Genomic DNA, 56722 nt, shown 5'->3' on the forward strand with positions numbered 1-56722 from the left:
GGCGCAGGGGGGTGCGGGGGGAGGCCGCGCCTCCCCCCGCCCTTGCCTGTCCCAGTGCCTGCTCCAGTGCCTGCCCCGATGCCTGGCCCCCTGCCCGCCGCCCTGCCCGCCGCCCCCGCAGACAGAAACGACACGAACCTGTCGCCCGCTGACATGATTGCGCGACCGCCTCACGCTCGGATGCCCGCATCTGCGAACAGGGGACGGCGCAATGAAATCGCATGTGCGGGTGGTGGTGATCGGTGGCGGCGTGGTCGGGTGCTCGGTGCTCTATCACCTCACCAAGCTCGGCTGGTCCGACGTCATGCTGATCGAACGCTCGGAACTCACCTCGGGCTCGACCTGGCACGCGGCGGGGGGCTTCCACACGCTCAACGGCGACACCAACATGGCGGCGCTGCAGGGCTACACCATCCGCCTCTACAAGGAGCTCGAGGCGATCACCGGCCTGTCGTGCGGCCTGCACCACGTCGGCGGCGTCACGCTCGCCGACACGCCCCAGCGCTTCGAGCAGCTGAAGGCCGAGCGCGCCAAGCACCGCTACATGGGCCTCGACACCGAGATCCTGACCCCGGCCGAGATCGGCAAGCTGACCGACGGGCTGGTGAACCTCGACGGCGTGATCGGCGGCCTCTACGACCCGCTCGACGGCCATCTCGACCCCTCGGGCACCACGATGGCCTACGCCAAGGCCGCGCGGATGGGCGGGGCCGAGATCGTGCTGCACAACCGGGTGCTGGAAACCAATCCCCGCCCCGACGGCTCGTGGGAGGTCGTCACCGAAAAGGGCACCGTCATCGCCGAGCATGTGGTGAACGCGGGCGGCCTCTGGGCGCGCGAGGTGGGCGCGATGGCAGGCGTCTACCTGCCGCTCCTGCCGATGGCGCACCAGTACCTGGTGACCGACGACATCCCCGAGATCATGCAGATCCTGGCCGAGGGCCGCGAGTTTCCCCATGTCATGGACCCGGGCGGCGAAAGCTACACCCGCCAGGAAGGCCGCGGCATGTGCATCGGCTTCTACGAGAAACCCTGCCAGCCCTGGTCGCTGCACGGCACGCCCTGGGACTTCGGCCAGGAGCTGATGACCGAGGATTTCGACAAGATCGAGGCCTCGGTCCAGTTCGCCTACAACCGCTTCCCGGTGCTGGAACGCTCGGGCGTCAAGCGCGTGATCCACGGCCCCTTCACCTTCGCCCCCGACGGCAACCCGCTCGTCGGCCCCGTCCCCGGCCTGCGCAACTACTGGTCGGCCTGCGCGGTGATGGCGGGCTTCAGCCAGGGCGGCGGCATGGGCCTCGCGCTCGCGCAATGGATGATCGAGGGCGAGGTCGAGCGTGACCCGCGCGGCTTCGATGTCGCCCGCTTCGGGCAATGGACCACGCCCGGCTACACCGTCCCGAAGGTGATCGAGAACTACCAGACCCGCTTCTCGGTCTCCTACCCGAACGAGGAAAAGCCCGCCGCGCGGCCCTTCCGCACCACGCCGATGTACGACATCTTCTCGGACATGGGCGCGGTCTGGGGCCAGCAATACGGGCTCGAGGTCGTGAACTACCACGCGTTTGACGGCGAGCCGCGGTACGAAACCCCGTCCTTCCGCCGCTCGAACGCCTGGGAGGCGACGGCGGCCGAGGTGAAGGCGGTGCGCGAGGCCATCGGCATCAACGAGATCCAGAACTTCGGCAAGTACCGCGTCACCGGCCCGAAGGCGCGCGCCTGGCTGGACCGCATCCTTGCCGGCCGGATCCCGAAGCCGGGGCGCATCGCGCTGAACCCGATGCTGAGCCCCAAGGGCCGGATCATCGGCGATTTCACCGTCACCTGCCTGCCCGACTCCAAGACTGGGACCGAATTCCAAGTCACCGGCTCCTACGGCGCGCAGGGCCAGCACATGCGCTGGTTCGAAAGCCAGCTCGAGGACGGCGTGACGATCGAGAACGTCTCGGACCGCCTGACCGGCTTCCAGATCGCCGGCCCGCTGGCGCGCAAGGTGCTGGAGAAGGTCACCCGGGCCGATGTCTCGGGCGCGGGCCTGCGGTTCATGGATGCCAAACGCATGGTGATCGGCATGACCGACTGCCTCGTGCAGCGCGTCAGCTACACCGGCGACCTGGGCTACGAGATCTACTGCGATTTCATGTGCCAGCGGCAGCTGTGGCAGACCCTGTGGCAGGCCGGGGCAGAATTCGGCATGCGCCCCTTCGGGATGCGGGCGATGATGTCGCTGCGGCTGGACAAGTTCTTCGGCAGCTGGGGGCGCGAGTTCTCGCCCGACTACATGCCCGCCGAAACCGGGATCGACCGCTTCATCACCTGGGACAAGGACTTCATCGGCAAAGAGGCCGCCGAGTCCGAAGTCCCGACCCGCAAGATCGCGGCCTTCGTGGTCGAGGTGCCCGAAGGCAAGGACGGCGCCGATGTCGTCGCCTACGAGCCGATCTGGATCGACGGCAAGGTGCAGGGCTTCTGCACCTCGGGCGGCTACAGCCACGGCACGGGCAAGTCGGTCGCGATGGGCTTCGTGCCGGTGGAAAGGCTCGTCCCCGGCCTGAAGGTCGAGATCGAGATCCTGGGCGAGCGCTACCCCGCGACGCTGGTCACCGACCCGCTCTGGGACGCCGACGGCGCGCGGATGCGCAAGGGCTGAAAGGCCGGGGGGATGCATCCCCCCGGACCCCAGCTTTCTGTTTTGGCCGGTTAACAGGGCCCGCAAGGGCCCCCGCCCAGCGGCCGACCGCCCCCTCGGGCGGCCGCTTTTCGACGTCGGCGCGGGGCGCGGCGTCGGCAGCATGTGTCACCATGAAGCGCCCGGTTGTCACCCTCGGCCGGCCACCCGGCGGTCCGCCGCCGGCCTTTCGTCGCGCGAGATCACGCAGGGGGTCCGGGGGAGCCGCGGCTCCCCCGGCCTTCCCCTTGACTGTCCCCATGCCGCCGGATAGCGCCACACCATGGCACGCGCACCCCTCCTCCAGCTTTCCGGCATCTCGCTCACCCATGGCGGCAACCCCGTCTTCGACGGATTGGACCTCGTGGTCCAGCCCGGCGACCGCGTCGCGCTCGTGGGCCGCAACGGCTCGGGCAAGTCGACGCTGATGAAGGTGATGGCGGGGCTCGTCGAGCCCGACAAGGGATCGAAGGTGATCCCCGCCGGCGTCACTGTCGGCTACATGGAGCAGGAGCCGAGCCTCGAGGGCTACGCGACCTTGCGCGACTTCGCCTGCGAGGGGCTGGAGCATGGCGAGGAATGGAAGATCGAGGCGGTGGCCGAGGGGCTGAAGCTGCGCCTCGACGCCGATCCCGCGGCCGCCTCGGGCGGCGAGCGGCGCCGCGCGGCGCTGGCGCGGCTTCTCGCGCGCGAGCCGGAGCTGATGCTTCTGGACGAACCCACCAACCACCTCGACATCCAGGCGATCTCCTGGCTCGAGGACCACCTCAAGGACACCCGCGCGGCCTATGTGCTGATCTCGCACGACCGCGCGTTCCTCAAGGCGCTGACGCGGGCGACGCTCTGGATCGACCGCGGCGCGGTGCGCCGGCAGGAGCGCGGCTTCGAGGGCTTCGAGGAATGGCGCGAGGCGGTCTGGTCGGCCGAGGACGACGCCCGCCACAAGCTCGACCGCAAGATCAAGGCCGAGGCGAAATGGGCGGTCGAGGGCATCTCGGCCCGGCGCAAGCGCAACATGGGCCGCGTCCGCGCGCTTGCGGACCTGCGCGCCGAACGCGCGGGCCAGATCCGCCGCCAGGGCACGGCGGCGATGGAGCTTGAGGCGGGCCCCACCTCGGGCAAGCGGGTGATGGAGGTCAAGGGCATCTCGAAGGCCTTCGGCGACCGGGTGATCGTGCAGGATTTCGACCTGCGCGTGCTGCGCGGCGACCGGGTCGCCTTCGTCGGCCCGAACGGCGTCGGCAAGACCACGCTTCTGAAGATGCTGACCGGCGAGATCGCCCCCGACATGGGCACGGTCACCCTGGGCACCAATCTCGACATCGCGGTCTTCGACCAGGCCCGCGCGACGCTCGATCTGACGATGAGCCTCTGGGACGGCATGGTCAACGACCCCGAGATGCGGGTCTCGGGCCGGTCGGACCAGGTGATGGTGCGCGGCCAGCCGAAACACGTGGTGGCCTATCTCAAGGACTTCCTCTTCGACGAATCCCAGGCCCGCGCCCCGATCGGCTCGCTTTCGGGCGGGGAGCGCGCGCGGCTCCTGCTCGCGCGGATCATGGCGCATCCGTCGAACCTGCTGATCCTCGACGAACCGACCAACGATCTGGATGTCGAGACGCTGGACCTGCTGCAGGACATCCTAGGCGAATACGACGGCACGGTCCTTCTGGTCAGCCACGACCGCGACTTCATCGACCGCGTGGCCACGACGACGATCGCGATGGAGGGCGACGGGCGGGCGACGGCCTATCCGGGCGGCTGGTCCGACTACCAGGCCCAGCGCGCCGACACCGCTCCCGCGCCGGCCGTACCGAAGCCTGCGTCCGCGGCGAAGGCCCCCGAGGCGCAGCCCGGGTCCGCCCCCCCGCAACCGGCCCCGCAACCGGCAAAACCGGCGCAGGCCGCGCTCAGCTACACCGAGCGCCACCGGCTGGACGAGCTGCCCAAGGTCATCTCCCGGCTCGAGGCCGAGATCGCGAAGCTGACCGAGTTCCTCGCCGATCCCGAGCTGTTCACCAAGGCCCCGGCCAAGTTCCAGAAGGCCAGCGAGGGCCTCGTCGAACGGCAGGAGGCGCTGGCGAAAGCCGAGGAGGAATGGCTCGACCTCGAGGAGCGCGCCGGCTGAAACCGGCGGGAGGGGGCGCCGCCCCCTCTTGGCCTGCGGCCAATTCACCCCCGGGATATTTTCGCAAAGTCGAATCCGTCTTCGACTTTGTCCAAATATCCCCGCCGGAGGCATCCCACGCCGCCGCCGGGCGCCACGATCAGAGGGGCAGCGCCTCTTCGAGCACGCCGTCCTTCGACATCTGGGCATAGAGCAGCCCCTCGCGCAGGCCGCGGTCGGCGACCGAGAGCCGCTCGGTCGGCCAGATCCGCATCAGCGCCTGCAGGATGGCCGCGCCCGACATGATCAGCGTGTGCCGGTCGCGCCCGATGCGCGGGTCGGCGCGGCGCCCCTCGGGGCCGAGCGCGAGGTAGTCGCGGATCACCCGGTCGATCTGGTCCGAGGTCATCGTCAGCCCGTCGACCTTGGCCCGGTCGTAACGGCGCAGGCCGAGGTGGCTGGCCGCGACCGTCGTCACCGTGCCCGAGGTGCCGATGATCTGGAACCCCTCGCGCGGCTGGGCCGCGTTGTAGGGCGAGAAATCGGCGAGGTTCTCCTCGAAGTACCAGCTCATCAGCGCGAAGCGGGCCGCGTCGTCCTCGACATCCTCGAACTGGTCCTTGAGCGTGGCGACGCCGAGCGGGATCGAGATCCAGTCGACGACCTTCGCCGCCACCTGCCCCTCGACCGGGGCGGCGCGGAACCCCTCGGAGAGGCGCATGATCGCGCGGGCCCGTTCGGGCGCGGGCACCGCCGAGAGGTCGATCCAGACAAGTTCCGTGGAGCCGCCGCCGATGTCGACGATCAGCAGCTGCTCGGTCTTGCGCTCGACCAGCGGCGCGCAGGAGATCACAGCCAGCCGCGCCTCCTCCTCGGGCTCGATGATCTCGAGCGGAAGGCCGGTCTCGCGCCGAACATAGCGCAGGAAGTCGCGGGCGTTCTTCGCCCGGCGGCAGGCCTCGGTCGCGACGAGGCGCATGTGCGCGACGCCGTTCTGCTCGATCTTGCGCCGGCAGATCTGCAGCGCCTGCACCGTGCGCGCCATCGAGGCGCGCGACAGCTTGCCCGATGCCTCGAGCCCCTGCCCGAGCTGCACCGTCTTCGAGAAGCTGTCGATCACATGGAACTGCGCGCCCCGCGGACGGGCGATCAGCATGCGGCAGCTGTTGGTCCCGAGATCCAGCGCCGCGTAGAGCGGGCTGGATTCGGGTCCGGGGATGGATGCCTCGGGCTCGACCGTGGATTTCGGGAGCGCCCCAGCACCCGTGGAACGCCTGGGCGCCATCGTAACGCCCTCCGATATACGTGTTAGGGCAAACAATAAGCGGGCGGTCCCGGCGGTGCAAGAGCCGGCCGGAACAACGCCGTGAGCGCACCGCGGTTCCCCGCCGGACACCCGCCCCGGGGCGCCGTCGCTGGACCGCGCCGGGACGTCGCAAATCTGCAACGCCGCCGGGGCGCGACCTGTCACGCTCGGGTCAGCTGAGGGAGGCCGCGATGACCGAGATCACCATCGTCTACTGGCGCGACATCCCGGCCCAGGTCCTGGTCGGCCGGGGCCGGCGCGCGGTGAAGCGGGTGCTGTCGGAGCGGTTCGAGCAGGCGATCGACCGCGCCGCCATGGCCTCGGGCGCGCGCGACACCGATGCCTATCTCGCCGAGTGGCGCCGCGTGCCCGCACAGGCCGAGGGCGCGAGCGATGCCGAGATCGCCGAGGCCGCGGCCGCCCGGCTCGAGGCCGATTACGACGCTGCGCGCCTGAAGGCGCTGATCGCCCGCGGCGGGCGGGCCTGACCCATGATGCCGGGGGAGGATGACGACGCCCCCTCGAACCGGAGGAGACCGATGTCGCTGCTGCCGTTCCGCAAGGCCGAGGCCGGACCGCCGCCGGGGGCGCTGGCCCCGCTGCTGGCCCCGTTCCTCGCCGGCGCCTCGATCGAGGTGATGCCGCGCACCGCCGCGGCGGTGCCCGACTTCCGCGCGCTGCTCGCGCCCGGGACCCGGGTCTATGTCGCCCATATCGACGGCACGCCGATCGCCGACATGGTCGCGACCGCGCGGCGGCTGCGCGACGAGGGCTTCGAGCCGATGCCGCACATTCCGGCCCGCCTGATCGGCGCGCGCGCCGAGCTTGCGGACTGGATCGCGGCCTATCGGGCCGAGGCCGGGGTGCGCGAGGCGCTGCTGCTCGGCGGCGGCCTGCCGGCGCCGCGAGGGGCCTTCGACAATTCGATGCAGCTGCTGGAGACGGGGCTTTTCGACGGCTTCCGGCGGCTGCATGTCGCGGGCCATCCCGAGGGCAACCGCGACATCGATCCCGACGGCTCGGACCGGGCGGTGATGGCGGCGCTGCGCTGGAAGCAGGCGTTTTCGGAACGCACGGACGCCACGATGGCGATCGCGACCCAGTTCTGCTTCGAGGCGGCGCCGGTGATCGACTGGGCCGGGCGGCTGGCGGCCGAGGGGATCGCGCTGCCCGTGCACATCGGGGTCGCGGGTCCGGCCAAGCTGCAGACGCTGCTGAAATTCGCCATCGCCTGCGGCGTCGGCCCCTCGCTGCGGGTGCTGCAGCGCCGGGCGCGCGACGTCACCCGGCTGATGCTGCCCTTCGAGCCGGACGCGATGCTGGCCGAGCTGGCGCGCCACCGCGCCGCGCATCCGGGCTTCGGGATCGAGGCGGTGCACATCTTCCCGCTGGGCGGGATCAAGACCGCGACCGATTGGCTTTCCAGCCGTGGCGCAACTTCGCAAGTGGGGTGAGACATGTCCCGTACAGTGCTTGAATCGAAGACGAAAACCGTTGTCATCGGCTTTGACGAACCCTTCTGCGTCATCGGCGAGCGGATCAACCCGACCGGGCGCAAGAAGCTGGCGGCCGAGCTGGAGGCCGGCGATTTCTCGACGGTCGAGAGGGACGCGCTGGAGCAGGTCGCCTGCGGGGCGATGGTGCTCGATGTGAATGCCGGGGTGGTCTACAATTCCAACCCCGACCCCAACCTGACCGAGCCGCCGCTGATGCGGCAGATGATCGAGCTTGTCCAAGGGCTTGTCGACGTACCCTTGTGCATCGACTCAAGTGTTCCCGGCGCGCTGGAGGCCGGGCTCGCGGCGGCGGTCGGGCGGCCGCTGCTGAACTCCGTCACCGGCGAGGAGGAGCGGCTGGAGCGGGTGCTGCCGCTGGTGAAGAAATACAACGTGCCCGTCGTCGCGATCTCGAACGACGACACCGGCATCTCGGAGGATCCCGACGTGCGCTTCGAGGTCGCGCGCAAGATCGTGCAGCGCGCCGCCGATTTCGGCATCCCGGCCCGGGACATCGTCGTCGACCCGCTGGTGATGCCGGTCGGGGCGATGGCCACCGCCGGGCGGCAGGTCTTCGCGCTGGTGCGCCGGCTGCGCGACGAGCTGGGGGTGAACACCACCTGCGGCGCCTCGAACATCTCGTTCGGGCTGCCGAACCGGCACGGGGTCAACGCGGCCTTCCTGCCGATGGCGATCGGCGCCGGCATGACCTCGGCGATCATGAACCCGGTGCGCCCGGCCGAGATGGAGGCGATCCGCGCCGCCAACCTGCTGATGGACCACGATGCGAACGGCGGCACCTGGATCGGCTTCTCGCGCGTGATCGAGGCGGTGCGGGCCGGCGCCGACTTCGCCACCGCCGCCGCCGAGGCCCAGGCCGCCGGATCGGGGCGCGGACGGCGCCGCGCGCGCGGCTGACGTCAAGGCGGACGCCAAGGCTGACGCGCAGGCTGGATTGCAGGCTGCGCGGCGGCCGGGAGGGGATGCGGCGACCGGGCTGCTGGACATCGCGCGCCCGATCGCGAGGATCGCGCGGCACGCACAAGAAGGAGCCGCGCGATGAAGGGCTATTGGCTGATCCTCGGGACCGATGTCACCGACCCGGAGGCGCAGGCCGCCTATGGCCGGATGTGGGCGCCGATCGCCGCGCGCCACGGCGCGGTGGTGCGGCGCGGCGCCGAGGCGCCCGAGATGGTCGAGGCGCTGGACAAGTCCCGGGTGCTGCTGATCGAATTCCCGAGCCTGGCCGCCGCCCGGGCCTGCTATGACGACCCCGACTACGTGGCGGCGCGCGCGGTCGCGGCGACGGCGGCGCGGCGGGAACTGGTGATCTTCGAGGGCACGGTCGCCTGACGCGCCGCGCGGGCGCGGGAACCGCCGTCGGGAAAAGATGCGAAGGCCGGGGGCGCTGCCCCCGGACCCCCGGGATATTTGGACAAAGTCGAGAGGGGGTCGAGAGGGGGGCGAGAGGGGGTCCGGACCGGGTCGCGACCGGCTCAGCGGCCCTTGAGCGCATCCGCCAGCAGGGTGCGGACCTTGGCGGGGTCGACCTTCTCGGCCACGAAGGCGTCGCCGATGCCCTGGGCCAGCACGAAGCGCAGCCGGCCGTCGATCACCTTCTTGTCCTGCGCCATCAGCGCGATCAGGCCGTCGGCATCGGGCAGATCGCCCGGGATGTCCGACAGGTCGGTCTTCATCCCCATCGCCTTGAGATGCGCGCGCACGCGGCTCGGGTCCTCCTGGCTGCAGAAGCCCAGCCGCGCCGACAGCTCGAAGGCCAGCGCGCAGCCGATCGCCACCCCCTCGCCATGCAGCAGCCGGTCGCCGTAGCCGGTCGCCTTCTCGAGCGCGTGGCAGAAGGTGTGGCCGAGGTTCAGAAGCGCCCGCTCGCCGGCCTCGGTCTCGTCGCGCTCGACGATGCCGGCCTTCATCTCGACCGAGCGGCGCACCGCGCGCTGGCGCAGCGCCCGGTCGCCCGCCGCCAGCGCCGGGCCGTTGGCCTCGAGCCAGTCGAAGAAGGCGTAATCGCCCAAGAGCCCGTATTTCACCACCTCGCCATAGCCCGACAGGAACTGGCGTTCGGGCAGGCTGTCGAGCAGGCCGATGTCGGCCAGCACCAGCGAGGGCTGGTGGAAGGCGCCGATCAGGTTCTTGCCATGGGCCGAGTTGATGCCGGTCTTGCCGCCGACCGAGCTGTCGACCTGCGCCAGCAGCGTGGTCGGGATCTGCACGAAGCGGGTGCCGCGGCGCAGGATCGCCGCCGCGAAGCCCGCGAGGTCGCCGATCACGCCGCCGCCGAGCGCCACGATCAGGTCGCGCCGTTCCACCTTCTGCTCGATCAGCCATTCGACGGTGCGCGACAGGTCGTCCCAGCCCTTGGTGCCCTCGCCCGTCGGAAGCACGATCTCGGTCGAGGCGATGTCGCCCAGGCCCGCCTTCAGCGTCTGCAGATGCAGCGGCGCCACGGATTCGTCGGTGACGATCGCCACCCGCGGGCGGCGCAGCAGGCCGCCGATCTCGGCCCCGGCGCGCGCCAGCAGCCCCACGCCGATGCGCACCTCGTAGGAACGGTCCCCGAGTTCCACGCCAACGATGTCGGTGCCCTGCGCCCTGTCCATATCCGCCTCTCCGGTCTAGTCCATCAGCCCCGGGACCGTCGCCAGCGCGTCGATCACCCGGGCCGTCATCTCGTCGATCGAGCCCTCGGCCCGCGAGTCGACGATGATCCGGGCCTGCGCATAGACCGGTTCGCGCACCGCGAGCAATGCGGCAAGCGTGCCGCGGGGGTCACTGGTGCGCAACAGCGGGCGCGAGCTTTTGTGGCGCACCCGGTTCCACAGGCAGTCGAGATCGGCCCGCAGCCACAGCGAGACGCCCTTCTCGGCGATCTCGGCGCGGATCTGGTCCTGCATGAAGGCGCCGCCGCCGGTCGAGAGCACGCAGGGCTTGCCCGCCAGCAGCCGCGAGATCACCTGCGCCTCGCGGGCGCGGAAGAACGGCTCGCCGTCGCGGGCGAAGATCTCGGCCACCGAGCGGTTCGCCGCGCGCTCGATCTCTTCGTCCGAATCGAGGAACGGGACGCCGAGCGCCCGTGCCAGCGAGGTTCCGACCGCGGTCTTGCCCGCGCCCATCATCCCCACCAGAACCACCGTCCTGCGCAGCCTCGCCTTCACGCGTCCGTCCCCCCGGCGTTTTTCGGTCCGGCCGCCTCGCAAAGCCGTGTGGGCCGGTTGCGCCCTAATGGCGTGATACTTCCGAAAATGCCATATATAAATCGGCCCGCAGCGGTGCCGGGCTGTCGGCGACAGGCTGCCGCAGCCCGGTGCCGGCGGTGGACGCAGGCCGGGCGCGGGTGCATAGACCCCCGAGAGGGTCATCAAGCCGTGCCGCACGACGGCACAAGATAACAAGCGTCGTGGACGGCGCGGGACAGACGAGAGGCGAGACGAATGGGGCGCATCCTGAAGCTGGTGGTTTTCCTGGTGGTGCTGGGCTTCCTGGGACTGACCGGCTACGCCTATCTCGGCGACCTGTCGCCGCAGCGCAGCGAGGTGCGCAAGCCGGTCGCGCTGACACCGGTGCCGGCGAATGTATCGCAGTGACGCCCGTCCCCTTGGCCGGATGACCCCGCGCGGCGCGGCCGCGCCGGGGATCGTGGTGCTGGCGCTGCTGGGCGTGGGTCTGGTGGCCGCGGGACCGGCCGCGGCGCAGCAGGGCCGCGGCCAGCAAGAGGAGGCCGGCGCGCCGCTGTCGGCGATCGACTGGCTGTCGCGCTCGGTCGCGACGCCGGTGGCGCTGCCGCGCCGCGGCCCGGCCGAGGCGCCGGTCGCGGCCGAGGCGGCGCCCGAGCAGATCGCGGTGACGCCGCTCGGGGACACGACGCTCGACGCGCTGGGGCTGGTGCCCGCGGCGCAGGCGGGGCTTGCGCGCGACCTGTGGGGCGAGACCCCGACCGAGGTGCTGGTGGGCCAGATCGCGGCCGAGCGCACCGACATGCTGCCGGCGCTGCGCCAGCTGCTGTACCGGCTGCTGACGACCGAGCTTGACCCGCCCTTCGACGCGCAGGCGGACGGGCGGCTGTTCCTGGCGCGGGTCGACAAGCTGCTGGATCTGGGCGCGCTCGACCCGGCGATGGCGCTTCTGAGCCTGCCCGACGAGCCGCGGCCCGAGCCGTTCCGGCGCTGGTTCGACGTCTCGCTGCTGCTGGGCGAGGAGGACCGCGCCTGCGAGACGATGAATGCCACGCCCAACATCGCGCCGACCTTCCCGGCGCGGATCTTCTGCCTGGCGCGCGGCGGCGACTGGTCGGCGGCGGCGCTGAGCCTCGGGACCGGCGAGGCCCTGGGCCAGGTCGACGGCGAGACGGCCGAGCTGCTGGCGCGCTTCCTCGACCCCGAGCTGGCCGATGGCGCCGAGCCGCTGCCGGTGCCGGCGCGGGTCTCGCCGCTGGTGCTGCGGATGATGGAGGCGATCGGCCAGCCGCTGCCGACGGCGACGCTGCCCCTGGCCTTCGCCCAGTCCGACCTGCGCGACAATGTCGGCTGGAAGGCCCGGGCCGAGGCGGCCGAGCGGCTGGCGCGGTCGGGCGCGATCACCCCCTCGCAGCTGTTCGCGATCTATGCCGAGCGGCCGCCCGCGGCCTCGGGCGGGGTCTGGGACCGGATCGCGGCGATCGCGGCGCTGGACGCGGCGATCGCGCGCGGCGACGCCAGCCTCTACGAGGCGCTGCCCACCGCCTGGGCCGCGATGAGCGCGGCCGAGCTCGAGGTGCCCTTCGCCGAGACCTACGGCGCGCAGCTTGCGGGCCTGGGCCTGCGCGGCGAGGCGGGCGCGGTCGCGTTCCGGCTGGGCCTGCTGTCGCCCGATTACGAGACCGTGGCCCAGGCGCGCGCGCCGCGCGACGGGGTCGAGGCCTTCCTTGTCGGGCTGGCCAAGGGCGATGTCACCGGGCTGGTGCAGCCCGACCAGCGCGGCGCGGCGGTGCGCGCGGCGTTTTCGCGCGGCGCGGCGCCGGCGGCGGCCGAGGCGCAGCTGCTGGCGGGCAACCGCGTGGGCGAGGCGGTGCTGGCGGCGATGGGCGAGATCACCGAGGGCGCGCGCGGCGACCTGCGCGACGTCACCGCCGGGCTGAAGGTGCTGCGCGCGGCCGGGTTCGAGGATGCGGCCCGGCGCACGGCGCTGGAATTCCTGATCCTGGAGCGGCGCGGATGACCGGGGCCGCCGCCGCGCGGCCGATGGAGATGTGGATCTCGGCCTTCCTCGATGCGCAGGCGGCCGAGCGCGACGCCGCCGTCAACACCCGGCTGGCCTATGGCCGCGACCTGAAGGATTTCGCGGGCTACCTGCAGCACCGCGGCCTGCATTTCGCCGATGCCCCGCGCGAGGCGGTCGAGGACTATCTCGTGCGGCTGGATGCGGACGGGCTGTCGAAGGCGACCCGCGCGCGCAGGCTCGCCTCGATCCGGCAGATGTACCGCTTCGCGCACGAGGAGGGCTGGCGCGCCGACAATCCCGCGATCCGGCTGTCGGGGCCGGGCAAAGAGAAGCGGCTGCCGATGACGCTGTCGAAGGCCGAGATCGAGGCGCTGATCGCCGCCGCGCGCGAGACCGGCAAGACCGAGGCCGACCGGCTGCGCGCCACCTGCCTGATCGAGCTGCTCTATGCCACCGGCATGCGGGTGAGCGAGCTGGTGTCGCTGCCGGTCGCGGCCGGGCGCGGCGATCCGCGGATGCTGCTGGTCAGGGGCAAGGGCGGCAAGGAGCGGCTGGTGCCGCTGTCGCAGCCCGCGCGCGCGGCGCTGCGCGCCTGGCTCGTCGCGCGCGACGCGGCCGAGGAGGAGGCCCGTGCCAAGGCCGCGCGCCGGGGCACCGGGCGGCCGCCCGCGCCCTCGCGCGCGCTGTTTCCCGCGCGCGGCGCCGCCGGCCACCTCACGCGGCAGGGCTTCTTCGTCGCGCTGAAGGACATGGCGATCCGCGCCGGGCTGAACCCGGCCAAGGTCACGCCGCACGTGCTGCGCCACGCCTTCGCCACCCACCTGCTGGAGGGCGGCGCCGACCTGCGCGCGATCCAGATGATGCTCGGCCATGCCGATCTGGCCACCACCGAGATCTACACCCATGTGCTGGACGACCGGTTGAAGGCGCTGGTGCTGGGCCACCACCCGCTGGCCGAGGACGACTGAGCGCCGCGGCGGCCATGCCGCCCGCGATGCCCCTTTTCCGGTGCCCTTCACCTGATCCGGGCCCCGCCCCTTTCCCGGCCGGCTGGCCGCCCGCGCGGGCCGCCGCGGCGCGGGCCGCCGCGGCGCGGGCCCTGCACCGGGGCTGCGGCAACTGGTGCAAAACCCTCATTTGATCCAGATCAATTTCCACCTGCGCGCGACCGGCTAGGGATGGGCTGACCAGGATGGGGGATGACATGCGCCTGACGCTTCGGACCAACCTCGCGATGCGCGCGCTGATGTACTGCGCGGCGCATCAGGACCGGATGGTGACCAAGGCCGAGATCGCGCGCGCCTGCAACGCGTCGGAGAACCATCTGGCGCAGGTGATCAACGCCCTGGGCCAGAGCGGTTTCCTGCAGACCCAGCGCGGCCGCACCGGCGGCATGCGGCTGGGCGCCCGCCCCGAGACGATCAGCGTCGGCGCCGTGTTCCGCCATTTCGAGGCCGACACCCCCTTCACGGAATGTTTCAGCCTCGACAGCAACGCCTGCCCGCTGTCGGGGCGCTGCCTGCTGAAGGAAGCTTTGTCCAACGCATTGGAAGCGTTCTATAAAACGCTAGACCGCGTCACGCTGTCGGATCTGGTCGACGACCCTGCGGCTCTCGCCCATTTGCGCGCGCTGTCGGGAACTGCGCCTGTCATGGCTTGCCGTTCCGGGGTCACCGCAGCGCGCCATTGACGCCGCAATTGCCCCGAAATATCTGCCTCAGCGGCCCCGGAGCGGAGAGAGTCTCCGTCCACCGGTGGGCAAGGCAGATGGCATCCCGAAACGGGAGCCCGGAGCAGCACGATGACGACGAGCAAGACCGAACAGCAGCAGGGCCAGCAACCGGCCCCGACCACCGCCCAGCAGCAGGGCACCGCCACCCCGCGCCCGCAGGCCGGGCAGACCGCCTCGGGCGGGCAGATGGGCGGAAGCGGTTCGACGCAGTTCACCGACTGGGCCTCGATCTGAGGCCCGCGCGCCGAGATCGCGCCACGATCCCGGCGCCGGGTCCGAGGCTCTGAGACTTTGGCCCAGAGACTTGGGCCAGAGGCTTGGATCTTGAGACCCGGATCCTGAAAAGGGCACACCGAGCCTTGGATGGGCCCCGGGCGGGCCCCTCGCGGGCACGCCCAGCGGCCCCACGGCACGGGTCGCGCGCCTTCGCCAACCAGCCCGCGGGACGGTTCACGTCCCGCCTCATGGCACGCCGCCGGCCATGGCCGCCGCCTGCCCCCCCCGACCGATCGCGCAACGCCCCGCCCGACGACCGGCGCCGCGCGCGGCCGGCATCGGCCCCCGCCCCTTACAGGCCCTTCCGGATTTCACCGCGTCGAGCGATCGCGTGGCCCGCGCTGCGGCGCGCACCCGGCGGGCGCTCTGCGCCCGGCCCCCGAAGCGGAGCGGGCGCGCATGCCCCGGGGAATGCGAAAGGGCCGCCCCGAAGGACGGCCCCCTGTCGCGGTCACGTGGCCGAGGCGGTCAGCCGACCAGCTCGAGGCCCGAGAAGAAGAAGGCGATTTCCTGCGCGGCGGTTTCCGGCGCGTCCGAACCGTGCACCGAGTTCTCGCCCATCGACAGCGCGAATTCCTTGCGGATGGTGCCCTCGTCGGCGTTGGCCGGGTTGGTGGCGCCCATCACTTCGCGGTTCTTCGCGATCGCGCCTTCGCCTTCCAGCACCTGCACGACGACCGGCTCGGAGGCCATGAACTCGACGAGCTCGCCGTAGAACGGACGGTCCTTGTGGACTTCGTAGAACTTGCCGGCCTGCGCGGTCGACAGGTGCAGGCGCTTTTGCGCGACGATGCGCAGGCCCGCTTCCTCGAACTTGGCGTTGATCTTGCCGGTCAGGTTGCGACGCGTCGCGTCGGGCTTGATGATGCTGAGCGTGCGTTCGACAGCCATTGGGGTCATCCCTCGTCATAGGGTCCGCCGGCGGATCCGGCAGGACGTTGCGGGGGCGTGGCTATCACGCGCCCGCGCGTCTGAAAAGCCGGTAAGGCGCGCGCTGCCGTGGCGGCGTCAGCGGCGGTGGTGGCGCAGCAGCTGGCGCAGCATGCCATGCAGGGTCTGCACCTCGGCCCGGGTCAGGCCAAGGCGGAACCACAGGTTGCGCAGCGACAGCCGCATCCCCTCGGCCTTGGTTTCAGGGAAGAAGAAGCCCGCGGTGTCCAGCTCGGCCTCGTAATGTTCGGCAAGCTTGTCGATCTCGATCCGGGTCGCGGGCTCGGTCCCGGCGTATTCCATCCGCTGCGGCACCGCCGGCACCGTCTGGCGGCGCCATTCATAGGCCGTCAGCAGCACCGCCTGCCCGAGGTTGAGCGAGGGGAAGTCGGGGTTCACCGGCACCGAGATCAGCGCGTCGGCGGCGATCAGGTCCTCGTTCTCCAGCCCCGCGCGCTCGGGGCCGAAGAGGACGGCGACCTTGCGGCCCTCGGCGATCAGGGCGCGGGTGCGCTCCATCGCGGCCTCGGGGGTGTAGACGGGCTTGGTCAGGTCGCGGTTGCGCGCGGTGGTGGCGAAGACGTGGTCGCAATCGGCCACCGCCTCGATCACCCCGGGGAAGACGCCGGCATTGTCGAGCACGGTCCCCGCCGCGCCCGAGGCCATGGCCACCGCGCGCGGGTTCGGCCAGCCGTCGCGCGGATCGACGAGGCGCATGCGGGTCAGGCCGAAGTTCAGCATCGCCCGGGCGGCGGCGCCGATGTTCTCGCCCATCTGCGGGCGGACCAGCACGAAGGCGGGTTCGGTGGCCGGCGAGACGGGGGCAGGCGCGGCGGCGGGCGTGTCGGTCATCGGCGGCGGTCCTCGGGGCAGTCCTCTGGGCGGTACGGGCGGGGCTTAGGCGTCCTGACCGCCCGAGGCAAGCGCGCGATGGGGTTCGCGCACCGGGCAGGCGCCCGTAGGGCGACCTGGACGGGGCCCGGGTTGGGGCGGTGGGCGACCAGCGCCTGCCCCGGTGCCAGCCCCAGTGCCAGCCCCAGTGCCAGCGCCCATGCCAGCGCCGTGCCCGCGCCGTGCCAACCAGTGCCGGGCGGTGCCGATGCGGTGGCGGGGCGGCCCGGCGGCGGTGCCGGCCTTTGAACGGCGAGGCGGCAGAATCGAAAACGGCGGCCCGGTCAGGGGCCGCCGTTCGTGGTCAGTTCGACGTCGCGGGCGGGGCGAGGCCGGGCGGAAGGCCCTGCCCCGGCACCACCGTCTGCGGGGCGGGCGCCGGGCTGGGCGCCGCGCCGGCCCCCGGGGCCGCGGGCGCCTGCAGGCCCGGCGGCAGGCCGAGGCCACCGCCCGGCGCGGGCATCCCGCCCGGCGCCGGGGTCGCCCCCGGTGCCGGAGCCGGTGCAGTCCCCGGCGCCGCGCCGGGCGCCGGCGCGCCACCGAGCCCGCCACCAAGGCCACCGCCGAGCCCGCCACCAAGACCGCTACCAAGACCGCCGCCCAGACCGCCGCCCAGACCGCCACCAAGGCCGCCACCCAGCGTGGGCAGCTTGATCTCGACATTGGTCAGGTCGACCGGCGGCCCCTTGTAGCGCATCACCATCTGCGGGAAGGCGATGACGATCGCGATCATCACGATCTGGATGCAGACGAACGGCACCGCGCCCCAGTAGATCTGCCCGGTGGTGACCGGCGCCATGGTCTTGCCGGTCAGACGGTCGACATAGGGGATCTTCGGCGCGACCGAGCGCAGGAAGAACAGCGCGAAGCCGAAGGGCGGGTGCATGAACGAGGTCTGCATGTTCACCCCCAGGATCACCCCGAACCAGATCAGGTCGATCCCCAGCGCATCCGCCGCCGGCGCCAGCAGCGGCACGATGATGAACGCCAGCTCGAAGAAATCGAGGAAGAAGGCGAGCAGGAACACCATGATCGACACCGCGATCAGGAAGCCCGTCTCGCCGCCCGGCAGCGAGGTCAGCAGATGCTCGACCCAGACATGGCCGTTCACGCCGTAGAAGGTGAGCGAGAACACCCGCGCGCCGATCAGGATGAACATGACGAAGGCCGACAGCCGCGTGGTCGCGGCCAGCGCGCCGTCGATCACCTTGTAGGACAGCCGCCCCTTCATCCCCGCGAGGATCAGCGAGCCGACCGCGCCCATCGCCCCGCCCTCGGTCGGCGTGGCGATGCCGAGGAAGATCGTGCCGAGCACGAGGAAGATCAGCGCCAGCGGCGGGATCAGCACGATGATCACCTGCTGGGCGAGGCGGCTCATAACCCCGGTCTTCAGGCCGCGGTCCGCCAGCGCCAGCACGTAGATCACCGCGATGCCGACCACGGCGCCCAGGATGTCGGCATTGGCGCCATGCGTCGGTTCCAGCCAGACGTGGGCGCCATAGGTGATCAGGCCGCACAGCACGAGCGCGACCAGCAGCGAGGTCACGCCCGAGCCGAGCGTGCGCGCCTCGAGCGGCAGCGCCGGCACCATCTTCGGCCGCACGATCGACAGCACGAAGACATAGCCGAGGTAGAGCCCGGTCAGCACCATGCCCGGCACCAGCGCGCCCTTGTACATGTCGCCCACCGACCGGCCGAGCTGGTCGGCCAGCACGATCAGCACCAGCGAGGGCGGGATGATCTGCGCGAGCGTTCCGCTTGCCGCGATCACGCCCGAGGCCACGCGCCGGTCGTAGCCGTAGCGCAGCATGATCGGCAGCGAGATCAGGCCCATGGCGATCACGCTCGCCGCGACGACGCCGGTGGTGGCCGCCAGCAGCGCGCCGACGATGATCACCGCATAGGCGAGGCCGCCGCGCACCGGGCCGAACAGCTGGCCGATCGTGTCCAGCAGATCCTCGGCCATGCCGGATTTCTCAAGCACGATGCCCATGAAGGTGAAGAACGGGATCGCGAGCAACGTCTCGTTGGCGAGCACCCCGCCCCAGAACCGTTCCGGCAGGGCGTTCAGCAGCGGCCAGCTGAGGTTGATCGCGCCGTTCGACAGCGGCGCCAGTTCCACGCCGATCACGAAGAAGATCAGCCCGTTGGCCGCGAGCGAGAAGGCGACGGGATAGCCGAGCAGCAGGAAGCCGATCAGCGAGGCGAACATGATCGGCGCCATGTTCGAGGCGATGAACTCCATCATTTGCGGGGCTCCTTCGCGGGATCGACGCCTTCGGCCATGATCGAGGCGGCAGAGGCCTCGCCCTCAAGCTCGGCGGCGGCGTGGGAGGACACGAAGGGGTTCGGATCCTCGATCACGCCGCGCATCACCGCGACCTTCTTGATGATCTCGGACAGGCCCTGCAGGAACAGCAGCAGGAACCCCGCCAGCAGCAGCGCCTTCGACGGCCAGATGATCAGCCCGCCCGCGTTGGTCGACATCTCGCCGCTGCGGAAGGAATACGAGACCCAGGGCACGAAGAAGTACAGCATCAGGATCACGAAGGGCATCAGGAAGAAGACATGGCCGAACAGGTCGATCCAGTGCTGCACCCGGCGCGACCAGACCCCGTAGAGGATGTCGATGCGGATGTGCTCGTTCTGCTTCAGCGTGTAGGCCGCCGCCAGCAGGAAGGCGCCCCCGTAGAGGTACCACTGCAGTTCCAGCCAGGCGTTGGACGAGGTGTTGAACACCTTGCGCACCACCGCGTTGCCGGCGCTGATGATCACCGCGATCAGGATCAGCCAGGCGACCGAACGCCCGATGATGTCATTCGCGCGGTCGATGCCGCGCGACAGGGCCAGTAAGCCGCCCATCGTCCCCTCCCTCATCTCCTCCGGGATCCCTGTGGCGCCTGGGCGCACGGAACCCCCCGGGCCCATATGACCGAAGCGGTCCTTTCCGTCAATCGGCCGCGACGATCCGGTAAGGTTATCTTACCGAAATGCGTGATCACCCACCTAATCCCTTGCCGTGCCGCGGTTTCACTGGCCTGCCGACCTGACCAGATGCCCGTTTCGCGGGCATATGCCGAAGCTGTCGGCAGATGGCGGCTGCCAGTCGGCTGCCAGTCGGCTGCCAGTTGGCGGTCGGTGGCGGTGGCCGGTGACGGCAGGGTGCCTGCGGCACGGATCGTGCGGCACCCAGCCTGCGGCGCGCAGGGATCGGGCGGGTCTCCTCCGGGGGCGAGGGTCCGACAGCGGCGGCGATCGCGCAAGCCCCCAGTGCCGCCGGCCCGGACTGACGTTGCTGCCCCCTGCACCGCCGGCGCCCCCCGGGCGCCGCGCCCGACGCCCCGCGCCCCGCAGGTCGTGCCCCGCAGTTCGCGCCCCGCAGTTCGTGCCCTGTCACGCCTGCCCTGTCGGGCGTGACCTCCCTGCGTCCCTGCCCGGCCCGGTCCGCCCGATCTGGCCTGCCCCTGCAGCCCGCACATGCCGCCTGCTGCCCGCGGCTTGCGCCCCGTGCAGATTGCCCCAGTCGGCTGATCCCAGTCGGCTGATCCCGGTCGGCCTATCCCGTTCGAGCGATCCCGATCGGCGTTTCCCGGTCGGCTCGCCCCGATCGGCCCGTCGCACGCGGCGCGCGCCGCGCCCAAAGCGCGTCGCCCCGCCCGGCTCCCCCAGCGCAACCCTGCCCACGTGGCCCGACATGGCCTGCGTCAAACGGCGCCCCGCGCGGCGCCTGTCCCGTGCCGTGCGGCCGGCGCGCCATCGGTGGCCGGCGGGCCCGGTCAGGGCGCGAGACCGCGGTTGCGATCGAACTGGGCGGGGTGGATCTGGCCGAGCCAGGTCTCGGTCAGCGCGGCGCCGTCGCGCGAGAGATAGGCGCGGATGTCGGCGGTCTCGACCGCCTCGGCCGAGATGTCGAAGATCAGCCGCCAGCGGTCGGTGCCCACCACCGGCAGCGCATAGGCCTGTTCAAGCGTCACCCCCGGCGGCACCGTCACCTCGGGGCGGACGCGGTCCTGCTGGCCCAGCCCCTTGATCGCCGGCCCCTCGAAGTCGATCGCGACCTTCAGGTGCCCGGCCGGGCGCGGCTGGCCCGGTACGCCGCCCGCCCCCAGCCGGGTCGCCACCGCACGCGCCAGCGGCCCCGGCAGCGCCACCCGGTCGACCCAGTGCAGGTTGTAGCGGAACGCGTGCTCGCGCCCCGGCGCGGGCGGGGTCTCGGGGTTCCAGAAGGCGACGATGTTGTCGTAGATCTCGTCGTCGGTCGGGATCTCGACCAGCTGCACCTGCCCCCGGCCCCAGCCGGCCCCGTCCGGTCCCGGCAGCGGCTCGATCCAGACCGAGGGGCGGCGGTCGTAGAACACGCCGTCGTCTTGGTAGTTCTCGAAGGCGCGGTCGCGCTGCACGAGGCCGAAGCCGCGCGGATCGGCGGTGCCGAAGCTCGAGGTGACGACGCGGGGCGGGTTCATCAGCGGGCGCCAGACCTGCTCGCCGTTGCCCATCACCATCATCAGCCCGTCGGTGTCGTGGATCTCGGGGCGCCAGTCGCTGCCCTGCAGCCGGTTGGTCTCGGAATACCAGAACATCGAGGTGAGCGGGCCGATCCCCACCCGCTCGACCGCGCGGCGGAAATGCAGCCGGGCGGTGATCTCCATCACCTGGCCCTGCCCTTCGGCATTGGCGCAGACCATCCGGTAGGCGCCCGCGACCGAGGGGCCGTCCATCAGCGCGTTGATGATCACCACCGCCGGGCGCCCGTCGACGGTCTGGCCCGGCGCCGGCAGTTCGAGGTGGAATTCGGTGAAGCGGGGGAATTCCTCGGGAATGGTCATGCCGGTGTTCAGCGCGATCCCGCGCGCCGACTGGCCGTATTGCCCCAGCGCGCCGTCGGTGCGGAAATAGGCCCCGCCAAGGAAGCTGATCCAGTCGGTCTTCAGGCTGTCGCGCATCAGCCGGAAGCCGGCAAAGCCCGTGCCCTTCGTCAGCCGGTGCGCGGGGCTGTCGGCCGGCATCTCGAAGAACCGCTCGTCATAGAGCACCTCGCGCGACAGGCCGTCCTGCACGACGGTCACCGTCACCGGGCTGCGGAAATAGGTCCCGAGGTGGAAGAACTGCATCGGCACCGCCCCGACCGCGACCGAGGCCTCGGGGCGGAAGCGGATGCGCCAGTGCGCGTCGTAGTCGATCGCGGCCAGCACCTCGGGCTGGGGCACGACGACCGGGGCGAAGGGCTGCGCCGCCAGCGCCGCCGCGCGCGCGGCGAGATCGTCGAAGCCGAAGGGTCGGGCCGGGCCGAAGGCGGGGGTGAAGCCGGTTTCGGCCGCCGTGTCCGCCAGCGCCCCGCCCGGCAGGCACGGCACCAGCCCCGCCGCCCCGAGGCAGGCGAGCGCGTCGCGCCGGGAAAAGCCCCGGCTGCGGCGCGGGGTGGTCGGGCGGTCGAAGGGGGGCAGTGCGGTCACGGGTCGCTCCTGAGACGCGGCGGCCGGACCGCGCGGCGCGGGACGGCCGCGCCGGTGTGGCCGGGATTGGGCGCGCGCAGCATGGGCGGAGCGCGCCGCGCAATGCAAGTCACGGTGGCGCGGGGTCGGGCCGGCGGGCTGCGGCGTGGTGCGGTGTCACGAAACTGTTGCAATTGCCCGGCTCTGTGGGCTTGATCGCTGTCACATTACCGACGTGAACACGCGTTAGGCAGCGCATCCGGGCAAGACCGCCCACCAGCTTCTGCCGCATCGACAGGGAGTTAACATGAAAACCGCTCGCAGCCTCACGCGCCTCTCGACGGGGCTTCTCGCGCTTGGCGCGCTTCTGGGCTCGACCGCCCTCGCCTCGGCCCAGTCGATGGCCGAGCTTGAAGCCGCGGCCAAGGCCGAGGGCATGCTGACGACGATCGCGCTGCCGCACAGCTGGTGCGGCTATGGCGACGTGATCGCGGGCTTCAAGGCCAAGTACCCCGAGATCGAGGTGAACGAGCTGAACCCCGACGCGGGCTCGGCCGACGAGCTGGAGGCCGTGCGCGCCAACGTCGGCAACACCGGCCCGCAGGCGCCCGACGTGCTGGACGTGGGCCTGTCCTTCGGCCCGCAGGCCAAGGAAGAGGGCCTGCTGCAGCCCTACAAGGTCGCTACCTGGGACGAGATCCCGGCCGAGGTGAAGGATGCCGACGGCTACTGGTACGGCGACTATTACGGCGTGATGTCGTTCATGGTGAACAAGGACCTGATCGACGAGGTCCCGACCGACTGGGCCGACCTGCTCAAGCCCGAATACGCAGGCTCGGTCGCGCTGGCGGGTGATCCGCGCGCCTCGAACCAGGCGATTCTCGGGGTGCTGGCCGCCGGCATGGGCACCGGCGCCGCCGCGGGCGAGGCCGCCGGCAAGGCCGGGCTCGACTATTTCGCCGAGATGAACAAGGCGGGCAACTTCGTCCCGGTCATCGGCAAGGCGGGCACGCTCGCGCAGGGCGCGACGCCGATCGTCATCGCCTGGGACTATAACGCCCTGTCGTGGCGCGACGGCCTGAACGGCAACCCGCCGGTCGAGGTCGTGGTGCCGAAGACCGGCGTGCTGGCCGGCGTCTACGTCCAGGCGATCTCGGCCCATGCGCCGCATCCGAACGCCGCCAAGCTGTGGATGGAATACCTGTATTCGGACGAGGGCCAGTCGCTGTGGCTCAAGGGCTACTGCCACCCGGCGCGGTTCAACGCGATGTCGGCCGCGGGCAAGATCCCGGCCGAGCTGCTGGAGGCGCTGCCCCCGGCCGAGGCCTACGAGAAGGCCTATTTCCCCTCGCTCGCCGAGCAGGACGGCAACAAGGCGGCCGTGACCGCCGGCTGGGACGCCACCGTCGGCGCCAACGTCCAGTGACCTGACGCACCGCCCGCGCGCGCCCGTCCGGGCCGCGCGGGCCCCTTCTTCTCCCGACCGGGATCCTCCCCATGACCGAGAGCCCGCCGGGCCAATCACAGGGCCAGACACAGGGCCAAAGACAGGGCCAGTCGCAGGCCCAGGTCCTCGCCACCGCGGCGATGGCGCCCGAGGCGATCGCCCTGCCCGGCCCCCGCCCGCGCCGCAGCCTGCCGCTGGCCTGGCTGGGCATCCTGCCCTTCGCGGCCTTCGTGCTGCTGTTCCTGTTCCTGCCGACGCTGAAGATCGTGATCGGCGCCTTCCAGACGCCCGAGGGCGGGCTGACGCTGGAAAACCTTGCCGGGCTGTTCACCCCCTCGATCCTCTCGAGCTACTGGATCTCGATCAAGATCTCGGTCGCCTCGGCGGTGCTGGGCTGCCTTGTCGGCTTCCTGATGGCGGCCTCGATGGTGCTGTGGGGCCTGCCCAAGGTCGTGCGCGGGCCGCTTCTGACCTTTTCCGGCGTCGCGTCGAACTTCGCGGGCGTGCCGCTGGCCTTCGCCTTCCTCGCCACGCTCGGGCCGCTTGGACTGGTGACGATGTGGCTGCGCCAGGAATTCGGCATCAACCTGCGGGCGCTGGGGTTCAACATCCTGTCGTTCTGGGGCCTGACGATCACCTACCTGTTCTTCCAGATCCCGCTGATGATCCTGATCATCACCCCCGCGCTCGACGGGCTGAAGCGCGAATGGCGCGAGGCGGCCGAGGTGCTGGGCGCGAGTTCGGGGCAGTACTGGCGGATGGTGGCGCTGCCGATCCTGTTCCCGGCGCTGCTGGGCACCTTCGCGCTGCTGTTCGCCAACAGCTTCGGCGCGGTGGCGACGGCGATCGCGCTGACCGGATCGTCGCTCAACATCGTGCCGATCATGCTGTTCGCGCAGATCCGCGGCGACGTGCTGGGCGACCCGCACCTGGGCTATGCCATGGCCTTCGGCATGATCGTCGTCACCTCGATCGCCAACACGATCTACATCGTGCTGCGCGTGCGCTCGGAGAAATGGCTGAAATGACCAAGCTTCTCGCCTGGATCGTCTTCCTGCTGGGGGTGGCCTACTTCGTGATCCCGCTGGTGGGGATGACCGAGTTCTCGCTGTCGATGCGGCGCGGGGTCTATTCGCTGGACGCCTATGACGCGGTGATCGCCGACCCGCAGTTCCGCCAGACCTTCGGCTATTCGGCGCTGATGGCGGTGATGACCATCGTCTTCTCGGCGCTTCTGGTCGTGCCCACCGCGTTCTGGGTGCAGCTGAAGCTGCCGCGCCTGCGCCCGGTGATCGAGTTCGTGACGCTGCTGCCGCTGGTGATCCCCGCCATCGTCATCGTCTTCGGCTACATCCGGCTTTACAACACCAGCAGCTGGCTGCCGCTGACCGGCACCACCTTCGGCACCAACCTGCTGCTGATGGTGGGCTACATGACGCTGTCGCTGCCCTACATGTACCGCGCCGTCGACACCGGGCTGCGCACGATCGACGTGCGCACCCTGACCGAGGCCGCGCAGTCGCTCGGCGCCGGCTGGATCACGATCCTGGGCCGGGTGATCCTGCCCAACGTGCTGGTCGCGGTGCTGTCGGGCGCCTTCGTCACCTTCGCGATCGTGCTGGGCGAATTCACCCTCGCCGCGCTTCTCAACCGCCCCGCCTTCGGCCCCTACCTGCAGCTGATGGGCGCCAACAAGGCCTACGAGCCCTTCGCGCTGGCGGTGATCGCCTTCGCCATCACCTGGATCTGCATGGGGCTGATCCAGCTTGTCACCCGCTTCCAGAAACACGTGAGGGCCGCGCGCTGATGTCCTTCCTCGAAATCTCCCACCTCGAGAAGTCCTACGGCCCGACCCGCGTGGTGAAGGACTTCAACCTGTCGATCGGACAGGGCGAGTTCATCTCGCTCCTCGGGCCCTCGGGCTGCGGCAAGACCACGGTGCTGCGCATGGTCGCGGGGTTCGAGACGCCCTCGGGCGGGTCGATCACCGTCGGCGGGCAGGACGTGACGCGGCTGCGCCCGAACCAGCGCTCGATCGGGATGGTGTTCCAGGCCTATGCGCTGTTTCCCAACCTCACCGTCGCCGACAACGTGGGCTTCGGGCTGAAGGTCAAGGGCGTGCCGCGGGCCGAGCGGGCGCCGCGCATCGCCCGCATGCTCGAGATGATCGGGCTGTCGCACCTGGGCGCGCGCTATCCGTTCCAGCTGTCGGGCGGACAGCAGCAGCGCGTGGCGCTGGCGCGCGCGCTCGCGCCCCAGCCCTCGATCCTGCTGCTGGACGAGCCGCTGTCGGCGCTTGACGCCAAGGTGCGCGTCTCGCTCAGGACCGAGATCCGCGAGATCCAGAAAGAGCTTGGGATCACCACGCTCTTCGTCACCCACGACCAGGAAGAGGCGCTGTCGATCTCGGACCGGATCGTGGTGATGCACGGCGGCGTGGCCGAACAGGTCGGCGCGCCCTTCGACATCTACAACCGCCCGGCGACGCGCTTCGTCGCCGAATTCGTCGGCCAGCTGAGCCGGATCGAGGCGCAGGTGCTGGTGCCAGAGACCGGGACCGTGCGGCTGGGCGGCGCCGAGGTCAGCCTTGGCCGGCCGCTGCCGCCGGGCCGCGCGACGCTGGCGCTGCGCCCCGAGGCGGTGGTGATGGACCGCCCCGGCGAGGCGCCGGCCCCCGGCCGCATCGCCCTGCCCGCCACGGTCTGCGACGTGCAGTTCCTGGGCTCGGTCATCCGCATCGGCGCCGAGACCGGCGGCGCGCGGCTGCATCTGGACAGCTTCAACCGCCCCGATCAGCCGCCGCCGGCGGTGGGCAGCCCGGTCACGCTGTCGGTCGCGCCCGGCGACGTGCTGGTGCTGGCGGACTAGGCCGCCGCGGCCGGAGGGGGCGCGGCCGGGGCGCGGCTGGGCGCCACCGGCGTGGCAGGCCCGCGCCGACGCGGCGGAAATCGGCGGGTTCCGGCCCGGCGGCGCATCACGAGACTGGCGCAACCGGCCCCGCTGACTATATGGCAGCCATGCGGGCCGGTCGCGCTGCCCCAGCGCGGATCCCCACGGCCCGGGTTTCAAGGAGTGCACCGGCCCGTGCTGACCGGAACGATCCGCAGACAGGTGCCGATGCGGCTGATCCGCCTCGTGCTGCCCTTCGTGCTTCTCGCGCTGCTCTGGCACCTGCTGGACGGGCCCGAGATCGTGGCGCGGCTGTCGGATGCCGATCCGCTGTGGCTGAGCCTGTCGATGGTCGCGGCGCTGCTGCAGTTCCCGTTCCTCGCCTTCCGCTGGCGGCTGACCGCGGGCGCGCTGGGTCACCCGATCCCGCGCGGCCAGGCAGTGAAGGAATATTTCGTCGCCCAGCTGGTCAACCAGACCCTGCCCGGCGGCATGCTGGGCGATGCCGCCCGCGTGGTGCGCACCCAGAAGCAGGCAAGCCTCGGCACCGCCACCGGCGCCGTGGTGATCGAGCGTCTGGCCGGCCAGGTGACGCTGCTTCTGGTCACGCTCGCGGGGCTGGTGCTGGCGCATGTGCTGCCCGGCGGCGTCGTCTGGCCCGAGGGCACCGCCACCGTCGTCGCCTGGTGCCTGGGCGCCGCGGCGGTCGTGCTGGCGGTCGCGGCGCTGGCCTGGCGGACCCGGCCCGACACCGGGCGGCGGCTCGCGTCCTCGCTGCGCCGGGCGGTCTTCGCGCGCGGGATCTGGCCGCGGCAGGTGATCCTCAGCCTCGGGGTCGTGGCCTGCAACCTGTCGACCTTCTACTTCGCCGCCCGCGCCATCGGCGTGACGCTGCCGCCCGAGGCCGCGGTGACGCTGGTGCCGCTGGTGCTGACGGCGATGCTGGTGCCGCTGACCATCGCCGGCTGGGGCTTTCGCGAGGGCGCGGCCGCGGGGCTGCTGCCGCTGGCGGGCGTCGCCTCGGAACCGGCGGTGGCGGCCTCGATCGTCTTCGGCGCCGTGATCCTCGCCGCGAGCCTGCCGGGTGTGTTCTGGCTGGCCCCGGCGGACGAGGACGACGAGCCCACAAAGGCGCGCTGACGCGCTAGCCCGCCGATCCCGGCCGGGCGGTCAGCGCCGCCGCGCTGTCCAGCTCGGACAGAAGCCGCGCCTCCTCCTCGACCTTGGGCCGGGTCAGCCGCGCCAGCAGCAGGTAGGCCACCGGCGTGAGATAGAGCGTCGCCACCGTCGCAAGGCCCAGTCCCCCGACGATGATCCAGCCCAGCACCGCCCGCGCCTCGGCCCCCGCGCCCTGCGCCAGCACCAGCGGCACGCCGCCGATCACGGTGGCGATCATCGTCATCATCACCGGCCGCAGCCGGGTGACCGAGGCCTCCTCGATCGCGCGGCGCACCGGGCGGCCCTCGTCGCGCAGCTGGTTGGCGAATTCCACGATCAGGATGCCGTTCTTGGCCATGATGCCCACCAGCAGCACCAGCCCGATCTGCGAATAGACGTTCAGGCTGCCGCCGGTCACCGCCATCGCCACCACCGCGCAGGCCAGCCCGAACGGCACCGTCGCCATCACGATCAGCGCCGAGACGAAGCTTTCGAACTGCGCCGCCAGCACCAGCAGCACGATGACGATCGCAGTGCCGAAGGTCAGCGCGATGCCGCGGTTGTTCTCGGCCAGCGTCGCCGCCTCGCCCTGGCTCAGGATCCGCACGCCGGGCGGCAGCACCTCGGCCGCCAGCCGCTGCACCTCGTCCATCGCGGCACCGAGCGGCATCGCGTCGTCAAGGCTCGCGGTCATCGGCACCGCCCGCATCTGCCCCACGCGCTTCAGCTCGGGCGCGATCGACCCCTCGGTCAGCGTCACCACCGACGAGGCCGGGATCATCGCCCCCGAGCGCGCGCGCAGGAAGATCCGCTCGAGATCGCCGGGATCGTCCACCGGGTCGAGCGTCGCCATCATCTTCACGTCGATCGCGCGGTCGCCCAGGAACACCGTGCCCACCGGGTTGCCGTCCAGCACCGCCCGGATCGCCTGCCCCAGCCCGGCGATGTCGATCCCGAGGTCCGAGGCGCGCTCGCGGTCGACGGTCACCGACAGCTGCGGCTGGGTGGTGTCGTAATCGACCCCGACCCGGCCAAAGCGAGGGTCCGTCTCCATCCGCTTCAGCAGCGCGTTGCTGGCGGTGGCGAGCGTGGCGTAATCCTCGCCCACCAGCGAGAACGACAGCCCGTTGCCGCCGCCGCGCACCCCCAGCGAATTGCCTTGCCCGATGTAGATCCGCATCCCGACGATGCCGTCGAACTGCGCGCGCAGCTCGGCCGCGATCTCCTGCTGGCTGCGCGACCGTTCGGTCCAGTCCGACAGCGTCACGAACAGCATCGCGAAATGGTCGCGGTTTCCCAGCCCGATCGCGGCGAAGGTCGCGGCGATCTCGCCGCGCGCGCGCAGCGGCTCGAGCAGCTGCTCGACCTCGGCCACCTTGGCCGAGGTGTAGTCGATCGAGGACCCCTGCGGCCCGAAGATCACGATCCGCAGCCCGCCGCGATCCTCGGGCGGGGTCAGCTCCTGCTGCAGCGATCCCGCCAGCGCCCAGGCGACCAGCGCAAAGCAGCCCGCGGCCGCGACCACGACCAGCGGCGCCTCGAGACAGGCGTGCAGCGTGCGGGCATAGACCCGCGCGAACAGCGCGCCGAACCGCGCGGGCAGCCCGCGCCCGCCCGCATCGATCGCCTGCCGGCCCAGCATCCGGCTGGCCAGCACCGGGCACAGCGTCAGCGCCGTGACCGACGACAGCAGGATCGAGATCGCCAGCGTGAAGCCGAATTCGCGAAACAGCCCGCCGGTCTGGCCGGGCAGGAACGACAGCGGGATGAACACCGCCGCCAGCGTGGTCGTGGTGGCGATGACGGCGAAGAACACCTGCTGCGTGCCCAGCACCGCCGCGGCGCGCGCGCCCATCCCCTCGGACCGGCGCCGCACGATGTTCTCCAGCACGACGATCGCGTCGTCGACGACCATCCCCGTCGCCAGCACCAGCGCCAGCAGCGTCAGGATGTTGACCGAAAACCCCACCAGCCAGATCGCCGCCACCGTCCCCACCAGCGCCACCGGCATCGCGATCACCGGGATCAGCGTCGCGCGCCAGTCGCGCAGGAACAGCCAGATCACCCCGGTGACGATCAGCACCGACATCGCCAGCGCGATCTCGACCTCGTGGATCGAGCCGCGGATGAAATCGGCGCTGTCCGAGGTGACGAAGATCCGCACGTCCTCGGGCAGGGTCCTGGCCAGCCCGTCGACGATGCCGCGCACCGCCTCCGAGATCTCGAGCGTGTTCGACTGCGCCTGCCGGATGATCCCCAGCCCGATCCCGGTCTGGCCGTTGGCGCGCAGCAGCGTCTCGCCGGTGTCGGGCCCGAGCGAGACCTGCGCCACGTCGCCCAGCCGCACCTCGGGCGTCAGGCGCAGCGCCTCGAATTCGTCGGGTGTCGCGACCGGGGCGAGCGCGCGCACCTGCAGGTTCAGCCCCCGCGCCCCCAGCGCCCCCGCCGGCGCGTCGAAATCCATCGTCCCCAGCGCCGATCGCACATCGGCCAGCGTCAGCCCGCGCGCGGCCAGCCCCTGCATGTCGATGTCGACCCGGAACACCGGCTCGCGGTCGCCCCAGGCGGTGACGTCGGCCACGCCCGGCGCCGCCATCAGCCGGTCCTCGACCTGGTCCTGCACGATCTGCGTCAGCTCCTGCGGCGAGCGGCGGGCCGAGGTGACCGCCACCCGCATCACCGGGTCGCTGTCGGCATCGGCCTTGACGATGCGCGGTTCGTCGGCGTCGCCGGGCAGGCTGCCGCGGATCCGCGCCACCGCGTCGCGCAGGTCCGAAGCCGCGACATCGAGATCGACATCGTCGCGGAACTCGACCGTCACCCGGCTTTGCCCCGCGCGCGAGGTGGACGAGATCGAGCGCACGCCGCTGACCCGACCCACCGCGCCCTCGATCTCGGCGGTGACCTCGCGGTCCATCGTCTCGGGCGAGGCGCCGTCGAAATCGGTGTTGATGGTGACGACGGGGCTGTCGACCTCGGGCAGCTCGCGGATCTCGGCGGCGCCGAAGGCCGCGAGGCCCGCGATCACGATCAGCGCGTTGATCACGAAGGCCAGCACCGGCCGGCGCACGAGGACGGCGGTCGACGAGGACGCGACGCGCCCGGGCCGCGGGGCCGCGCTCATGCCGCGCCCCCGGTCATGCGGAAGGCCCCGTCATGTCGAGAGGCCCCGTCATGTCGACGGTCCGGGCTGGACGCTGACCTCGCTGCCGGTGCGCAGGCTCACGACGCCCTCGACCACCACGAGGTCACCCGGCTCGAGCGCGGCATCGACCAGCACCACGTCCGAATTGCGCTGCAGGATCTGCACGGAAACCGTCGCCGCCTTGCCGTCGCGCACCACCCAGACATAGGCGCTGCCGGTGCCCCACTGCACCGCCATCGGATCGACCGCGGTGCGCATCTCGCCGGGCAGGTTCAGCCCGACGCGCAGCGCCATCCCCGCCCGCAGCCGGTCGCCGGGGTTCTCGACCTCGGCCTGCACCCGAAGCGTGCGGCTCGCGGCCTCGACCCGGTTGTCGAGCGCGGTGATCCGCCCGGCGATCAGCTGCGCGGGATCGGCCAGCGGCGCGGCATGGACCGCGTCGCCCTGCGCGATCTGCGCCACCAGCCGCTCGGGCACGCGGAAGTCGACCAGAAGCCGCGAGCGGTCCTCGATCGTGGTGATCTCGACGCCCGAGGCCAGCAGGTCGCCCGGCTCCAGCGTGACGATCCCGACCCAGCCCGCGACCGGCGCCTCGATCCGGTGCTGGGCCAGCACGCGCTCGCTCTCGGTCAGCGCCAGCTCGGCGTTGCGCAGCGCCAGCTCGGCATCCAGCCGCTGCTGCACCGTGCCCGATCCGCTCTCCTCCAGCCGCCGCATCCGCCCCAGCTCGTTGCGGGCGTAATCGAGGCTGACGCGAGCGCGCTCGACGGCGATCCGGGCCGCGGCATCGTCGATCTGCACCAGAAGCTGGCCCGCCTCGACCCGCTGCCCCGAGCGGATGCCCAGCGCGGTGATCCGCCCGGTGCGCTCGGCCGCCACGGTGACGGACCGGATGCCGCGGGTGGTGCCGATCGCCTCGATGCGGGTGTCCATCGCGACGCGGCCTGGCGGCACCGCGATCACCGGCACGCCCTTGGGCGTGCGCACCGCCGGGCCGCGGCCGTCGCCGGCCGGGGCCTCGCCCTCGTCGCGGATCAGGCCGATGACCTGCATCGGCCGCTCGAGCCCGGCGGCGCGCAGCAGCGGGCGCGCGCCCGGCAGCCACAGCGCCGCGGCCGCCGCCACCGCGATCACGAGGCAGAGCGAGACGATGATCTGCTTCCAAAGCACCATGGGAGGCTCCGTCGCGGGGTCACGGGCAGGCGGAACCTGCAGCGGGGATTAGGCGTCAAAGCCGCGGCGCTGGCAAGCCGGCCCGGGCAAGCCCCGAACTGGCCCGAACAGGCCCGAACTGGCCCCTTCGCGCTCAGCCGGGGCCGCTGCGCATGTTCTCGGGCAGCCAGGTCGCGAGGCCGGGGAAGGCGATCAGCACGAAGACCATCACCACCATGATCGCGAACATCGGCAGCGCGGCGCGCGCGATCCGGTTCATCTCGTGCCCGGTCATCCCCTGCAGCACGAACAGGTTGAAGCCGATCGGCGGGGTGATCTGCGCCATCTCGACGACGACGACGATGAAGATCCCGAACCAGATGAAATCGATGCCCGCCTGACGCACCATCGGCTCGACCACCGCGATCGTCAGCACGACCGACGAGATACCGTCAAGGAAGCAGCCCAGCACGATGTAGAACACCAAAAGCGCCATCAGCAGCTGAAAGCGCGTAAGCTCCATCCCCCCGATCCATTCCGCCAGCGCCCGCGGCAGCCCGGTGAAGCCCATCGACAGCGACAGGAACGCCGCCCCCATCAGGATCAGCGCGATCATCGCCGAGGTCCGCGCCGCCCCCATCAGCGAGGCCGAGAACGTCGCCCAGCTGAGCGAGCCCTGCGCCCCCGCCAGCACCAGCGCCCCCGCCACCCCCAGCGCCGCCGCCTCGGTCGCGGTGGCAAGGCCCAGGTACATCGACCCGATCACCACCACGATCAGCGCCATCACCGGCGCAAGAAAGCGCGAGTTGGCCAGCTTCTGCCCGAAGGTCATCGCCGGTTCGGGCGTGGGCGTGAAATCGGGGGCCAGACGGCTCATCACCGCGACATAGCCCATGAACATCGCCGCCAGCACCAGCCCCGGCACGATCCCGGCCATGAACAGCTTGGTGATCGATTCGTTGATCGTGACCCCGTAGACGATCAGCGTCAGCGAGGGCGGGATCATCAGCCCCAGCGTCGCCGCCCCGGCCAGCGTGCCGATCACCAGCCGCTCGGGATAGCCGCGCTTGCGCAGCTCGGGGATCGACATCTTGCCCACCGTGGTCAGCGTCGCCGCGGACGAACCCGAGACCGCCGCGAAGACCGTGCAGCCGACGACGTTGGTGTGCAAAAGCCCCCCCGGCAGCCGCGCGAGCCAGGGCGCCAGGCCGCGGAACATGTCCTCGGACAGCCGGGTGCGGAACAGGATCTCGCCCATCCAGATGAACAGCGGCAGCGCGGTCAGCGTCCAGCTGGACGACGAGCGCCACACGATGGTCAGCATCGCGTCGCCGATCGGACGCGAGGTGAAGATCTCCATCCCCATCCAGGCCACGCCCAGCAGCGCAAGCCCCACCCAGACGCCCGACCCCAGAAGCAGGAACAGGATGAACAGGAAGACGGCGATCGGTCCAAGTTCGGCCATGGCTATTCCCCCTGGACCTGGTCGGCCTGCGGCTGGTCGGGCAGGTCGTCCTCGGTGATGTTGTCGCGCCCGGTCAGAAGCAGCGTGACCAGGTTGTCGGCCATGCACAGCGCCAGCAGGATCGCCCCCGCCGCCATCGGCAGTTGCACGATCCACAGCGGCGTCGCGTCCTGGCCCTGGCTCACGTCGTGCAGCTTGCGCGACCAGTAGACGGCGCGGCAGGCATACCAGGCGACGGTGCCGGTCATCAGCGTGGCGAAGGCCAGGCACCAGGCCTCGGCCCACCGCCGCCGCGGGCCCAGCGCGCTCAGCAGCAGGCTCACCCGGATATGCGCGCCGCGGTTCATCGCATGGGCGAAGGTCAGGAACGAGGCGGCGGCCATCAGGTAGCCCGCGTAATCCGCCGCCCCCGGGAAGATCAGCCCCGACCAGCGCGCCACCATCTGCGCGAGGATCACGGCGAAGATCGCCAGCAGGCAGGCCGCGCCCAGCACGCCCGCACCGTCATAGACGGCGTCGAGCGCGCGGCGCAGCACCGGTCTCGGCCCGGTCCGCGGCTTGGAGGCTTTCGGCAGGTCGGTCATCTCTGCTCCGCAGCGAAAGAAGGTCGTCGGCACGGCGGGTCGGTCCCGCCGCCCCCCAAGGGCGCGGCCCGGACAGGCCCCGCCTCTGGCCGCGTTCGGCCCCGCAATCAGTCCCGCAATCGGCCCGCCCCCGGACCAGCGCGCGGCCCGCCCGGGCCGAATGAGCGGCCCGGGCGGCGACCGTTCGGATGACGGGTGTCCCGCGACGGCGTCAGGCGGCTGGCGTCAGTTGGCGCGATAGGCGTCGACGATGGCCTGGCCCTGTTCGCCCGCGGCGGCGATCCAGTCGGCGGTCATCGTCTCGCCGAAGCCCTGCAGGTCGGCCTTCAGCTGGTCGGACGGGTCGGCGACCGTCATGCCGTTGTCGGCCAGCGTCTTGAGATAGCCCGCCGTCAGCTCGCGCGCGGTGGCAAGGCCCCGCTCCTCGGCCTCGGCGCCGCAGTCCAGCACCGCGGTCTGCCCCGCCCCGTCCAGCCCGTCGAACATGTCCTTGTTCACGAACACCATGTTGCGCGGCAGCCAGGCCTGCACGTCGTAGAAATGGGTCAGGCTCTCCCAGACCTTGCTGTCGACCCCGGTCGAGCCCGAGGAGACGAAGCTTTCGGCCACGCCCGTCGCCAGCGCCTGGCTCAGCTCGGCGGCCTCGATCTGCACCGGCACCATGCCCGCCAGCTCGGCGATCTTGGCGGTGGCGGCGTTGTAGGCGCGGAATTTCACGCCCTTGAGATCGGCGGCCGAATTGACGTCCTTCTTGGTGTAAAGCCCCTGCGGCGGCCACGGCACGGCATAGACATAGACCAGGTTCTGGTCCGCCAGCACCGACTTCATCGTCTCGAGGCCCGCGGCCCACAGCTTCACCGAGTCGTCGAACGAGGTGGCCAGGAACGGGATCGAATCCAGCCCGAAGATCGGGTTCTCGTTGGCATGGGCCGAGATCAGCCGCTCGCCGATCGGCGCCTGCCCGGTCTGCACCGCGCGCTTGATGTCGTTGCCCGCGAAGAGCGAGCCGTTGGCATGCACGACGATGTCGACCGCGTCGCTGGTCGCGGTCTTCACGCAGGCGGCGAAGGCCTCGGCGTTCTGCGTGTGGTAGTTGGTGCCGGGATAGGCGACCGGCATGTCCCAGGTCTCGGCCCCGGCGGCGCCCGCGGCGAGCCCGGCGACCAGCGCCAGCCCCGAGGCGGTCATCAGCGTCCTTGCAGCATTCATCGTGATCGTCTCCCTGTGGATCCAGCGCCCCCGCACCGCGCGCGGCCCGGGACGCGGCCCCGCCTGCCGGCGCACCGGGGCGGAACTCGTTGTTCCACCAACAAAGCCGCTCGGGGCCGATCACGCAAGCGCGACGAGCGCCCCACCCCCGCGGCCGCAATGAAAAAGCGCCCGCGGCCAAGGGACCGCGGGCGCCTGATGCCGACAGTGCCGGCAGATCGTGACGGGGCGGATCAGAACGGGATGTCGTCGTCCAGATCGTGGCGCCCGCCGCCGGCCGGGGCCCGGCCGCCGCCGCCGCCACCCGACGGCGCGCCGCCGCCGAAGCCGCCGCCCGAGCCGCCGCCATAGCTGTCCTCGGGCTCGTAGCCGCCGCCGTAGCCGCCGCCACCGCCCTGCCCGCCGCCCGAGCCGCCGCCGTCGCGCCCGTCAAGCAGCGTCAGCTCGCCGCGATAGGGCCGCAGCACGATCTCGGTGGTATAGCGGTCCTGGCCGGACTGATCCTGCCATTTCCGGGTCTCGAGCTGGCCCTCGATATAGACCTTCGAGCCCTTGCGCAGGTACTGCTCGGCGATCTTGGCGAGCGGCTCGCTGAAGATCGCGACGCTGTGCCACTCGGTGCGCTCCTTGCGCTCGCCCGAGTTGCGGTCGCGCCAGGTCTCGCTGGTGGCGATGCGCAGGTTGCAAACCTTGCCGCCGTTCTGGAAGCTGCGCACCTCGGGGTCGCGCCCGAGGTTGCCGACGATGATCACCTTGTTGACCGAGCCCGCCATCGGCGCCTCCCTGCTGCTGAACTGTGCTGCCCGAATCCGACGGGCGGTTCCCGGCGTTAGACCATCCGCGCGCCCGCGCATCAAGCCGAACCCCGCCGCGGGCCCCCAGGCGCGCGCTTTGCGAAACGCGGTCGCCTAAAGACTCGCGCCACCGCGCGCGATCTGTATACTCCGGCCCGGGACAGGTGGGCGCGGGACGACAGCGTGAACAGAGTGATGGGTATCGCCCCGGCACTGCGCCGGCGGCTTGTGATCGGGACGGCCCTTCTGGCCGCGGGCGTGATGATGGCCGATGCGGCGGCGGCGCAGGACGCGCGGCGCTCGACCAAGGGGCGGATGGCGATCTTCGCCAACCAGGCCAAGATCCTCGACGGCCGCGCCGCCCAGCAATACGAGAATTCCACGCGCTACCAGCCGCGCTACGACACCGCGGTCTCGGCCGCGATCCCGCGCTATGTCGGCCGGTACAAGGGCGAATACATCGCCGTCGCCCGCGCCGCCGCGCGCAAGCACGCCGTGCCCGAGGATCTGTTCCTGCGGCTGGTGCAGCAGGAATCGGGCTGGAACCCCGGCGCGGTCTCGCCCAAAGGGGCGACCGGCCTCGCGCAGCTGATGCCCGAGACCGCGCGACGCCTCGGCGTCGACATGCTGGACCCGAAGCAGAACCTCGAGGGCGGCGCCCGCTATCTGCGGATGATGTACGACCGCTTCGGCAACTGGCAGCACGCGCTGGCGGCCTACAATGCCGGGCCCGAGGCGGTGACCCGCCACAAGGGCATCCCCCCCTACCAGGAAACCACGAATTACGTGAAGGTCATCCTCGGCGGCTGACCGGTGCCGCGCGGCCATCGCGCCGGCATTGCACCTGGCAGGCGCGTCGCGCGACCGCCGTCGTCACGCGAAAAAAGCCGGACCCAACGGGGCCCGGCCAGGAAGAGGTCTCCGTCAGGGGTGGCGGAGCCCCGATGCCGTCACTCGGCCCAGAAGGCCTTGCCGCTCTCGCGCAGCGCCTCGAGGTGATCGAGCCCGATATCCTGCAGCAGGTGGCCGTCCAGCTTGGCCAGCGCGGCGCGCTGGCGGCGCATCGCCTGCCAGCCGCGGAATCGGGTGACAAGACCCACACCCCGGATCCGGGTCTTCGCGCCATTGCCGGCGGAACCATGGCTGATCGGAAGCGTCGTCATCTCATCACCTTTTGTGTTGATACAATCCTGTGTTTGCCGTAAGTGTAGCGATACACCCGGCCCTTTGAACCTTCCAGAGATACATTGTGACTGGTACAACTTGGCGTCCCGACCTCTCGCTCTATGACGGGCCGAAATACCTGGCGCTCGCGCGCGCCCTGCGCGACGCGGTGCGCGACGGCGCGCTTGGCGAGGGCGAGAAGCTGCCCCCCGTGCGCGAACTGGCCTGGCGCATCGGCGTCACCCCCGGCACCGTGGCGCGCGCCTACACGATCGGCACCGACGAGGGGCTGCTCGAGGCCGCCGTCGGCCGCGGCACCTTCGTGGCGGCCCGCGCGCCGCGGCTCGGCCCCAGCCAGTCGCTGCACATCGAACGCCCCGAGCCGCTGCCGGGCCGCGACCTGCCGGTCGACCTGCGCTCGCCGCAGTTGCCCGATGTCGGCCAGGGCGCGGCGCTGACCGACGCGATGGGCCGCGTCGCCGGCACGCTGGGCGCGGACTGGCTGGAATACCCCTCGCTGCGCCGCGACCTGCCGCTGCGCGCCGCGATCGTCGCCTGGATGGCGGGCCGCGACCTTGGCCCGCTCGACGCCGACGACATCGTCTGCTCGCACGGCGGCCAGTCGGCGATCAACATCGTGCTACAATGCTGCCTGCGCGGCGACCGCCCGGTGCTGATGGGCGAGGAACTCGCCTATCCGGGCTTCCGCCATGCCGCGCGGCTGAACCGGGCCGAGATGGTGCCCGTCGCGCTCGACGCGAACGGGATCCGTCCCGACGCGCTCGACCAGGCCTGCCGCCGCCAAGGCGGACGGATCCTGTTCGTCACGCCCGAGGCGCAGAACCCGACCACCGTGCGCATGCCCGTCGACCGCCGGATCGAGATCGTGCGCATCGCCCGCGCCCATGACGTGCAGATCATCGAGGACGACTGCTATTCGGTGCCCGGCGTCAACGTGCCCAGCCTGCGCGCGCTGGCGCCCGAACGGGTCTGGCACGTCTCGTCGCTGTCGAAATCGCTGTCGGCCGGCCTGCGCATCGGCTGGGTCGTCGCGCCCGAGGGCATGGGCGAGGCCGGGCGCCTCGCGGCCCAGCACAGCTTCTTCGGCCTTGCCCGGCCGATGACCGACATCGTCACCGACCTGCTGACCTCGGGCCGCGCGGCCGAGCTGCGCGACCGGATCAACACGATCTACGCGCGGCGGCTCGACATGGTGGTGGCGGCGTTCAAGGGCTATGACGTCAGCTGGCAGCCGGGACTGAGCTTCCTGTGGCTGAAGATGCCGCTGGGCTGGCGCGCCTCGACCTTCGCGCGCGAGGCCGAAAGCGCCGGGGTGCTGGTCCGCTCGGCCGACGAATACGCGCTGCAGGACGGCCACGCGCCGAACGCGATCCGCATCGCGCTCGCCGGCGGCGTGCCCGAGGAGCAGTTCGCCCGGGCGCTGTCCGCCCTGCGCCGGCTGCTCGGCAACCCGCCGGGCGACCTGCCGGTGTGATCACGCGCGCCGTCGGGGGACACCCACGGGTGTGATCGCACCGCGGGGACACGGGCGGCGCCGGGCCGGGCGCTGATTGCGGCGCCCGCGCCGGTCCGGGTCGCGTGATGCGCGGGAACCCGATGGCCTGCTTCGCAGTTGCAGCGACATCCTTGTCGCCGGCCCTCTCCTGGCCCCTGCACCCGAGGCACCTCATGCGTGACGAGATTTCCCCTGCGCTCGACTTCGATCCCGCCAATGCCCGGCCCCACCGGCTGGGCGCCGAATATGACGGCGAGGGCACCAACTTCGCCCTGTTCTCCGAGAACGCTACCCGGGTCGAGCTTTGCCTGTTTGGGCCCGACGACAAGACCGAGACCCACCGCATGGACCTGCCGGCGATGGAGGGCGGGATCTGGTTCGGCTGGCTGCCCGGGATCCGGCCCGGCCAGCGCTACGGCTACCGCGTGCACGGGCCGCAGGCGCCCGAGGAAGGTCACCGCTTCAACCCTGCCAAGCTGCTGCTCGACCCCTATGCGCGCGAACTGTCGGGCTGGCTCGACTGGGACGATGCGCTGTTTGGCTACACGATCGGCCAGTCGGATCTTGATTTCGACCCGCGCGATTCCGCGCCGTTCATGCCCAAGGCGGTGGTGACCGATCCCGATTTCGACTGGGAATCCGACGCCGCCCTGCGCCACCCCTGGGAAAAGACCTTCATCTACGAGGCCCATGTGAAGGGCCTGACCATGCGCCATCCCGGCGTCGTCGCGGCCGACCGCGGCACCTTCCGCGGCCTCGCCAGCCAGCCGGTGATCGACCACCTCAAGCGCATCGGCGTGACCACGATCGAGCTTTTGCCGGTGCAAAGCTTCGTGCAGGATCGCCACCTGCAGGAAAAGGGGCTGTCGAACTACTGGGGGTACAATACGCTCAGCTTCTTCGCCCCCTACCGCCGCTATCTCGCCACCGGCGAGATGCGCGAGGTGAAGGAGGCCGTGAAACGCTTCCATGCCAACGGCATAGAGGTCATCCTTGACGTGGTTTACAACCACACCGCCGAAGGCAACGAGATGGGGCCGACGCTGTCGTTCCGCGGCATCGACAACGCCGCCTACTATGTGCTGTCGCCCGAGAACCCGCGCCACTGCTTCGACGTCACCGGCACCGGCAACACCGTTAACGTGGCACATCCGATGGTGCTGCGCATGTTGCTGGATTCGCTGCGCTATTGGGTCGAGGTCATGCATGTCGACGGCTTCCGCTTCGACCTGGCCTCGACGCTGGGGCGCGAGGCCACCGGCTTCGAGAGGGAGGGGGCCTTCTTCGCCGCGATCCGCCAGGACCCGGTGCTGGCCGGCGTCAAGCTGATCGCCGAGCCCTGGGACGTCGGCGAGGGCGGCTATCAGGTCGGCGGCTTCCCCTGGCCGTTCCGCGAATGGAACGACAAGTTCCGCGACGACACCCGCGGCTTCTGGCGCCGGGACGGATTGTTGCAGGCGATGCCGCAGCGGATCCTCGGCTCGCCGGTACAATTCGCGCATTCCGACCGGCCCGCGACCAGCTCGATCAACTTCGTCGCGGCCCATGACGGCTTCACGCTGTGGGATACGGTCAGCTTCAACGACAAGCACAATGACGCGAATGGCGAGGACAATCGCGACGGCCATGATCACAATGTCAGCCACAATCTCGGCGCCGAGGGCCCGACCGAGGATGACGGCGTGCTCGAGGCGCGGCGGCGGCGGGTGAAGGCGATGCTGGCGACCGTGCTTCTGGCGCAGGGCGTGCCGATGATCCTGTCGGGCGACGAACACGGCCGCAGCCAGGGCGGCAACAACAACGCCTATGCCCAGGACAACGAGATCAGCTGGACCGACTGGGAGGCCGTCGACGACACGCTGGTCGCCGCCGTCGCCGACCTGGCGCAGTTCCGCATGGCCGGCGACGGGATCTCGCGCTCGCGCTTCGCGGGCGAGGAGGAGGTGGACGAGCCGGGCGCGATGCGGCTGACCTGGCTGAACACCCAGGGCGCGCCGATGGAAGAGGGCGACTGGCATTCGGGCCAGGAGTGCCTGATGGTGCGCTTCGACCCGATCGAGGGCGGCAGCCTGGTGATGGCCTTCAACCCCGGCGACGATCTGGTGCTGACCCTGCCCGAGGGCGACTGGATCCGCCGGATCGACACGGTTGCCGAGCGCGTCGCCTGTTCCGTTCCGGAACAGGGCGAGGTGCGGGTCGGCTGGCAGTCGGTCACCGTCTGGGCGATGTGACTACTTGAGCTGGCTGTCCTTCGAGCCGCGGCGGTTGATGCCGCCGCGGGTCACCGGCCGGGCGTCGCGGCCCTTCTGGCAGTCGATGCACAGCTTCACGCCCGGGATCGCCACGCGCCGCGCCTCGGGGATCGGCTCGTCGCATTCCGCGCAGGCCGAAAGGCTTTCGCCCACCGGCGCCCGGCGCGCCTTCATCCGCGCCAGCTCGTCCGAGATCGAGGCCTCGATCTGGTCGTTCACCGCCCCGTCGGGCGCCCATCCGCCTGCCATGTCCGCCTCCTGCCGCCAGAATCAGAACATGGCGCCTGATGCGCCCCCTGCCAAGGGCCGACCGCGCGGGGCGACGCGCCCGGGCGCAGGGGGTCCGGGGGAGGCGCGCCTCCCCCGGCGCCTGTTTCAGTCTTCGAACAGTTCCGACTGGCCGGTCTGGTCCTCGGCCTCGGGCTCGTCGGGATCGGGCAGGTCCAGCCCCGGCATCGGCCGGCTGTCCAGAAGCCCCGCCGCGCGCAGCTCCTTGACGCCGGGCAGGTCGCGGGCGCTTTCCAGCCCGAAATGGTCAAGGAAGCTTTCGGTCACCACGAAGGTCACCGGCCGTCCCGGCGTCATCCGGCGGCGCCCGAAGCGGATCCATTCCATCTCCAGCAGCTGGTCGACCGTGCCGCGGCTGACGGCGACGCCGCGGATCTCCTCGATCTCGGCGCGGGTGACGGGCTGGTGATAGGCGATGATCGCCAGCGTCTCGATCGCGGCGCGCGACAGCTTGCGGGTCTCGGTCACCTCGCGCACCATCAGGTGGCCGAGGTCGGGCGCGGTGCGGAAGGCATAGCCGTCGCCGACCTTGACCACGTGCACCCCGCGCCCGGCATAGCGGTGCATCAGGTGCACCACCGCCTCGTGCGGATCGCAGCCGTGCGGCAGCCGGCGCGCCAGCTCTGCCACCGTCACCGGCTCCTGGCTCGCGAACAGGACGGCCTCGACCATCCGCTCCTGCTCGCCCATCGGCGGCGCGGCGAAGAGCGAGCGTTCGGAGATGTCGGTCTGATCGGTCACGGGTCTTTTCGGCGCAAGGAGATCGGGGCGAAGGTCTCGGACTGTCTTATCTCGACCAGCCCCCGCTTGGCCAGTTCCAGCGAGGCCGCGAAGGTGGCCGCGGTGGCCGAGCGGCGGCGGCGCGGATCGGCGGTCCAGCCGTCGGGCAGGTAGCTGACGAGATCGGTCCAGTCGCCGGCAAAGCCGATCAGCCCGCGCATCCGCTCGAGCGCGTCATCCATCGTGTAAAGGTCGCGGCGGTCGAAGGCATAGGGGCGGAACTCGTCGCGGGTGCGGATGCGGGCATAGGCCTGCATCACGTCGAGAAGCGAGGCCGTGAACCGGGTGCGCCGGGTGATCCCCTGCACCTCGGGCGCGCCACGCTCGAAGAAGTCGCGCCCCTTCTGGTCGCGCGCCATCAGCCGCGCGGCCGCGTCGCGCATCGCCGACAGCCGCTCCAGCTGCCAGGCGAGGTGGCCGGCGAGATCCTCGGCCGAGGGGCCCTCGTCCGCGGGATCGGGCGGCAGCAGCAGGCGCGATTTCAGGAAGGCGAGCCAGGCGGCCATCACCAGGTAGTCGGCCGCCAGTTCGATCCTGAGCGCCTTGGCGCGGTCGACGAAGCGCAGGTACTGCTCGGCCAGTTCCAGCACCGAGATCTTCATCAGGTCGACCTTCTGGCTGCGCCCCAGCGCCAGCAGCAGGTCGAGCGGCCCCTCGTAGCCCTCGACCTCGACGATCAGCGCCTCGGCGGCGACGCGCTCGGCCACGCTGCCGCCCAGCACCGCGGCCAGGTCGGCCACCTGCGGCGGCGGCGTCGCGTCGTTCTCGGCCATCACGCCCCCGGCTCAGCCCTGAAGAAGGGCCGAGAATTCGCGGTCGAGCGCCTCGATGTCAATGGGCTCGGGCGTGCGGCGGGCCGCCAGCGCGCGGGCCGCCCGGCCCGAGGCCGCGCCCGACAGCCGTCCGGCATGGGCGACGACGGGCTCCATCTCCTCGGGCTTGCCGTTGCCGTGCAGGACGATGTCGCAGCCCGCGGCGCGCGCGGTGGCGGCGCGGGTGGCGAAATCGCCGGCCAGCGCCTCCATCGACAGATCGTCGGTCATCAGCAGCCCCTCGCAGCCGATCTCGTCGCGGATCACCCGGATCATCTCGGGGCTGGCGGTCGCGGGGCGCGCGGGGTCGATCGCCTCGAAGACGATGTGGGCGGTCATCGCCATCGGCAGGTCGGCGATGGCGCGGACCGCGGCGAAGTCGGTCGCCGACAGTTCGGCATGGCTGGCCGTCACCCGCGGCAACGACAGGTGGCTGTCGACGGTGGCGCGGCCGTGGCCCGGCAGGTGTTTCGACACCGGCAGCACGCCCCCCGCCAGCATCGCATCGGCAGCGGCGCGGGCTGCGCGGGCGACGGTGGCCGCATCCTGCCCGAAGCAGCGGTTGCGCAGGAACGGATGGGTGTCGGGCCCGGCGACATCGGCGCAGGGCGCGCAGTTCGCGTCGATCCCAACGGCGCGCAGCTCGTCCGCGATCAGGCGATAGCGCAGCCAGACCGCGCGGTCCGAGTCCCCGGTGGCCGCCATCTGGTCGAGCGGCGGCAGGAACTCGCGCCAGTGCGGGGCGCGCAGGCGCTGCACGCGCCCGCCCTCCTGGTCGACCAGCACCGGGGCGTCGCGGCCGACGGTGTCGCGCAGGCTGGCGGTCAGGCGGCGCAGCTGGTCGGGCGTCTCGACGTTGCGGGCGAAGAGGATGAAGCCGAAGGGATCGGCCTCGCGGAAGAAGGCGGCCTCGGACGGGGTGATCTCGGGGCCGAGGCAGCCCAGGATCGTCGCGCCGCAGGTGATCGGGTCGGTCATGGCGGTCAGCGCAGCGTCACGGGCACGCATTGCAGGTCGGTCGAGAGCGCGGCGCAGAAGCCGCGCGCCTCGGCATCCGTGTCGAAGCCCACGGCCCGCAGCCGGTAGAAGCTGCGCCCGGCGCTTTCGGCGGCCTGGATCACCTGACCCTTGCCGGTGAACAGCGCGCCGTATTCCACCGCAAGCCGGTCCCAGGCGGCGCGGGCGGCCTCGGCGGTCTCGTAGGCGCCCAGCTGCGCGAGCCGGGTGCCCGTGCCGAGCGAGGCCGGGTCGACCGAGCGCACCGGCGGCGGCGCGGCGGGCGCGGCCACGCGCAGCGAGCCGGGCTTGGCATGCGGGCGCAGCGAGCGCGACACGCCGGGCACCGAGGCCGGGATCGTCTCGATCGCCATCGCGAGCGCGCCCTCGATGCCGTTCACGGTCGGCGCCGCGAGGATCGGTTCGGCAGCCTCTTCGGGCAGCGGCTCCTGCATCGCGCGGCTGCGCAGCGCGACCTGGTCGATCTGGGCGACGGTGCCGCGGGCGGTGATCGGGCCCTCGTCCTGGCCGCGCATCTCGCCCATGGCCAGATCGTCGTCGCCAAGCGCCTCGGGCTGCGGCGCAAGGCGCAGTTCCTCGGCCGCGGGGGCGGCCTCGCCGCTGGCGGCGACCTCGTTGACCGACAGGCCGGTGTGTTCGGCAAGCTGGCCGCCCGGATCGGCGGGCGCCATGCGCGAGGGCCCTTCGAGCGCGCGGATCACCGGCACGCCGGCCACGTCGCGCACCGCGAGCTTGTAGCCCCAGACCCCCAGCCCGAGGATCAGCGCCAGCGAGGTCAGCGCCCCGGCGCCGTTGATGAGCTTCTGCGCTTTCTGGGCATAGACCGCCTGGGCGGCCGGCGCCTGCCAGGTCTCGGCCTCGTAGCCCTGCCAGGTCTCGGGCTCGGTCTCGGGCGCGGCGGCCTGATCGTAGCGGTAGCCATAGCCATGGGCGGGCTGGCGGTCGTGCGGGTGACCCTCGTCATGGCCGTAGCCGTAGCCATCGTCATGGGCGTCGGACGCGGCATATCCCCCGGCCTGGCGGCTCTCGGCGATCCAGCGGTTGCCGGCGGCATCGAGCCGCCCGTGCGCCGCCGAACGCGTATCGGCCCCGCGCCGGATCCGGCTGGTGCCCTGACCGAAGGTCCTCGTCTCTGCCGCCATCTGTCCTGCCGCCTCGCCCGTGCGGACGGTTTCCGGGCACGGATGCCGGACCGTCTCTCTGCCTGCCTCGTTCGGTCCCCGCGCCCGTCTTTCGGGGCGCTGGGGATTCGCCTGCGGGGACGCTTAGCGCATCTCTTCCGCCGGAGTGACGCCGAGGATACCAAGACCGGCGGAAATCACAACCGCCGCGGCCCGCGCCTGGGCGATTTTCGCCTGCGACACGGCCGCATCCTCCTGCACGAAGCGCAGGGCGGTCTCGTCATTGCCGCGGTTCCACAGCGAGTGCAGGTCCGACGCCAGTTCATAGAGGTAGAAGGCGATCCGGTGCGGCTCGTTCGACCGCGCGGCGATCTCGACCAGGCGCGGCCATTCGGCGATCTTGCGCGCCAGCTCCAGCTCGGCCGGGTGGTCGTTGCCCTCGATCGCGGCTGCGGCAAGCGTCGCGTCGGCGACGTCGATGCCCTGCTCGGCCGCCTTGCGCAGGACCGATGCCACGCGGGCATGGGCGTACTGCACGTAGAAGACCGGGTTGTCCTTGGACTGTTCCAGCACCTTGTCGAAATCGAAATCCAGTGCCGCGTCGTTCTTGCGCGTCAGCATCACGAAGCGGGTCACGTCGGCGCCCGCCTGCTCGACCACGTCGCGCAGGGTGACGAAGGTGCCGGCGCGCTTCGACATCTTGAAGGGCTCGCCGTTCTTGTAAAGCTTCACCAGCTGGATCAGCTTGATGTCGAGCGGCACCGTGTTTTCCGACAGCGCCGCGACCGCCGCCTTCATCCGCTTGACATAGCCGCCGTGGTCGGCGCCGAAGACGTCGATCAGCTGGGCAAAGCCGCGGGTCACCTTGTCGTAGTGATAGGCGATGTCGGGCGCGAAATAGGTCCAGGCCCCGTCCGACTTCATCACCGGGCGGTCGACGTCGTCGCCATAGGCGGTCGAGCGGAACAGGGTCTGCTCCCGCTCCTCCCAGTCCTCGGGCAGCTTGCCCTTCGGCGGCTCCAGCACGCCCTCGTAGATCAGGCCCTTGGCGCGCAGCGCCTCCAGCGCGGCCTCGATCTTGCCGGTGCCATAGAGCGCCTTCTCGGACGAATAGACATCCATCTTCACGCCCAGAAGCGCCAGATCCTCGCGGATCATCGCCATCATCTCGGCGGTGGCGAAGGCGCGGATCTCGGCCAGCCAGTCGGCCTCGGGCTTGCCCAGCAGGCTGTCGCCGTACTTGGCCTTCAGCGCCTCGCCGACCGGGATCAGGTAGTCCCCGGGATAGAGCCCCTCGCGGATCTCGGGCTCGAGCCCGTTGGCCTCGCGGTAGCGCTCGTAGGCCGAGCGCGCCAGCACGTCGACCTGCGCGCCGCCGTCGTTGATGTAGTATTCCCGGGTGACGTCATAGCCCGCGAAGTCCAGAAGCCCCGCCAGCGCATCGCCGAAGACCGCGCCGCGGGTATGGCCCACGTGCATCGGCCCGGTCGGGTTGGCCGAGACGAATTCGACGTTGACCTTCGCGCGCCCGCCCATGTCCGAGCGGCCGAAATCGGCGCGCTGGGCCAGGGCCGCGCGGATCACGCCGGCCCAGACGCCGGGCGCGAGACGCAGGTTGAGAAAGCCCGGGCCGGCCACTTCGGCCAGCGCGATGCGGGCATCGGTGCCAAGGTGGGCGGCCAGCGCCTCCGCGATCGCCCGCGGCGGCTTGCCCGCGGGCTTGGCCAGCACCATCGCGGCATTGGTGGCCATGTCGCCATGCGCCGGATCGCGCGGCGGCTCGACCGCGACGTTGGACATGTCGAGCCCGGCGGGCAGGTCGCCCGCGGCCACCATCGCCTCGAGCGAGGCGATCACGGCGCCGCGGATATCGGAAAACAGGTTCATTTCGGTCCCCTTGCTGGCCCCGGGGGATGCCAGAGCGGGGCAGCGACGTCAATGCATGCGCGCGCGCCTGCGGCGCAGCGCGGCCAGCGCCGCCAGCCCCGCGCCCAGCAGCGGCAGCCCCGCGGGCAGGGGCACCGGCGCGGTCGGGGGTGCGGGGGGCGCGGCGGCCAGCGTCTGGCCGAAGATCACGTTGTCGAGCGAAAATCGCTCTTTGTAGGCGCCGGGCCAGCCGCCCTCGGCGAAGATCAGCGAGGTGAAGGGCGTCGATGAATAGAAACCGATGTAGCTGAGCGAGGTCCGGGGGGGGAGATAGCCGATCAGCTGGGTGCTGCCATCGGCCAGGCCCAGCGTCAGCGACAGCCCGCTGCCGATGCCGCCGGGGCCCTGAAGATCCCAAAGCGCGTGGAAGGCGGTGACCGGCGTGGCGAAGCTGAGAACGCCGGGCGACAGGACGCGCGTGTCGGTCGGGCTGTCGGGGATCGTGTCGACGCTGAATTCCAGCCGCGGGATGGCCGGCCCGGTCATGGCCGTCGTCCAGGACAGGCCCGGGACATAGCTCGCATCCGCGAAATCCTCGAGCGCATAGCTCGACAGGCCGGCGATGAAGTCGTCGTACTGGCCGGCGGCGAAGTAGGTGATGGAGGCCGCCGGGGCGGCGGAGGACAGGCACGCGAAGAAACTTGCGCCGACGAGAAGGCGCGCGATGGCGGGCATGAGTTCACCTGTGAAATGACCCGGGCCGGGGGCCGGGGGAGGTCTGGGTGGAAATGAGGGAAAAACGCACGGCGCGGAAAGGCTTTCGGCGGAATTGGCCATATCGCGCGCCCGGACGCAAGCGCCGTATGCGCGGGCCTTTATGGGATCAGCCCGGCGCGCCCGCGGTCACGTCGTGGCCGTAGATCCAGTCGAACCGCCCGAGCAGCCGGCCCGGCGCCACCCGCCCGGCAAGGCCCAGCCCCAGATGCGCCACGGCCCGTGCCGGCCCGGTCAGGTGATAGGCGCGGGCATTGCGCGACGCGGCCTCGACGATGCGGGCGCAGCGCGGCGCGCGCGCGCGCTGCCAGCGCGCGAGCGCCGCCTCCAGATCGCCATGCGCGCCCCCGGCTGTCCCCCCGGCCAGCCCCTCTGCCAGCGCCGCGGCCAGCGTCCAGGCATCCTCGAGCCCCATCGAGGCACCCTGCGCCAGGAACGGCAGCGTCGGATGCGCGGCATCGCCCAGGATCGCCACCGCCCAGGGGCCGGCGCCGCCCTGCCCCGCCCGCTGCCAGACCGGCGCGACCGGGTGGCGGAACAGGCCCCAGAGATTGACGCTCCCGACCTGGTCGAGCCAGCCGCGCACGCGGGGCGAAAAGCCCGCGAAGGCCGCGCGCAGCACCGCCGGGTCGTCGGCCAGGGTCCAGCTTTCCTCGACCCAGGCGCGGCGTTCCTGCACGGCGACGATGTTGCGCAGGGTGCCGCCGCGCAGCGGGTAGCTGACCAGATGGCAGCCCGGCCCCATGTGCACCTCGGCCACCGGCCGGGCGCCGGGCTCGGCCGGGATCAGCGCGCGCCAGGCGCAATGATGGGTGAAGAACGGCGCCACGGCACCGTTCAGCGTCGCGCGGGTGCGCGAATGCAGCCCGTCGGCGCCGATCAGCAGCGGGCAGGCCAGCCGCGCGCCCTGCGCCGTCACCACCTCGGGGCCGTCCTCGCCCAGCCGGACCTCGTCGGCCTTCTGCAGGAAGCGCATCTGCACGCCCGCGTCGCGCGCGCCCTCGGCCAGCATCGCGATCAGGTCGGCCCGATGCACGAAGCGATAGGCCTCGGTCGGGCGCAACCCCGACAGCGCCATCCGCACCACCCGCCGGCCGCGCGGCCCGTCGTGCAGCTCGACCGCCTCGGCGCGCATCGCCATGGCCTCGAGCGGCGCCGACAGCCCCAGCGCGCCCAGCACCACCGCCCCGTTCGGGCTGACCTGGATGCCGGCGCCGACCTCGCCGATCTCGGAGGCCTGCTCCAGCACCGTGACCTCGGCCCCGCGCAGCGCCAGCGCCCGCGCGACGGCAAGCCCCGCGATGCCCGCGCCCAGCACCGTCACGGCGCGCCCGTCCAGATCACGGCCCATCTCGTCCATCCCCGTCTCCGCCCGCGATCCGGGCGCCCAAGACGACAGCACCGGGACCAGCGGCCCCGGTGCTGTTGATTTCACCTCACGGTCCACCCGCGCGCGGGCCGGCCGCCCCGACCAGTGGCCCCGATCGGTCGCACGGACCCGTCGGCCGGGTCAGTCGTCGCGATGCACCCGCTCGCGCCGCTCGTGCTTTTCCTGCGCCTCGAGCGTCATCGTCGCGATCGGCCGGGCATCGAGCCGCTTGAGGCTGATCGGCTCGCCGGTCATCTCGCAATAGCCGTATTCGCCGTTCTCGATCCGCCGCAGCGCGGCATCGATCTTGGACACCAGCTTGCGCTGCCGGTCGCGGGTGCGCAGCTCCAGCGCCCGGTCGGTCTCTTCGCTGGCGCGGTCGGCGATGTCGGGAACGTTGCGGGCCGAGTCCTTCATGCCCTCAAGCGTCTCCGCCGATTGGTCGAGGAGTTCCTGCTTCCAGATCAGGAGCTTGCGCCGGAAATATTCCAGCTGCCGTTCGTTCATGAACGGCTCGTCCTCGGCTGGGCGGTAGTCCTCGGGAAGAAAGACCTCTGCTTTCATCTCACCTTCCTCCTTACCGTCGGAACCGCTTGGGGGATCATACTGTGACATGCGGCTCTCCTTGGGCGGTTCCATATCGGATGCGCGCAGCCTTGTCACCTGTCTTGCCTCGCTCTTGCGGCAATTCGGGCGCAAGACTAGGCTTCGCTGCAACTGCAGGCGGCACGGCACGAAAAGCTCATGAAATTCACCGGAACCGAACGCTACATCGCCTCCGACGACCTCGCCGTGGCGGTGAACGCCGCGGTGGTGCTGGAACGCCCGCTGCTGGTGAAGGGCGAGCCCGGCACCGGCAAGACCGAACTCGCCCGCCAGGTCGCCGCGGGCCTCGGCCTGCCGATGATCGAATGGCACGTGAAATCCACCACGCGCGCGCAGCAGGGGCTTTACGAATACGATGCCGTCAGCCGGCTGCGCGACAGCCAGCTTGGCGATGCGCGGGTGCACGACGTCGGCAACTACATCCGCCGCGGCAAGCTGTGGGAGGCGTTTGCCGCGCCGGGCAAGGTGGTGCTGCTGATCGACGAGATCGACAAGGCCGACATCGAGTTCCCGAACGACCTGCTGCAGGAACTCGACCGGATGGAGTTCCACGTCTACGAGACCGGCGAGACCGTGCGCGCGGTCAACCGCCCGGTGGTGATCATCACCTCGAACAACGAGAAGGAGCTGCCCGACGCCTTCCTGCGGCGCTGCTTCTTCCACTACATCCGCTTCCCCGAGCCCGAGGTGCTGGCCGCGATCGTGCGCGTGCACTTCCCCGACATCAAGGAGCGGCTGCTGACCGAGGCGCTGACCCGCTTCTACGTGCTGCGCGACCAGCCGGGCCTGAAGAAGAAGCCATCCACCTCCGAAGTGCTCGACTGGCTGAAGCTGATCCTAGCCGAGGACCTTTCGCCCGAGGACCTGCGCAGCGACGACCGGAGCCTGCTGCCGAAACTGCACGGCGCGCTCCTGAAGACCGAACAGGACGTGGCGCTGTTCGAGCGCCTCGCCTTCCTCGACCGCCAGCGCGGCCGTTGATTGAGGGAGCCTCCGGCGGGGATATTTTCAGCAAAGTCGAAAGCGCATTTCGACTTTGTCCAAGTATCCCGGGGGGCCGCGCGTCAGCGCGGTGGGGGCAGCGCCCCCTCCGCCGTCATGACCGGGCGCGGCGCGATCAGGCGCGGCCGAGCCGGGCCAGGCGCGCGTCGCGCAGGCGGGCGAAGTCGTCGCCGGCATGATAGGACGAGCGGGTGAGCGGCGTTGCCGACACCATCAGGAAGCCCTTGCCATAGGCCGCCTTCTCGTAGGAGGCGAATTCGTCGGGCGTCACGAAGCGGTCGACGTGGTGGTGCTTCGGCGTCGGCTGCAGGTACTGGCCGATCGTCAGGAAGTCGATGTCGGCCGAGCGCATGTCGTCCATCACCTGGCGCACCTGCACCGCGGTCTCGCCGAGGCCGACCATCAGGCCGGACTTGGTGAACATCGCCGGGTCGAGTTCCTTCACGCGCTGCAGCAGGCGCAGCGAGTGGAAGTAGCGCGCGCCGGGGCGGACCTCGGAGTAGAGGCCGGGCACGGTCTCGAGGTTGTGGTTGAAGACGTCGGGGCGCGCCTCGACGACCTTCTCCAGCGCCGCGGGGGCGCATTTCAGGAAGTCGGGGGTCAGGATCTCGATCGTGGTGTCGGGCGAGCGGTGGCGCACGGCGCGGATCGTCTGGGCGAAGTGCTCGGCGCCGCCGTCATCGACATCGTCGCGGTCGACCGAGGTGATGACGACGTGCTTGAGGCCGAGGGTCTGCACCGCGTGGGCGACGCGGCCGGGCTCGAAGGCGTCGAGCGCCTGCGGCTTGCCGGTGGCGACGTTGCAGAAGGTGCAGCCGCGGGTGCAGATCTCGCCCATGATCATCATGGTGGCGTGGCCCTGCGACCAGCATTCGCCGACGTTGGGGCAGCCCGCCTCCTCGCAGACCGTGACCAGCCGGTTCTCCTTCATGATCCGGCGCGTCTCGTGATAGCCGGCCGAGGTCGGCGCCTTGACGCGGATCCACGACGGTTTCTTCGGCTGCTCCTGGTCCGGGCGGTGGGCCTTTTCCGGGTGGCGTTCGGACGGAATCTTGAGGTCGCGCAAGGTTGGACCCTCCTCTCGGCTATGCTGCCGGAGATAGGCGTTTTGTCGCGGCTTGGCAACGCTTGCCCCCATCCGGGGGGCCGGGCGCGGGACAAGGCACCGTTGCGCTGTGCGCAGGGCGCGTCAACCAAGGGCGCAGGCGGGGGCGCAGGCGGGGATGCGCCGGGCTGGCTGCCAAGAAGATGGGCAGGTCGGTCAGCGGCTGGGCGGCGCCCGGGCCCGGCGCGCGAAATTCCCGATCACTGCGGTCAACTTCGCTGCAGTCCCATTGCGGCACTGCGGCGATGAGTTTAGAACGACTCCAAGAGGGGGGAGTCGGGCGCGCGCCTGTGGTCGCGCGGCCGGAAGTCCAGATCGCACAACCGGCCAAGGAGTCCATCATGCAACCCGGTGCCAAGCTTCCCAACGTCACCTTCCGCACCCGCGTCCGCGACGAGGCCGTCGGCGGCCCGAACCCGTTCCGCTGGCAGGACATGACCACCGCCGACTATTTCGCCGGCAAGCGCGTCGTGCTGTTCTCGCTGCCGGGCGCCTTCACGCCCACCTGCTCGACCTATCAGCTGCCGGGCTTCGAGAAGGGCTTTGGCGACTTCAAGGGCTATGGCATCGACGAGATCTACTGCATGTCGGTCAACGACTCGTTCGTGATGAACCAGTGGGCCAAGGCGCAGAACCTCGAGAACGTGAAGGTGATCCCGGACGGCTCGGGCGAGTTCACCCGCCGCGTCGGCATGCTGGTGCGCAAGGACAACCTCGGGTTCGGCCTGCGCTCGTGGCGCTATGCCGCGATCGTCAACGACGGCGTGATCGAGGCCTGGTTCGAAGAGCCCGGCCTGTGCGACAACCACGGCGAGGACCCCTATGGCATCTCGAGCCCCGAGAACGTGATGGCCTGGCTTGCCGAGGATGCGAAGGCCAAGGCGGCCTGATCGCGCGGCTCCACCGGAGCCGGTCGACTGCAAGACGCCGGCGGCCCCGCGGTCGCCGGCGTTTTTCATGGCTGGGGCCGCCGAAGGGGCAGCCGCCCGCGGCAGGATCCCTGTCCGCCCGCCCGGCGACCGCCGGTGACGGGGTCGCAGCGCGGGCTGGTGCGGCCTGCCCGAAGCGGCATCGCCCGGTTGCGTCAGGCCCAGTCGCGTCAGGCCCGGTTGCGTCAGGGCCGTCCTGCCGGCGCGGGGATGACCGGGGCGGCCGGCGCATCGCGGCCCGGCGGGCGACGGCGCCCGACGCGCCACCGACATGGCGCGGCGTGGGGGGATGATCCGGGGCCGAGATCGGGGGCCGAGATCAGGGAGCGGGGCGCGCTGCGGGCGAGAGGCCTCGCCGCCTCGGGCCGCCAAGACAGGCCGTCAGCGACTGGCCGACGGCGGCTGGCCCGGGGGCGCCTGCCCCGTAACTGGCTGACCCGTGACTGGATGGCCCGTGACGGGATGACCCATGAGCGGCTGGCCCGTCAGCGACCGGCCCTTGCCCCCGAGCAGCGCCGCCAGCGCCGTGACCCAGGGCTCGTCGGCCACGCCCGCGCGCACGACCAGCCGCACCAGCCGCTCGGGCTCGGGCGCCGCGAAGCGCGCGACCCGCATCGCCGGCTGCGCCCGCAGCTCGGCCGGGGCCGCGGTCTCGGGGACCAGCGTGAACCCCATCCCCCCCGCGACCAGCGCGCAGAGCGTGCCCAGCGACGACGCGCCAAGGTCGATCCGCGCCCGCCGCCGCCCGATCCCGCAGACCTCGAGCGCCTGGTCGGCCAGGCAATGCCCCTCGTCCAGCAGCAGCAGCTCCTCGGGATCGACCGTCACCGGGCGCAGCCGCTCGACCTGCCCCGCCAGCCGCGCCAGCTCGCCCTCGCGCCCCGCCAGCAGGAAGCGGTCGGCAAACAGCACCCGCTCGACGGCATCCGGCCCCGGCGGCGTCGCGATCACCACCGCGTCCAGCCGCCCCGCCCCCAGGTCGTCCAGCAGCACCGCCGTCTGCGCCTCGCGCAGGCGCAGCTCCTGCGCGATCCCGGGCGCCGGCAGCGCCGCCAGCACCGAGGGCATCAGATACGGCGCCAGCGTCGGGATCACCCCCAGCGTCAGCACCCCGCCAAGCGCCCCGCGCCGCGCCTCGGCCTCAAGCTCGGCGACCTCGTGCAGGATCCGCCCCGCCCGCTCCAGCACCGCCCGGCCCGCCCGCGTCAGCCGCACCGCGCGCGGCTGGCGTTCGACCAGCTCCAGCCCCAGCGCCGCCTCCAGTTCGCGGATCTGCACCGACAGCGCCGGCTGGCTGACGTTCACCCGCGCCGCCGCCCGGCCGAAATGCCCGGCCTCGGCCAGCGCCTGCAGATAGCTCAACTGTCGCAAGGTGATCTTCATAACCCTTCACTATCGCTTCGAGAAAAAAATGCAATTTCCCATTATCGTTACTTGAGATCATCCTGCCCCGCAACAGAACCACCGACAGACGCTAGGAGAGGAGAAATCCGATGGCCGAGCCAACCAAGATGACCGAACCCCACAAGGGCCCGACGCCGAAGCTGACCACCACCGGTGGCGCGCCCTGGCCCAACAACCAGGACAGCGAGACCGCGGGCGCCCGCGGCCCGGTGCTGCTGCAGGATTACGTGCTGCTCGAGAAGCTCGCGCACCAGAACCGCGAGCGGATCCCCGAGCGGGTGGTGCATGCCAAGGGCTGGGGCGCCTTCGGGACCTTCAAGGTCACCGGCGACATCAGCAAGTACACCAAGGCCAAGGTGCTGCAGCCGGGCGCGGAATGCGAGATGCTGGCGCGGTTCTCGACCGTGGCGGGCGAGGCCGGCGCGGCCGACCACGAACGCGACGTGCGCGGCTTCGCGCTGAAGTTCTACACCGAAGAGGGCAACTGGGACCTCGTGGGCAACAACACCCCGGTGTTCTTCGTCCGCGACCCGCTGAAGTTCCCCGACTTCATCCACACCCAGAAGCGCCACCCGCGCACCAACATGCGCGAGCCTTACGCGCAGTGGGATTTCTGGGGCCAGAACTACGAGGCGCTGCACCAGGTCACGATCCTGATGTCGGACCGCGGCCTGCCGCAGGACCCGACGCGGATGAACGGCTACGGCAGCCACACCTACAGCCTGTGGAACGACGCGGGCGAGCGGTTCTGGGTCAAGTTCCACTGGAAGACCCAGCAGGGCCACGCGCATTACACCAATGACGAGGCCGCCAAGATCATCGGCCAGACCCGCGAGGGCTATCAGGAGGCGCTGTTTGGCAAGATCGAGAAGGGCGAGTTCCCGCGCTGGACCCTTCAGGTGCAGATCATGCCCGAGATGGACGCCGACAAGACGCCCTACGATCCGTTCGACCTGACGAAGGTCTGGCCGCACAGCGACTACCCGCCGATCGAGGTCGGCTACATGGAGCTGAACCGCAACGCCGACAACTACTTCGCCCAGATCGAGAACGCGGCCTTCTCGCCGTCGAACAAGGTCCCGGGCATCGGCTACAGCCCCGACAAGATGCTGCAGGCGCGGGTGTTCTCCTATGCCGACGCGCATCGCTATCGCCTTGGCACGCATTACGAACAGCTGCCGGTCAACCGTCCGAAATGCCCGGTGCACCACTATCACCGCGACGGGCAGATGAACTACGACGGCTTCGTGTCGGGCAACAACGACGCCTATTACGAGCCCAACAGCTTCGGCGGCCCGCTCGAGGATCACGGCGCGCAGGAGCCGCCGCTGCGGCTCGAGGGCAATGCCGCGCGCCAGAAGCACGTGCAGCAGATCGACGACTACACCCAGGTGCGCGAGCTGCACGACAAGGTGCTGGGCGCCGAAGAGCGCACGCGGCTTTACGCCAACATGGCCGGCACCATGGTCGGCGTGCCCGAGTTCATCCTGGCGCGGGTCTTCGGCCACCTGCACAACATCTCGCCCGCCTATGCCGAGGGCGTGCGCAAGGCGCTGGCCGAGGCCACCGGCCAGCCCGCCCCGGCCCCGGAGCCCGATCTGGTCAAGTAGGGCCACCGGCCCCGTGCCACATCGACGCGCGCCCCGCCCCGGGGCGCGCGTTTTCCGTTCCGCCCCGCCCTTCCCAAAGCCCCCTTCCGGCGCAGCCCTCCCGCGAACGATCCGGGCCCCGGACCCCGGCCCACCCGGTATCGCGGCCCTGCCCCCCTTCGGTCCCCTGTCCGCAACACGGCCACCGCGAAAGGCCCGTCACGGCACTGCCACGGCCTGTAGATCGGCCTTGCGCCCCTTCTTTCCCTGTCCGCGACCGGCGACCGCGGATCGGCCGTCACGGTTGCTGCCCGCCCGGCATCACAGCCCTGCGCCCGTCCTGTCGCTGTCCGCCACGCGGCCACCGCGGATGGCGCGTCCCGGCCACTGCCTCACCCGGTGTCGCGGCCTTGCGCCCCTTCCGTCGCTGTCCACCACGGGGCCACCGTGGACAGGACATCACGGCCCCTGCCCGCCCGGCGGCGCGGGCTTGGGTGGGCCCCGCCGCCACGCCCCGGCTCACCGCGGCCCCCGGCGCCGATCTGGCCCCGTTCAAGTCGCCGTGCGGGTCCTGCGCCGTGATGCCGCGCGCCCGGCGCGGCGGTCCCGCCTCTCTGGACAGCACCGCCCCCGGTGCTAGGCTCGCCCCCCGGAACGCCGCTCCCGCCGCCCCGCCCCGGGGCCGCCCGGCGTCGACGGAACAAGACCCAAGGAGACCCGCGCAATGACGCAAGCCCCCGCTGCCAGGACGGCACTCGATTCCGTGCTCGACCGCATCGACCAGGACCTGCCGCAGGCGGTGGACCGGCTGATCGAACTGTTGCGCATCCCCTCGATCTCGACCGATCCCGCCTTCAACGCCGACTCGGCCCGCGCCGCCGACTGGCTGGGCAAGGATCTCGCCGCGATCGGCTTCGACGCCTCGGTCCGGCCGACCCCCGGCCAGCCGATGGTCATGGGTCGCCACCAGGGGCCGGGCCGGCACATCCTGTTCTACGGCCATTACGACGTGCAGCCGGTCGACCCGCTGTCGCTGTGGGACCGCGACCCCTTCGACCCCGAGCTGCAGGACACCCCCGGCGGCAAGGTGATCCGCGGCCGCGGCGCCAGCGACGACAAGGGCCAGCTGATGACCTTCATCGAGGCCTGCCGCGCCTGGAAGGCGGTGCATGGCAGCCTGCCCGGCAACCTCACGATCTTCCTCGAGGGTGAGGAGGAATCGGGCTCGCCCTC

Annotated in this window: 48 protein-coding genes and 1 pseudogene (1 of these 49 cut by a window edge); 23 read left to right on the plus strand and 26 right to left on the minus strand. The window is 71.2% G+C overall.

Going from position 1 to position 56722, the window contains the following annotated elements; translation table 11 throughout:
- Positions 1-211 precede the first annotated feature (211 nt).
- Both V8J39_RS04090 and V8J39_RS04095 read left to right on the plus strand, forming a co-directional pair.
- Positions 212-2650, plus strand: coding sequence for a GcvT family protein (locus V8J39_RS04090; protein WP_336459579.1), 2439 nt, complete (start codon positions 212-214; stop codon positions 2648-2650).
- A 301-nt stretch (positions 2651-2951) separates the two neighbouring features.
- Complete coding sequence (locus tag V8J39_RS04095) at positions 2952-4796, plus strand: ABC-F family ATP-binding cassette domain-containing protein (RefSeq protein WP_336459580.1); 1845 nt, start codon at positions 2952-2954, stop codon at positions 4794-4796.
- Between the two features lie 139 nt (positions 4797-4935).
- Here V8J39_RS04095 and V8J39_RS04100 read toward each other — a convergent pair whose 3' ends face one another.
- Positions 4936-6060, minus strand: coding sequence for a Ppx/GppA phosphatase family protein (locus tag V8J39_RS04100; RefSeq protein WP_336459581.1), 1125 nt, complete (start codon positions 6058-6060; stop codon positions 4936-4938).
- 212 nt (positions 6061-6272) lie between these two features.
- Between V8J39_RS04100 and V8J39_RS04105 the strand changes: the two genes are divergently transcribed.
- The 4 genes from V8J39_RS04105 (at position 6273) to V8J39_RS04120 (ending at position 8930) form a co-directional block, all read left to right on the plus strand.
- Positions 6273-6569: a virulence factor gene (locus V8J39_RS04105; protein ID WP_336459582.1), complete on the plus strand. Its 297-nt coding sequence runs from the start codon at positions 6273-6275 to the stop codon at positions 6567-6569.
- 51 nt (positions 6570-6620) lie between these two features.
- On the plus strand, positions 6621-7535 hold the full coding sequence (locus tag V8J39_RS04110; protein ID WP_336459583.1) for a methylenetetrahydrofolate reductase: 915 nt from the start codon (positions 6621-6623) through the stop codon (positions 7533-7535).
- A 3-nt stretch (positions 7536-7538) separates the two neighbouring features.
- Positions 7539-8495, plus strand: a complete 957-nt coding sequence (locus tag V8J39_RS04115; RefSeq protein WP_336459584.1) for a methyltetrahydrofolate cobalamin methyltransferase — start codon at positions 7539-7541, stop codon at positions 8493-8495.
- Positions 8496-8636: 141 nt separating this feature from the next.
- Positions 8637-8930, plus strand: a complete 294-nt coding sequence (locus V8J39_RS04120; RefSeq protein ID WP_336459585.1) for a DUF1330 domain-containing protein — start codon at positions 8637-8639, stop codon at positions 8928-8930.
- Between the two features lie 143 nt (positions 8931-9073).
- Here V8J39_RS04120 and aroB read toward each other — a convergent pair whose 3' ends face one another.
- Positions 9074-10195, minus strand: a complete 1122-nt coding sequence (aroB, locus tag V8J39_RS04125; protein ID WP_336459586.1) for a 3-dehydroquinate synthase — start codon at positions 10193-10195, stop codon at positions 9074-9076.
- 15 nt (positions 10196-10210) lie between these two features.
- Positions 10211-10750 (minus strand): shikimate kinase, encoded by a 540-nt coding sequence (locus tag V8J39_RS04130; RefSeq protein ID WP_336459587.1) that lies wholly within the window; start codon positions 10748-10750, stop codon positions 10211-10213.
- Positions 10751-11026: 276 nt separating this feature from the next.
- Here V8J39_RS04130 and V8J39_RS04135 point away from each other — a divergent pair, with 276 nt between their 5' ends.
- From V8J39_RS04135 to V8J39_RS04155, 5 genes are all read left to right on the plus strand, one after another.
- Complete coding sequence (locus V8J39_RS04135; protein WP_336459588.1) at positions 11027-11179, plus strand: hypothetical protein; 153 nt, start codon at positions 11027-11029, stop codon at positions 11177-11179.
- The gene (locus tag V8J39_RS04140; protein ID WP_336459589.1) at positions 11166-12788 is read left to right on the plus strand and encodes a hypothetical protein; all 1623 of its coding nucleotides are present in this window, start codon (positions 11166-11168) and stop codon (positions 12786-12788) included. The genes V8J39_RS04135 and V8J39_RS04140 overlap by 14 nt, the downstream gene beginning before the upstream one ends.
- Positions 12785-13759 carry a tyrosine recombinase gene (locus V8J39_RS04145; protein WP_336459590.1) on the plus strand — a complete coding sequence of 325 codons (975 nt, stop codon included), beginning with the start codon at positions 12785-12787 and terminating at the stop codon, positions 13757-13759. The genes V8J39_RS04140 and V8J39_RS04145 overlap by 4 nt, the downstream gene beginning before the upstream one ends.
- 236 nt (positions 13760-13995) lie before the next feature.
- On the plus strand, positions 13996-14481 hold the full coding sequence (locus V8J39_RS04150; protein ID WP_336459591.1) for an RrF2 family transcriptional regulator: 486 nt from the start codon (positions 13996-13998) through the stop codon (positions 14479-14481).
- Positions 14482-14592: 111 nt separating this feature from the next.
- Positions 14593-14757, plus strand: coding sequence for a hypothetical protein (locus tag V8J39_RS04155; RefSeq protein WP_336459592.1), 165 nt, complete (start codon positions 14593-14595; stop codon positions 14755-14757).
- A 510-nt stretch (positions 14758-15267) separates the two neighbouring features.
- Here V8J39_RS04155 and ndk read toward each other — a convergent pair.
- The 5 genes from ndk to V8J39_RS04180 form a co-directional block, all read right to left on the minus strand.
- Positions 15268-15690 carry a nucleoside-diphosphate kinase gene (gene ndk / locus V8J39_RS04160; RefSeq protein ID WP_336459593.1) on the minus strand — a complete coding sequence of 141 codons (423 nt, stop codon included), beginning with the start codon at positions 15688-15690 and terminating at the stop codon, positions 15268-15270.
- Between the two features lie 117 nt (positions 15691-15807).
- Positions 15808-16581, minus strand: coding sequence for an RNA methyltransferase (locus tag V8J39_RS04165; protein WP_336459594.1), 774 nt, complete (start codon positions 16579-16581; stop codon positions 15808-15810).
- 343 nt (positions 16582-16924) lie between these two features.
- On the minus strand, positions 16925-18868 hold the full coding sequence (locus V8J39_RS04170; protein ID WP_336459595.1) for a TRAP transporter large permease: 1944 nt from the start codon (positions 18866-18868) through the stop codon (positions 16925-16927).
- The gene (locus tag V8J39_RS04175; RefSeq protein ID WP_336459596.1) at positions 18865-19482 is read right to left on the minus strand and encodes a TRAP transporter small permease subunit; all 618 of its coding nucleotides are present in this window, start codon (positions 19480-19482) and stop codon (positions 18865-18867) included. Before V8J39_RS04175 ends, V8J39_RS04170 begins: the two co-directional genes overlap by 4 nt.
- Positions 19483-20396: 914 nt before the next feature.
- Positions 20397-22073: a glucan biosynthesis protein gene (locus tag V8J39_RS04180; protein ID WP_336459597.1), complete on the minus strand. Its 1677-nt coding sequence runs from the start codon at positions 22071-22073 to the stop codon at positions 20397-20399.
- Positions 22074-22359: 286 nt separating this feature from the next.
- On the opposite strand from V8J39_RS04180, the gene V8J39_RS04185 reads away from it, so the two are divergent.
- The 5 genes from V8J39_RS04185 to V8J39_RS04205 all read left to right on the plus strand — a co-directional run bounded on the left by V8J39_RS04185 (position 22360) and on the right by V8J39_RS04205 (position 27528).
- Positions 22360-23478, plus strand: coding sequence for an ABC transporter substrate-binding protein (locus V8J39_RS04185; RefSeq protein WP_336459598.1), 1119 nt, complete (start codon positions 22360-22362; stop codon positions 23476-23478).
- Between the two features lie 161 nt (positions 23479-23639).
- On the plus strand, positions 23640-24527 hold the full coding sequence (locus V8J39_RS04190) for an ABC transporter permease (protein ID WP_336460195.1): 888 nt from the start codon (positions 23640-23642) through the stop codon (positions 24525-24527).
- Complete coding sequence (locus V8J39_RS04195; protein WP_336459599.1) at positions 24524-25306, plus strand: ABC transporter permease; 783 nt, start codon at positions 24524-24526, stop codon at positions 25304-25306. The genes V8J39_RS04190 and V8J39_RS04195 overlap by 4 nt, the downstream gene beginning before the upstream one ends.
- A complete protein-coding gene (locus V8J39_RS04200; protein WP_336459600.1) occupies positions 25306-26367 on the plus strand; it encodes an ABC transporter ATP-binding protein in 1062 nt (353 codons plus the stop codon). The genes V8J39_RS04195 and V8J39_RS04200 overlap by 1 nt, the downstream gene beginning before the upstream one ends.
- Positions 26368-26583: 216 nt before the next feature.
- On the plus strand, positions 26584-27528 hold the full coding sequence (locus tag V8J39_RS04205; RefSeq protein WP_336459601.1) for a lysylphosphatidylglycerol synthase transmembrane domain-containing protein: 945 nt from the start codon (positions 26584-26586) through the stop codon (positions 27526-27528).
- Between the two features lie 4 nt (positions 27529-27532).
- On the opposite strand, the gene V8J39_RS04210 is transcribed toward V8J39_RS04205, so the two are convergent.
- The 6 genes from V8J39_RS04210 to ssb all read right to left on the minus strand — a co-directional run bounded on the left by V8J39_RS04210 (position 27533) and on the right by ssb (position 35874).
- Entirely contained in the window at positions 27533-30670 is a 3138-nt protein-coding gene (locus V8J39_RS04210; protein ID WP_336459602.1) for an efflux RND transporter permease subunit, read from the minus strand.
- A 48-nt stretch (positions 30671-30718) separates the two neighbouring features.
- On the minus strand, positions 30719-31864 hold the full coding sequence (locus V8J39_RS04215) for an efflux RND transporter periplasmic adaptor subunit (protein WP_336459603.1): 1146 nt from the start codon (positions 31862-31864) through the stop codon (positions 30719-30721).
- 133 nt (positions 31865-31997) lie between these two features.
- A complete protein-coding gene (locus V8J39_RS04220) occupies positions 31998-33308 on the minus strand; it encodes a TRAP transporter large permease (RefSeq protein WP_336459604.1) in 1311 nt (436 codons plus the stop codon).
- Between the two features lie 2 nt (positions 33309-33310).
- Positions 33311-33892 carry a TRAP transporter small permease gene (locus tag V8J39_RS04225; protein ID WP_336459605.1) on the minus strand — a complete coding sequence of 194 codons (582 nt, stop codon included), beginning with the start codon at positions 33890-33892 and terminating at the stop codon, positions 33311-33313.
- Positions 33893-34117: 225 nt separating this feature from the next.
- Positions 34118-35101, minus strand: coding sequence for a TRAP transporter substrate-binding protein (locus V8J39_RS04230; RefSeq protein ID WP_336459606.1), 984 nt, complete (start codon positions 35099-35101; stop codon positions 34118-34120).
- 233 nt (positions 35102-35334) lie between these two features.
- Complete coding sequence (gene ssb / locus V8J39_RS04235) at positions 35335-35874, minus strand: single-stranded DNA-binding protein (RefSeq protein WP_336459607.1); 540 nt, start codon at positions 35872-35874, stop codon at positions 35335-35337.
- A gap of 282 nt (positions 35875-36156) precedes the next feature.
- Here ssb and V8J39_RS04240 point away from each other — a divergent pair, with 282 nt between their 5' ends.
- Positions 36157-36705: a lytic transglycosylase domain-containing protein gene (locus V8J39_RS04240; protein WP_336460196.1), complete on the plus strand. Its 549-nt coding sequence runs from the start codon at positions 36157-36159 to the stop codon at positions 36703-36705.
- Between the two features lie 140 nt (positions 36706-36845).
- Here the strand turns inward: V8J39_RS04240 and V8J39_RS04245 are convergent, their stop codons facing one another.
- On the minus strand, positions 36846-37058 hold the full coding sequence (locus V8J39_RS04245; RefSeq protein ID WP_336459608.1) for a DUF1127 domain-containing protein: 213 nt from the start codon (positions 37056-37058) through the stop codon (positions 36846-36848).
- Positions 37059-37144: 86 nt separating this feature from the next.
- On the opposite strand from V8J39_RS04245, the gene V8J39_RS04250 reads away from it, so the two are divergent.
- Both V8J39_RS04250 and glgX read left to right on the plus strand, forming a co-directional pair.
- Entirely contained in the window at positions 37145-38554 is a 1410-nt protein-coding gene (locus tag V8J39_RS04250; RefSeq protein WP_336459609.1) for an aminotransferase-like domain-containing protein, read from the plus strand.
- Between the two features lie 194 nt (positions 38555-38748).
- Positions 38749-40806 carry a glycogen debranching protein GlgX gene (glgX, locus tag V8J39_RS04255; RefSeq protein WP_336459610.1) on the plus strand — a complete coding sequence of 686 codons (2058 nt, stop codon included), beginning with the start codon at positions 38749-38751 and terminating at the stop codon, positions 40804-40806.
- Here the strand turns inward: glgX and V8J39_RS04260 are convergent, their stop codons facing one another.
- The 9 genes from V8J39_RS04260 to dksA all read right to left on the minus strand — a co-directional run bounded on the left by V8J39_RS04260 (position 40807) and on the right by dksA (position 49418).
- Entirely contained in the window at positions 40807-41076 is a 270-nt protein-coding gene (locus V8J39_RS04260; RefSeq protein ID WP_336459611.1) for a DksA/TraR family C4-type zinc finger protein, read from the minus strand. It abuts the gene before it with no gap.
- A 126-nt stretch (positions 41077-41202) separates the two neighbouring features.
- Entirely contained in the window at positions 41203-41805 is a 603-nt protein-coding gene (gene scpB, locus V8J39_RS04265; RefSeq protein ID WP_336460197.1) for an SMC-Scp complex subunit ScpB, read from the minus strand.
- A gap of 47 nt (positions 41806-41852) precedes the next feature.
- A complete protein-coding gene (locus tag V8J39_RS04270) occupies positions 41853-42668 on the minus strand; it encodes a segregation and condensation protein A (RefSeq protein WP_336459612.1) in 816 nt (271 codons plus the stop codon).
- Positions 42669-42680: 12 nt separating this feature from the next.
- Positions 42681-43685, minus strand: coding sequence for a glycoside hydrolase family 3 N-terminal domain-containing protein (locus V8J39_RS04275; protein ID WP_336459613.1), 1005 nt, complete (start codon positions 43683-43685; stop codon positions 42681-42683).
- A gap of 5 nt (positions 43686-43690) precedes the next feature.
- Positions 43691-44866, minus strand: coding sequence for an SPOR domain-containing protein (locus V8J39_RS04280; RefSeq protein ID WP_336459614.1), 1176 nt, complete (start codon positions 44864-44866; stop codon positions 43691-43693).
- A 123-nt stretch (positions 44867-44989) separates the two neighbouring features.
- Positions 44990-46732: an arginine--tRNA ligase gene (gene argS, locus V8J39_RS04285; protein ID WP_336459615.1), complete on the minus strand. Its 1743-nt coding sequence runs from the start codon at positions 46730-46732 to the stop codon at positions 44990-44992.
- A 48-nt stretch (positions 46733-46780) separates the two neighbouring features.
- The gene (locus V8J39_RS04290; RefSeq protein ID WP_336459616.1) at positions 46781-47446 is read right to left on the minus strand and encodes a VPLPA-CTERM sorting domain-containing protein; all 666 of its coding nucleotides are present in this window, start codon (positions 47444-47446) and stop codon (positions 46781-46783) included.
- Between the two features lie 148 nt (positions 47447-47594).
- Complete coding sequence (locus tag V8J39_RS04295) at positions 47595-48836, minus strand: FAD-dependent monooxygenase (RefSeq protein ID WP_336460198.1); 1242 nt, start codon at positions 48834-48836, stop codon at positions 47595-47597.
- A 159-nt stretch (positions 48837-48995) separates the two neighbouring features.
- A complete protein-coding gene (dksA, locus tag V8J39_RS04300) occupies positions 48996-49418 on the minus strand; it encodes an RNA polymerase-binding protein DksA (protein ID WP_336459617.1) in 423 nt (140 codons plus the stop codon).
- A gap of 180 nt (positions 49419-49598) precedes the next feature.
- Here dksA and V8J39_RS04305 point away from each other — a divergent pair, with 180 nt between their 5' ends.
- Positions 49599-50441: an AAA family ATPase gene (locus V8J39_RS04305; RefSeq protein ID WP_336459618.1), complete on the plus strand. Its 843-nt coding sequence runs from the start codon at positions 49599-49601 to the stop codon at positions 50439-50441.
- Positions 50442-50577: 136 nt separating this feature from the next.
- Here the strand turns inward: V8J39_RS04305 and lipA are convergent.
- Positions 50578-51537: pseudogene (gene lipA, locus V8J39_RS04310) on the minus strand (lipoyl synthase); the annotation flags it as partial.
- 371 nt (positions 51538-51908) lie between these two features.
- On the opposite strand from lipA, the gene V8J39_RS04315 reads away from it, so the two are divergent.
- Entirely contained in the window at positions 51909-52457 is a 549-nt protein-coding gene (locus V8J39_RS04315; protein ID WP_336459620.1) for a peroxiredoxin, read from the plus strand.
- Positions 52458-52877: 420 nt separating this feature from the next.
- On the opposite strand, the gene V8J39_RS04320 is transcribed toward V8J39_RS04315, so the two are convergent.
- Positions 52878-53879 carry a hydrogen peroxide-inducible genes activator gene (locus V8J39_RS04320; protein WP_336459621.1) on the minus strand — a complete coding sequence of 334 codons (1002 nt, stop codon included), beginning with the start codon at positions 53877-53879 and terminating at the stop codon, positions 52878-52880.
- 110 nt (positions 53880-53989) lie between these two features.
- On the opposite strand from V8J39_RS04320, the gene V8J39_RS04325 reads away from it, so the two are divergent.
- Positions 53990-55510, plus strand: coding sequence for a catalase (locus V8J39_RS04325; protein WP_336459622.1), 1521 nt, complete (start codon positions 53990-53992; stop codon positions 55508-55510).
- A gap of 703 nt (positions 55511-56213) precedes the next feature.
- A protein-coding gene (locus tag V8J39_RS04330) for a M20/M25/M40 family metallo-hydrolase (protein WP_336459623.1) crosses the window boundary here: on the plus strand, positions 56214-56722 show its start. It continues 886 nt past the right edge of the window; 509 of the gene's 1395 nt are visible here — the first part of the coding sequence; it begins with the start codon at positions 56214-56216; its stop codon lies beyond the right edge, outside the window.

Source organism: Frigidibacter sp. MR17.24 (assembly GCF_037095655.1).
Lineage (GTDB): Bacteria > Pseudomonadota > Alphaproteobacteria > Rhodobacterales > Rhodobacteraceae > Frigidibacter.

Bases quoted from the DNA above. Each gene is read 5' to 3' on its own strand.
- V8J39_RS04220 (WP_336459604.1), bottom strand. From the start codon at position 33,308: ATGGCCGAACTTGGACCGATCGCCGTCTTCCTGTTCATCCTGTTCCTG.
- V8J39_RS04185 (WP_336459598.1), top strand. From the start codon at position 22,360: ATGAAAACCGCTCGCAGCCTCACGCGCCTCTCGACGGGGCTTCTCGCG.
- V8J39_RS04170 (WP_336459595.1), bottom strand. From the start codon at position 18,868: ATGATGGAGTTCATCGCCTCGAACATGGCGCCGATCATGTTCGCCTCG.
- V8J39_RS04165 (WP_336459594.1), bottom strand. From the start codon at position 16,581: ATGACCGACACGCCCGCCGCCGCGCCTGCCCCCGTCTCGCCGGCCACC.
- V8J39_RS04140 (WP_336459589.1), top strand. From the start codon at position 11,166: ATGTATCGCAGTGACGCCCGTCCCCTTGGCCGGATGACCCCGCGCGGC.
- V8J39_RS04315 (WP_336459620.1), top strand. From the start codon at position 51,909: ATGCAACCCGGTGCCAAGCTTCCCAACGTCACCTTCCGCACCCGCGTC.
- argS (WP_336459615.1), bottom strand. From the start codon at position 46,732: ATGAACCTGTTTTCCGATATCCGCGGCGCCGTGATCGCCTCGCTCGAG.
- V8J39_RS04120 (WP_336459585.1), top strand. From the start codon at position 8,637: ATGAAGGGCTATTGGCTGATCCTCGGGACCGATGTCACCGACCCGGAG.
- V8J39_RS04145 (WP_336459590.1), top strand. From the start codon at position 12,785: ATGACCGGGGCCGCCGCCGCGCGGCCGATGGAGATGTGGATCTCGGCC.
- V8J39_RS04290 (WP_336459616.1), bottom strand. From the start codon at position 47,446: ATGCCCGCCATCGCGCGCCTTCTCGTCGGCGCAAGTTTCTTCGCGTGC.
- V8J39_RS04105 (WP_336459582.1), top strand. From the start codon at position 6,273: ATGACCGAGATCACCATCGTCTACTGGCGCGACATCCCGGCCCAGGTC.
- ssb (WP_336459607.1), bottom strand. From the start codon at position 35,874: ATGGCGGGCTCGGTCAACAAGGTGATCATCGTCGGCAACCTCGGGCGC.
- aroB (WP_336459586.1), bottom strand. From the start codon at position 10,195: ATGGACAGGGCGCAGGGCACCGACATCGTTGGCGTGGAACTCGGGGAC.
- V8J39_RS04320 (WP_336459621.1), bottom strand. From the start codon at position 53,879: ATGAAGATCACCTTGCGACAGTTGAGCTATCTGCAGGCGCTGGCCGAG.
- V8J39_RS04230 (WP_336459606.1), bottom strand. From the start codon at position 35,101: ATGAATGCTGCAAGGACGCTGATGACCGCCTCGGGGCTGGCGCTGGTC.
- V8J39_RS04190 (WP_336460195.1), top strand. From the start codon at position 23,640: ATGGCGCCCGAGGCGATCGCCCTGCCCGGCCCCCGCCCGCGCCGCAGC.
- V8J39_RS04110 (WP_336459583.1), top strand. From the start codon at position 6,621: ATGTCGCTGCTGCCGTTCCGCAAGGCCGAGGCCGGACCGCCGCCGGGG.
- V8J39_RS04175 (WP_336459596.1), bottom strand. From the start codon at position 19,482: ATGGGCGGCTTACTGGCCCTGTCGCGCGGCATCGACCGCGCGAATGAC.
- ndk (WP_336459593.1), bottom strand. From the start codon at position 15,690: ATGGCTGTCGAACGCACGCTCAGCATCATCAAGCCCGACGCGACGCGT.
- V8J39_RS04215 (WP_336459603.1), bottom strand. From the start codon at position 31,864: ATGGTGCTTTGGAAGCAGATCATCGTCTCGCTCTGCCTCGTGATCGCG.
- V8J39_RS04260 (WP_336459611.1), bottom strand. From the start codon at position 41,076: ATGGCAGGCGGATGGGCGCCCGACGGGGCGGTGAACGACCAGATCGAG.
- V8J39_RS04280 (WP_336459614.1), bottom strand. From the start codon at position 44,866: ATGGCGGCAGAGACGAGGACCTTCGGTCAGGGCACCAGCCGGATCCGG.
- V8J39_RS04155 (WP_336459592.1), top strand. From the start codon at position 14,593: ATGACGACGAGCAAGACCGAACAGCAGCAGGGCCAGCAACCGGCCCCG.
- V8J39_RS04325 (WP_336459622.1), top strand. From the start codon at position 53,990: ATGGCCGAGCCAACCAAGATGACCGAACCCCACAAGGGCCCGACGCCG.
- dksA (WP_336459617.1), bottom strand. From the start codon at position 49,418: ATGAAAGCAGAGGTCTTTCTTCCCGAGGACTACCGCCCAGCCGAGGAC.
- V8J39_RS04135 (WP_336459588.1), top strand. From the start codon at position 11,027: ATGGGGCGCATCCTGAAGCTGGTGGTTTTCCTGGTGGTGCTGGGCTTC.
- V8J39_RS04240 (WP_336460196.1), top strand. From the start codon at position 36,157: ATGATGGCCGATGCGGCGGCGGCGCAGGACGCGCGGCGCTCGACCAAG.
- V8J39_RS04270 (WP_336459612.1), bottom strand. From the start codon at position 42,668: ATGGCCGAGAACGACGCGACGCCGCCGCCGCAGGTGGCCGACCTGGCC.
- V8J39_RS04305 (WP_336459618.1), top strand. From the start codon at position 49,599: ATGAAATTCACCGGAACCGAACGCTACATCGCCTCCGACGACCTCGCC.
- scpB (WP_336460197.1), bottom strand. From the start codon at position 41,805: ATGGGCGAGCAGGAGCGGATGGTCGAGGCCGTCCTGTTCGCGAGCCAG.
- V8J39_RS04095 (WP_336459580.1), top strand. From the start codon at position 2,952: ATGGCACGCGCACCCCTCCTCCAGCTTTCCGGCATCTCGCTCACCCAT.
- V8J39_RS04150 (WP_336459591.1), top strand. From the start codon at position 13,996: ATGCGCCTGACGCTTCGGACCAACCTCGCGATGCGCGCGCTGATGTAC.
- V8J39_RS04200 (WP_336459600.1), top strand. From the start codon at position 25,306: ATGTCCTTCCTCGAAATCTCCCACCTCGAGAAGTCCTACGGCCCGACC.
- V8J39_RS04115 (WP_336459584.1), top strand. From the start codon at position 7,539: ATGTCCCGTACAGTGCTTGAATCGAAGACGAAAACCGTTGTCATCGGC.
- V8J39_RS04275 (WP_336459613.1), bottom strand. From the start codon at position 43,685: ATGACCGACCCGATCACCTGCGGCGCGACGATCCTGGGCTGCCTCGGC.
- V8J39_RS04100 (WP_336459581.1), bottom strand. From the start codon at position 6,060: ATGGCGCCCAGGCGTTCCACGGGTGCTGGGGCGCTCCCGAAATCCACG.
- V8J39_RS04090 (WP_336459579.1), top strand. From the start codon at position 212: ATGAAATCGCATGTGCGGGTGGTGGTGATCGGTGGCGGCGTGGTCGGG.
- V8J39_RS04245 (WP_336459608.1), bottom strand. From the start codon at position 37,058: ATGACGACGCTTCCGATCAGCCATGGTTCCGCCGGCAATGGCGCGAAG.
- V8J39_RS04225 (WP_336459605.1), bottom strand. From the start codon at position 33,892: ATGACCGACCTGCCGAAAGCCTCCAAGCCGCGGACCGGGCCGAGACCG.
- glgX (WP_336459610.1), top strand. From the start codon at position 38,749: ATGCGTGACGAGATTTCCCCTGCGCTCGACTTCGATCCCGCCAATGCC.
- V8J39_RS04210 (WP_336459602.1), bottom strand. From the start codon at position 30,670: ATGAGCGCGGCCCCGCGGCCCGGGCGCGTCGCGTCCTCGTCGACCGCC.
- V8J39_RS04295 (WP_336460198.1), bottom strand. From the start codon at position 48,836: ATGGGCCGTGATCTGGACGGGCGCGCCGTGACGGTGCTGGGCGCGGGC.
- V8J39_RS04195 (WP_336459599.1), top strand. From the start codon at position 24,524: ATGACCAAGCTTCTCGCCTGGATCGTCTTCCTGCTGGGGGTGGCCTAC.